Source organism: Nitrososphaera sp. (assembly GCA_039938515.1).
GTDB lineage: Archaea > Thermoproteota > Nitrososphaeria > Nitrososphaerales > Nitrososphaeraceae > Nitrososphaera.
The window spans coordinates 228402-284086 of sequence record JBDUUL010000015.1; the positions used below are offsets into that span (position 1 = coordinate 228402).

General features: G+C 47.0%; 68 protein-coding genes (2 of these 68 cut by a window edge). 42 read left to right on the forward strand and 26 right to left on the reverse strand.

Annotated features, from left to right (window positions below):
* From ABI361_09255 to ABI361_09270, 4 genes are all read left to right on the forward strand, one after another.
* Positions 1 to 793, forward strand: partial view of a type II secretion system F family protein gene (locus ABI361_09255; protein ID MEO9320847.1) — the 3' portion only. The gene continues 641 nt to the left of window position 1, outside the view; 793 of the gene's 1434 nt are visible here — the last part of the coding sequence; its start codon lies beyond the left edge, outside the window; it ends in the stop codon at positions 791 to 793.
* A 288-nt stretch (positions 794 to 1081) separates the two neighbouring features.
* A complete protein-coding gene (locus tag ABI361_09260; GenBank protein MEO9320848.1) occupies positions 1082 to 2440 on the forward strand; it encodes an archaellin/type IV pilin N-terminal domain-containing protein in 1359 nt (452 codons plus the stop codon).
* A gap of 131 nt (positions 2441 to 2571) precedes the next feature.
* The gene (locus ABI361_09265; protein MEO9320849.1) at positions 2572 to 2964 is read left to right on the forward strand and encodes a hypothetical protein; all 393 of its coding nucleotides are present in this window, start codon (positions 2572 to 2574) and stop codon (positions 2962 to 2964) included.
* A 119-nt stretch (positions 2965 to 3083) separates the two neighbouring features.
* Entirely contained in the window at positions 3084 to 3359 is a 276-nt protein-coding gene (locus ABI361_09270) for a hypothetical protein (GenBank protein MEO9320850.1), read from the forward strand.
* Here the strand turns inward: ABI361_09270 and ABI361_09275 are convergent.
* The 3 genes from ABI361_09275 to ABI361_09285 all read right to left on the reverse strand — a co-directional run bounded on the left by ABI361_09275 (position 3356) and on the right by ABI361_09285 (position 7375).
* Positions 3356 to 3988 carry a hypothetical protein gene (locus ABI361_09275; protein MEO9320851.1) on the reverse strand — a complete coding sequence of 211 codons (633 nt, stop codon included), beginning with the start codon at positions 3986 to 3988 and terminating at the stop codon, positions 3356 to 3358. The genes ABI361_09270 and ABI361_09275 overlap by 4 nt on opposite strands.
* Positions 3989 to 4213: 225 nt before the next feature.
* Complete coding sequence (locus ABI361_09280) at positions 4214 to 5917, reverse strand: hypothetical protein (protein ID MEO9320852.1); 1704 nt, start codon at positions 5915 to 5917, stop codon at positions 4214 to 4216.
* A gap of 792 nt (positions 5918 to 6709) precedes the next feature.
* On the reverse strand, positions 6710 to 7375 hold the full coding sequence (locus ABI361_09285) for a class I SAM-dependent methyltransferase (protein MEO9320853.1): 666 nt from the start codon (positions 7373 to 7375) through the stop codon (positions 6710 to 6712).
* A gap of 622 nt (positions 7376 to 7997) precedes the next feature.
* On the opposite strand from ABI361_09285, the gene ABI361_09290 reads away from it, so the two are divergent.
* From ABI361_09290 to ABI361_09310, 5 genes are all read left to right on the forward strand, one after another.
* On the forward strand, positions 7998 to 8174 hold the full coding sequence (locus ABI361_09290; GenBank protein ID MEO9320854.1) for a CDGSH iron-sulfur domain-containing protein: 177 nt from the start codon (positions 7998 to 8000) through the stop codon (positions 8172 to 8174).
* Positions 8175 to 8372: 198 nt separating this feature from the next.
* Complete coding sequence (locus tag ABI361_09295) at positions 8373 to 9476, forward strand: N,N-dimethylformamidase beta subunit family domain-containing protein (protein MEO9320855.1); 1104 nt, start codon at positions 8373 to 8375, stop codon at positions 9474 to 9476.
* A gap of 328 nt (positions 9477 to 9804) precedes the next feature.
* A complete protein-coding gene (locus ABI361_09300) occupies positions 9805 to 9927 on the forward strand; it encodes a hypothetical protein (protein MEO9320856.1) in 123 nt (40 codons plus the stop codon).
* 123 nt (positions 9928 to 10050) lie between these two features.
* Positions 10051 to 11160 (forward strand): cupredoxin domain-containing protein, encoded by a 1110-nt coding sequence (locus ABI361_09305; GenBank protein MEO9320857.1) that lies wholly within the window; start codon positions 10051 to 10053, stop codon positions 11158 to 11160.
* Between the two features lie 114 nt (positions 11161 to 11274).
* Positions 11275 to 11637, forward strand: coding sequence for a hypothetical protein (locus ABI361_09310; protein ID MEO9320858.1), 363 nt, complete (start codon positions 11275 to 11277; stop codon positions 11635 to 11637).
* Positions 11638 to 11839: 202 nt separating this feature from the next.
* On the opposite strand, the gene ABI361_09315 is transcribed toward ABI361_09310, so the two are convergent.
* A complete protein-coding gene (locus tag ABI361_09315) occupies positions 11840 to 12601 on the reverse strand; it encodes a G1 family glutamic endopeptidase (protein ID MEO9320859.1) in 762 nt (253 codons plus the stop codon).
* Positions 12602 to 13322: 721 nt separating this feature from the next.
* Between ABI361_09315 and ABI361_09320 the strand changes: the two genes are divergently transcribed.
* Positions 13323 to 13601 carry a hypothetical protein gene (locus ABI361_09320; GenBank protein ID MEO9320860.1) on the forward strand — a complete coding sequence of 93 codons (279 nt, stop codon included), beginning with the start codon at positions 13323 to 13325 and terminating at the stop codon, positions 13599 to 13601.
* A gap of 96 nt (positions 13602 to 13697) precedes the next feature.
* Here the strand turns inward: ABI361_09320 and ABI361_09325 are convergent, their stop codons facing one another.
* The 3 genes from ABI361_09325 to ABI361_09335 all read right to left on the reverse strand — a co-directional run bounded on the left by ABI361_09325 (position 13698) and on the right by ABI361_09335 (position 15171).
* On the reverse strand, positions 13698 to 13964 hold the full coding sequence (locus ABI361_09325) for a winged helix-turn-helix domain-containing protein (GenBank protein MEO9320861.1): 267 nt from the start codon (positions 13962 to 13964) through the stop codon (positions 13698 to 13700).
* Positions 13965 to 14047: 83 nt separating this feature from the next.
* Entirely contained in the window at positions 14048 to 14443 is a 396-nt protein-coding gene (locus tag ABI361_09330; protein ID MEO9320862.1) for a response regulator, read from the reverse strand.
* A gap of 419 nt (positions 14444 to 14862) precedes the next feature.
* Complete coding sequence (locus ABI361_09335) at positions 14863 to 15171, reverse strand: hypothetical protein (protein ID MEO9320863.1); 309 nt, start codon at positions 15169 to 15171, stop codon at positions 14863 to 14865.
* A gap of 1316 nt (positions 15172 to 16487) precedes the next feature.
* Between ABI361_09335 and ABI361_09340 the strand changes: the two genes are divergently transcribed.
* The 3 genes from ABI361_09340 to ABI361_09350 all read left to right on the forward strand — a co-directional run bounded on the left by ABI361_09340 (position 16488) and on the right by ABI361_09350 (position 17624).
* Positions 16488 to 16979, forward strand: coding sequence for a hypothetical protein (locus tag ABI361_09340; protein ID MEO9320864.1), 492 nt, complete (start codon positions 16488 to 16490; stop codon positions 16977 to 16979).
* 127 nt (positions 16980 to 17106) lie between these two features.
* Entirely contained in the window at positions 17107 to 17295 is a 189-nt protein-coding gene (locus ABI361_09345; GenBank protein MEO9320865.1) for a hypothetical protein, read from the forward strand.
* Between the two features lie 188 nt (positions 17296 to 17483).
* Positions 17484 to 17624 carry a hypothetical protein gene (locus ABI361_09350; protein ID MEO9320866.1) on the forward strand — a complete coding sequence of 47 codons (141 nt, stop codon included), beginning with the start codon at positions 17484 to 17486 and terminating at the stop codon, positions 17622 to 17624.
* A 425-nt stretch (positions 17625 to 18049) separates the two neighbouring features.
* Here the strand turns inward: ABI361_09350 and ABI361_09355 are convergent, their stop codons facing one another.
* On the reverse strand, positions 18050 to 18262 hold the full coding sequence (locus tag ABI361_09355) for a hypothetical protein (protein ID MEO9320867.1): 213 nt from the start codon (positions 18260 to 18262) through the stop codon (positions 18050 to 18052).
* Positions 18263 to 18768: 506 nt separating this feature from the next.
* Here ABI361_09355 and ABI361_09360 point away from each other — a divergent pair.
* The gene (locus ABI361_09360; protein MEO9320868.1) at positions 18769 to 19428 is read left to right on the forward strand and encodes a hypothetical protein; all 660 of its coding nucleotides are present in this window, start codon (positions 18769 to 18771) and stop codon (positions 19426 to 19428) included.
* Between the two features lie 433 nt (positions 19429 to 19861).
* On the opposite strand, the gene ABI361_09365 is transcribed toward ABI361_09360, so the two are convergent.
* Positions 19862 to 20074, reverse strand: coding sequence for a hypothetical protein (locus ABI361_09365; protein ID MEO9320869.1), 213 nt, complete (start codon positions 20072 to 20074; stop codon positions 19862 to 19864).
* A 770-nt stretch (positions 20075 to 20844) separates the two neighbouring features.
* Between ABI361_09365 and ABI361_09370 the strand changes: the two genes are divergently transcribed.
* Complete coding sequence (locus ABI361_09370; protein MEO9320870.1) at positions 20845 to 21696, forward strand: hypothetical protein; 852 nt, start codon at positions 20845 to 20847, stop codon at positions 21694 to 21696.
* A gap of 8 nt (positions 21697 to 21704) precedes the next feature.
* Here the strand turns inward: ABI361_09370 and ABI361_09375 are convergent, their stop codons facing one another.
* A complete protein-coding gene (locus ABI361_09375; protein MEO9320871.1) occupies positions 21705 to 22139 on the reverse strand; it encodes an Lrp/AsnC family transcriptional regulator in 435 nt (144 codons plus the stop codon).
* Between the two features lie 140 nt (positions 22140 to 22279).
* Between ABI361_09375 and ABI361_09380 the strand changes: the two genes are divergently transcribed.
* From ABI361_09380 to ABI361_09415, 8 genes are all read left to right on the forward strand, one after another.
* The gene (locus tag ABI361_09380) at positions 22280 to 22459 is read left to right on the forward strand and encodes a hypothetical protein (protein MEO9320872.1); all 180 of its coding nucleotides are present in this window, start codon (positions 22280 to 22282) and stop codon (positions 22457 to 22459) included.
* A gap of 193 nt (positions 22460 to 22652) precedes the next feature.
* A complete protein-coding gene (locus ABI361_09385) occupies positions 22653 to 23225 on the forward strand; it encodes a hypothetical protein (protein MEO9320873.1) in 573 nt (190 codons plus the stop codon).
* A gap of 742 nt (positions 23226 to 23967) precedes the next feature.
* Positions 23968 to 24171, forward strand: a complete 204-nt coding sequence (locus ABI361_09390) for a hypothetical protein (protein MEO9320874.1) — start codon at positions 23968 to 23970, stop codon at positions 24169 to 24171.
* A 945-nt stretch (positions 24172 to 25116) separates the two neighbouring features.
* On the forward strand, positions 25117 to 25548 hold the full coding sequence (locus tag ABI361_09395) for a cupin domain-containing protein (protein ID MEO9320875.1): 432 nt from the start codon (positions 25117 to 25119) through the stop codon (positions 25546 to 25548).
* A gap of 71 nt (positions 25549 to 25619) precedes the next feature.
* Positions 25620 to 25745 (forward strand): DUF2080 family transposase-associated protein, encoded by a 126-nt coding sequence (locus ABI361_09400; GenBank protein MEO9320876.1) that lies wholly within the window; start codon positions 25620 to 25622, stop codon positions 25743 to 25745.
* Between the two features lie 138 nt (positions 25746 to 25883).
* The gene (locus ABI361_09405) at positions 25884 to 26486 is read left to right on the forward strand and encodes a hypothetical protein (GenBank protein MEO9320877.1); all 603 of its coding nucleotides are present in this window, start codon (positions 25884 to 25886) and stop codon (positions 26484 to 26486) included.
* A 359-nt stretch (positions 26487 to 26845) separates the two neighbouring features.
* The gene (locus ABI361_09410; GenBank protein ID MEO9320878.1) at positions 26846 to 26983 is read left to right on the forward strand and encodes a hypothetical protein; all 138 of its coding nucleotides are present in this window, start codon (positions 26846 to 26848) and stop codon (positions 26981 to 26983) included.
* A gap of 343 nt (positions 26984 to 27326) precedes the next feature.
* Entirely contained in the window at positions 27327 to 27572 is a 246-nt protein-coding gene (locus ABI361_09415) for a hypothetical protein (protein MEO9320879.1), read from the forward strand.
* A 93-nt stretch (positions 27573 to 27665) separates the two neighbouring features.
* On the opposite strand, the gene ABI361_09420 is transcribed toward ABI361_09415, so the two are convergent.
* The 3 genes from ABI361_09420 to ABI361_09430 all read right to left on the reverse strand — a co-directional run bounded on the left by ABI361_09420 (position 27666) and on the right by ABI361_09430 (position 28850).
* Positions 27666 to 27917 (reverse strand): hypothetical protein, encoded by a 252-nt coding sequence (locus ABI361_09420; GenBank protein MEO9320880.1) that lies wholly within the window; start codon positions 27915 to 27917, stop codon positions 27666 to 27668.
* Between the two features lie 114 nt (positions 27918 to 28031).
* Entirely contained in the window at positions 28032 to 28274 is a 243-nt protein-coding gene (locus tag ABI361_09425) for a winged helix-turn-helix domain-containing protein (protein ID MEO9320881.1), read from the reverse strand.
* Positions 28275 to 28709: 435 nt separating this feature from the next.
* Positions 28710 to 28850 (reverse strand): hypothetical protein, encoded by a 141-nt coding sequence (locus tag ABI361_09430; protein MEO9320882.1) that lies wholly within the window; start codon positions 28848 to 28850, stop codon positions 28710 to 28712.
* Positions 28851 to 29186: 336 nt separating this feature from the next.
* Here ABI361_09430 and ABI361_09435 point away from each other — a divergent pair, with 336 nt between their 5' ends.
* Complete coding sequence (locus ABI361_09435; protein MEO9320883.1) at positions 29187 to 29645, forward strand: response regulator; 459 nt, start codon at positions 29187 to 29189, stop codon at positions 29643 to 29645.
* A gap of 1220 nt (positions 29646 to 30865) precedes the next feature.
* On the opposite strand, the gene ABI361_09440 is transcribed toward ABI361_09435, so the two are convergent.
* Positions 30866 to 31123, reverse strand: coding sequence for a hypothetical protein (locus tag ABI361_09440; GenBank protein ID MEO9320884.1), 258 nt, complete (start codon positions 31121 to 31123; stop codon positions 30866 to 30868).
* A gap of 128 nt (positions 31124 to 31251) precedes the next feature.
* Here ABI361_09440 and ABI361_09445 point away from each other — a divergent pair, with 128 nt between their 5' ends.
* Positions 31252 to 32151, forward strand: a complete 900-nt coding sequence (locus ABI361_09445; protein MEO9320885.1) for a DUF1080 domain-containing protein — start codon at positions 31252 to 31254, stop codon at positions 32149 to 32151.
* Positions 32152 to 32235: 84 nt separating this feature from the next.
* Here ABI361_09445 and ABI361_09450 read toward each other — a convergent pair whose 3' ends face one another.
* Positions 32236 to 32469, reverse strand: coding sequence for a hypothetical protein (locus tag ABI361_09450; protein MEO9320886.1), 234 nt, complete (start codon positions 32467 to 32469; stop codon positions 32236 to 32238).
* Between the two features lie 319 nt (positions 32470 to 32788).
* On the opposite strand from ABI361_09450, the gene ABI361_09455 reads away from it, so the two are divergent.
* From ABI361_09455 to ABI361_09475, 5 genes are all read left to right on the forward strand, one after another.
* On the forward strand, positions 32789 to 33019 hold the full coding sequence (locus tag ABI361_09455) for a hypothetical protein (GenBank protein ID MEO9320887.1): 231 nt from the start codon (positions 32789 to 32791) through the stop codon (positions 33017 to 33019).
* A 12-nt stretch (positions 33020 to 33031) separates the two neighbouring features.
* Positions 33032 to 33538, forward strand: a complete 507-nt coding sequence (locus tag ABI361_09460) for a VTT domain-containing protein (GenBank protein ID MEO9320888.1) — start codon at positions 33032 to 33034, stop codon at positions 33536 to 33538.
* Positions 33539 to 33924: 386 nt separating this feature from the next.
* Entirely contained in the window at positions 33925 to 34503 is a 579-nt protein-coding gene (locus ABI361_09465) for an MEDS domain-containing protein (protein ID MEO9320889.1), read from the forward strand.
* A gap of 201 nt (positions 34504 to 34704) precedes the next feature.
* Complete coding sequence (locus tag ABI361_09470; GenBank protein ID MEO9320890.1) at positions 34705 to 35322, forward strand: class I SAM-dependent methyltransferase; 618 nt, start codon at positions 34705 to 34707, stop codon at positions 35320 to 35322.
* 73 nt (positions 35323 to 35395) lie between these two features.
* Positions 35396 to 35824: an ester cyclase gene (locus ABI361_09475; protein MEO9320891.1), complete on the forward strand. Its 429-nt coding sequence runs from the start codon at positions 35396 to 35398 to the stop codon at positions 35822 to 35824.
* A 603-nt stretch (positions 35825 to 36427) separates the two neighbouring features.
* Here the strand turns inward: ABI361_09475 and ABI361_09480 are convergent.
* From ABI361_09480 to ABI361_09495, 4 genes are all read right to left on the reverse strand, one after another.
* On the reverse strand, positions 36428 to 37072 hold the full coding sequence (locus ABI361_09480) for a hypothetical protein (protein MEO9320892.1): 645 nt from the start codon (positions 37070 to 37072) through the stop codon (positions 36428 to 36430).
* 168 nt (positions 37073 to 37240) lie between these two features.
* Positions 37241 to 37552 (reverse strand): hypothetical protein, encoded by a 312-nt coding sequence (locus ABI361_09485; protein ID MEO9320893.1) that lies wholly within the window; start codon positions 37550 to 37552, stop codon positions 37241 to 37243.
* Between the two features lie 120 nt (positions 37553 to 37672).
* A complete protein-coding gene (locus ABI361_09490) occupies positions 37673 to 39346 on the reverse strand; it encodes an FAD-dependent oxidoreductase (GenBank protein MEO9320894.1) in 1674 nt (557 codons plus the stop codon).
* Positions 39347 to 39651: 305 nt separating this feature from the next.
* The gene (locus tag ABI361_09495; protein ID MEO9320895.1) at positions 39652 to 39795 is read right to left on the reverse strand and encodes a hypothetical protein; all 144 of its coding nucleotides are present in this window, start codon (positions 39793 to 39795) and stop codon (positions 39652 to 39654) included.
* 147 nt (positions 39796 to 39942) lie between these two features.
* Between ABI361_09495 and ABI361_09500 the strand changes: the two genes are divergently transcribed.
* From ABI361_09500 to ABI361_09510, 3 genes are all read left to right on the forward strand, one after another.
* On the forward strand, positions 39943 to 40590 hold the full coding sequence (locus tag ABI361_09500; protein MEO9320896.1) for an antibiotic biosynthesis monooxygenase: 648 nt from the start codon (positions 39943 to 39945) through the stop codon (positions 40588 to 40590).
* 480 nt (positions 40591 to 41070) lie between these two features.
* Complete coding sequence (locus ABI361_09505) at positions 41071 to 41748, forward strand: hypothetical protein (protein MEO9320897.1); 678 nt, start codon at positions 41071 to 41073, stop codon at positions 41746 to 41748.
* Between the two features lie 243 nt (positions 41749 to 41991).
* Positions 41992 to 42114: a hypothetical protein gene (locus tag ABI361_09510; protein ID MEO9320898.1), complete on the forward strand. Its 123-nt coding sequence runs from the start codon at positions 41992 to 41994 to the stop codon at positions 42112 to 42114.
* Between the two features lie 425 nt (positions 42115 to 42539).
* Here ABI361_09510 and ABI361_09515 read toward each other — a convergent pair whose 3' ends face one another.
* Positions 42540 to 42701, reverse strand: coding sequence for a hypothetical protein (locus ABI361_09515; GenBank protein MEO9320899.1), 162 nt, complete (start codon positions 42699 to 42701; stop codon positions 42540 to 42542).
* Positions 42702 to 42996: 295 nt separating this feature from the next.
* Between ABI361_09515 and ABI361_09520 the strand changes: the two genes are divergently transcribed.
* Complete coding sequence (locus ABI361_09520) at positions 42997 to 43176, forward strand: hypothetical protein (GenBank protein MEO9320900.1); 180 nt, start codon at positions 42997 to 42999, stop codon at positions 43174 to 43176.
* A 1182-nt stretch (positions 43177 to 44358) separates the two neighbouring features.
* Here ABI361_09520 and ABI361_09525 read toward each other — a convergent pair.
* Together ABI361_09525 and ABI361_09530 are read right to left on the reverse strand one after the other, a co-directional pair.
* Complete coding sequence (locus ABI361_09525; protein ID MEO9320901.1) at positions 44359 to 44679, reverse strand: hypothetical protein; 321 nt, start codon at positions 44677 to 44679, stop codon at positions 44359 to 44361.
* A 174-nt stretch (positions 44680 to 44853) separates the two neighbouring features.
* The gene (locus tag ABI361_09530) at positions 44854 to 45237 is read right to left on the reverse strand and encodes a response regulator (protein MEO9320902.1); all 384 of its coding nucleotides are present in this window, start codon (positions 45235 to 45237) and stop codon (positions 44854 to 44856) included.
* 872 nt (positions 45238 to 46109) lie between these two features.
* Here ABI361_09530 and ABI361_09535 point away from each other — a divergent pair.
* The 3 genes from ABI361_09535 to ABI361_09545 all read left to right on the forward strand — a co-directional run bounded on the left by ABI361_09535 (position 46110) and on the right by ABI361_09545 (position 50197).
* Positions 46110 to 46829, forward strand: coding sequence for a pentapeptide repeat-containing protein (locus tag ABI361_09535; protein MEO9320903.1), 720 nt, complete (start codon positions 46110 to 46112; stop codon positions 46827 to 46829).
* Positions 46830 to 47936: 1107 nt separating this feature from the next.
* The gene (locus tag ABI361_09540) at positions 47937 to 48311 is read left to right on the forward strand and encodes a hypothetical protein (GenBank protein MEO9320904.1); all 375 of its coding nucleotides are present in this window, start codon (positions 47937 to 47939) and stop codon (positions 48309 to 48311) included.
* Positions 48312 to 49138: 827 nt separating this feature from the next.
* Entirely contained in the window at positions 49139 to 50197 is a 1059-nt protein-coding gene (locus tag ABI361_09545; protein MEO9320905.1) for a class I SAM-dependent methyltransferase, read from the forward strand.
* A gap of 265 nt (positions 50198 to 50462) precedes the next feature.
* Here the strand turns inward: ABI361_09545 and ABI361_09550 are convergent, their stop codons facing one another.
* Together ABI361_09550 and ABI361_09555 are read right to left on the reverse strand one after the other, a co-directional pair.
* Positions 50463 to 50786: a winged helix-turn-helix domain-containing protein gene (locus ABI361_09550; protein MEO9320906.1), complete on the reverse strand. Its 324-nt coding sequence runs from the start codon at positions 50784 to 50786 to the stop codon at positions 50463 to 50465.
* Positions 50787 to 50840: 54 nt separating this feature from the next.
* Positions 50841 to 51419, reverse strand: a complete 579-nt coding sequence (locus ABI361_09555; protein MEO9320907.1) for a hypothetical protein — start codon at positions 51417 to 51419, stop codon at positions 50841 to 50843.
* Between the two features lie 168 nt (positions 51420 to 51587).
* On the opposite strand from ABI361_09555, the gene ABI361_09560 reads away from it, so the two are divergent.
* Positions 51588 to 51896: a hypothetical protein gene (locus ABI361_09560; GenBank protein MEO9320908.1), complete on the forward strand. Its 309-nt coding sequence runs from the start codon at positions 51588 to 51590 to the stop codon at positions 51894 to 51896.
* Positions 51897 to 51916: 20 nt separating this feature from the next.
* A complete protein-coding gene (locus ABI361_09565; protein ID MEO9320909.1) occupies positions 51917 to 52249 on the forward strand; it encodes a hypothetical protein in 333 nt (110 codons plus the stop codon).
* A 25-nt stretch (positions 52250 to 52274) separates the two neighbouring features.
* On the opposite strand, the gene ABI361_09570 is transcribed toward ABI361_09565, so the two are convergent.
* Positions 52275 to 52628, reverse strand: coding sequence for a winged helix-turn-helix domain-containing protein (locus tag ABI361_09570; GenBank protein MEO9320910.1), 354 nt, complete (start codon positions 52626 to 52628; stop codon positions 52275 to 52277).
* Between the two features lie 166 nt (positions 52629 to 52794).
* Between ABI361_09570 and ABI361_09575 the strand changes: the two genes are divergently transcribed.
* From ABI361_09575 to ABI361_09585, 3 genes are all read left to right on the forward strand, one after another.
* Complete coding sequence (locus ABI361_09575; protein MEO9320911.1) at positions 52795 to 54114, forward strand: plastocyanin/azurin family copper-binding protein; 1320 nt, start codon at positions 52795 to 52797, stop codon at positions 54112 to 54114.
* A 264-nt stretch (positions 54115 to 54378) separates the two neighbouring features.
* The gene (locus ABI361_09580) at positions 54379 to 54750 is read left to right on the forward strand and encodes a thioredoxin family protein (GenBank protein MEO9320912.1); all 372 of its coding nucleotides are present in this window, start codon (positions 54379 to 54381) and stop codon (positions 54748 to 54750) included.
* A 67-nt stretch (positions 54751 to 54817) separates the two neighbouring features.
* Positions 54818 to 55249 (forward strand): VOC family protein, encoded by a 432-nt coding sequence (locus tag ABI361_09585; GenBank protein MEO9320913.1) that lies wholly within the window; start codon positions 54818 to 54820, stop codon positions 55247 to 55249.
* Between the two features lie 266 nt (positions 55250 to 55515).
* Here ABI361_09585 and ABI361_09590 read toward each other — a convergent pair whose 3' ends face one another.
* Positions 55516 to 55685, reverse strand: the 3' end of a protein-coding gene (locus ABI361_09590) for a response regulator (GenBank protein MEO9320914.1). The gene runs 229 nt beyond the window's last position; only the last 170 of its 399 coding nucleotides appear in the window; the start codon falls outside the window, past its right edge — the gene reads right to left on this strand; its stop codon occupies positions 55516 to 55518.

Consider the following 55685-nt stretch of genomic DNA (forward strand, 5'->3'; position numbering starts at 1 on the left):
TCTAGACAAAATGGTTGGCAGCAAGCTCATAGGCAATTATACAGACTTGGTCGTCCAGGCCTCTTACAGTGGCGGAAGTGTATCCGATCTGATTAGAAAGGCATCGGAGGATATGTCTGTATACTTGACACTTGAGGAGGAAAAACTTTCAGGTCTAAAGCAGTACCAAATGATCCTATACGCGTCAGAGGTTATCCTTATGGGAACATGCATTGTCATGCTGCAGCAGTTCTGGCCAAGCCTTCAAAACCTATCTTTTACTGGAGGTACGGGCGGAGTTGGATTTCTTGCCAAGTCCGATATTGCTGACGTGACCGTCGAGCGGGACATGTACTACCTGCTGATACTTAACGGCTTTCTCGGCGGGCTGGTGATAGGCAAAATCTCTGAAGGAAGCATAAAACACGGGCTAAAGCACAGCGTAATTCTTGTAATCATGGGTTTTGGTGCATTTGCTCTGATGATACATCCCCCGGGGCCAGATGACACAAAAATAACCGTCATTTCTTATGATAAAACCGGCCTTGCCAGTTTTCCGATGAAGAATCCTATCATGGTGAAAGTTACAGACGCCGCCGGACACCCAAAACAAAGCGCGCTGGTAAAGTTTGACATCGATAGTCCTGGAGGGGCACTAAGTCCTCCTCAGGCCAATGCCGACAACAAGGGAATAGCTTTTGCCAAGGTTACGCTTGGTTCTACCGTCGGAGATCAAACTGTCATAGTATCGGTAGGCAAGGCAACAACTGCTATAACCATCACAGCCACAAGGGGCGAAGGAAGCGCTGGATAGCCGTTCAACGAGAGTGCTGGAATGCTGTCAGTGAGCGGTAACCTCCCGTATGCTGACTGCTCTACAACTCTCAGAACAAGCTGTCAGGCCCTGTCTTCTAGACGCGTCGCCTCATTGCAGGACTGAATAATTTGATTACGATTAAGCCCTGTAGTCTACCTCAAATACAAATTTGGATATTGCTAGCAAATATTGCGGCTTACCGATTTTTTACGAAAAAATATTTTCTACGTGATCGATATAGATGAAGGTTATAAGAACCCAATTCCGAACGACCCCTAATCTAGAATGAAAAAACCGTTCGGCAGCCGCCCCGCTTCTCGCCGAGGAATTTCGGAGATTTTTGGCGCGCTTATGCTCATTATTGTAGTGGTTGTTGCTGTCGGGACGATAGCTGTCTTTATTTCACAGACTGAAAAACAAGCACAGGACAGACAGAATTTTCAGGACAGTGTAAAAGCTGAAAAGCTTGACATTACCGCCGTGCAATTCTATCCAAACAGCACGCGCTCGGACTTTGAGCTTGACAACGGCTCCAGATATGTCTTGGAATACCTAAATGAATCCCAAGTCTCGATAAACGACGGCACGGTATGCAACATTGTCGGGGGAACCTACAGTCATGACATTAAACCTGGAAGCACGCTACATGCAATAATTGTAGAAACACCCTCACCCTGTACCTTGCAACTTGGGTCGGAAACCGCTACCAGAAACCTAGTCATAAATCAAGCACGTATCTTGAATGCTACGTTTGATGTACGGAATTCAAATATTCAGGATTCATACATTTGTGCTACTGCCATAAATGGGGAATATTCATTTGGATTCAACGACATAAACGGAGCACATCACGAGATGACATCGCCCTATCAAATTCCTGCTCAGGAAAGTGGGAAGGTTATATTGTCATACAATAGTTACAATGTTGCCCCCGAGCGCCTGTCTACATTAAAAGCAACTGTTTATAGCTGCGCGGCAAATTACTTTGATACTACTTATTCTCTGTCAGCACCGGTCGTGCAAGCCCACTATATTTCCGAAGATATTGGCCTAAACAATAAGCGCACCGTACCTGTCTTCCAATCGTCCACTGACGACGGTAAGATACGTTGGCGCATTGACGTGCTTAGCAACAGCAATACAAACAACGACTGGACTGGCAATGTAGTAACAAAATATGTTGATGGCAATGTACTCACTTACAGACCAGAATCGCTGTTTAACTCAACTGAGCAAAAGTCACTCAAGATAACTGGCCCCTTGCACATTTCCATGAAGTCAGTCTCCAGCACTGGGTTGTTAGCGTCTTCTCCGCTAATAACAATGCCAGAAACAAACTCGACGGTGCCACCGGTCGCACTGAATCTCAATTCAACTGTGTATGTTCCCCACCAGTCTAACGTAACCGTTCAGCTCACAGACCTTCTTGGGCGTAGTGTGTCAGGAGCGGGAGTCTCATCCTTTATTGTCTCAACGACACCGTATAACGCAACCATAGCTGACAACACACCATTCGTCCTTACAAATGCCACGGGCTCTGCAAAGATCCAGCTTGTATGGACCGGCGAAAAACCGGGCTACGCCGCATACCTGTCCATAAACTCCAATGGGATTACCAAAGAAATCGAGATAACAACTTCATGATCCTTTCATCAGCATTGCACAAGTAATTTCATTTAGGTTTGCCAGATGAACATGTAGATACACAGGAAGTGCATTTTGACAGTTAGTCTATGAGGAAACCGTTTTTAACCAAAGTCTTTAGCCACAGAAATATGATTAGAAGAAAGTTAATGATAATTGGCTGCTTTGCAGCAATTGCAATTCTTGCCCTTTCTGCCGTCGTGATTGCATTTAGCAAAACCAACTCTAGTCTCTATGCCAGCGCGGTGGCCACCCAGAGCGGAAACTCACGGATAGACAACGCCACTTATAGCGTGTTAAAATACTGCATGCCAACCCTGCCCAAAGGTAGCCAAACATGCGACTCGGCAGTAGGCAAGATCAGCTACAATTGCGATAATCTCTTCAAAGTGAAGCCAGACTCTTGCAGCGACGAGCGGATCACAAGATACTTGGACGCGAGGCACGCATTTGATTCGGCTGACTATCAGGGAAAACCATTGCCGCCGGTCCTGACACAGGGTGCTGCAAAGAGCGGAGCTTAGAGTAGCTAAACTATATAGTTTAAGGATAAATAAATCCGCAAGTTAGACAACTATCGTCGGGTCCGACATGATTGCGCTGTTAGCGAGTCCGCACGCAGTGATTGGACAGGGAGTTCAAATTGCAAACAGTGCGGCCCTGCAAGATCCGTGGCCTGTGGACAGGTTTTGCTGGTGGTTCTGTGACAAACCTTGACAAGCTCTTGTTCAAAGAGCTGCGCAAGATGGCAGATGACGAATACAATAAAACTTACGAGATAGTCTGCCCGCGCTGCAAAATGACATCGCTCAGGCTTGTCTTTATCAATCAAACAAGCTACATCCTATGTTCAAACATGACATGCAAGTCACTTTATGACCTCGCAACAAAGAACTTTCTCGTCAGCCTGGAACGCTAGTAGGCTGAATAAAACAAATAGGAAACCTTCACTGCAAGGCCGTATGCAACTTCTCGGGGCACATCAAGCAGTTTTTTCAAGTCCTTGCCCGGGTTGCCGGGAAAATCTGCCGGACCTTCCAGCTTGTGCTCGTATTCTATCCTAAATTGCAAATCGTTCCCAAATTCCAAGACCATCTTGGCAGTCTTGACATCATCCTGCGCATTCATTTCCAGCCGGCCAGAGTCAATGCCTGCCGTCATTTTCCAAGCAAGCTTCTCGTCAAATGATTCAGCTGCATTCTGCATAATCTTTACAAGCGAGCCTGCGTGCCTCTGGGTGCCGACTCGCTTGACAACGCTATAGGTGAGCAGGCCGCCATTTTGCAGGCTCATCGAATCGTTCATGAAGACCTCATGGTACACGTATCCTATAGTCCCGAACTTGACTATCTTGTCCTTTTTTACCGACGGGTCCTTGCCAAAGACCGTAACCGTTATCCTGTCGTTCTTCCATACTGCCTTGTCGATTGTCCGCTCGCCCAATGCGAGGGTTTGCTCGGCCTCAGCCGCTCCCAAGACGATTACAGGAGTCTTTGACTTCTTGCCGTTCCCGCCAGCAGAGTTTCCAAAAAAGCCCATGGCGGTCATTCATCAGTCAGCTCTCGAGCAATATAAAATTTAGAGAGCCTAATTTCGTCACGGCATCTCTAGTTTTCCTAGTATCGATAGTTTTAGTAATTCTATGGTGGAATCACTGCTCTGATTATCCCGGCTCCACCATTCAAGTGGCGTCATTATAGCAGTTTTGAATTGTCATAATGAAATTCAGATAATAAAAGTTGGAATAGCAGGTAAAATTGGGCGGCATAGCTCCTACTGAGCTGCACTGCTGTGTGATTTCTTGCCGAGTCTGCTAGCAAGAACAACTATGGCTACAAGTAGCCCGGCAATAGGAATAGACGCTACTGGAAACTCGGGGACAACTGTCTGTTCTAGCAGCGGGACCGGCCTAGCAAGGGGATACTTGTCAACGGCGTTATTGCCTGTTCCGTCTAGAGCCAGTGCCCTTGTTATGCCGCCAATCTCATTTGCATTGTTGTTGGCCCAGTCCTGCCAATAGTTGCCTGTACCGGTGCTGCCGTCAGACTGGAACCATTTATTGTCCCGGCCGTCGTCTATGTTGCTGGCGTTTCCGAGAAAGTTATTCCTAATGAGAGTATTGTTTGCGCCTGTAACCTTGATGTTGGTATGGTTTGCACCAATTTCGTTTGTCTCAAACCAGCTCCTGTCAAAAGCAATGCTTACACCGTAATAGAACCCTGCAATCTTGTTAAGCGTGATCTTGTTGACTGCAGTCTTGGTGGTATTTATCACAGCCCCATTTGCGCCGGTGCAGCCGCTCCCCGCGGTATCACCAAGAATCATTCCGGTTGTCCGCACACCGGTCTGATTTGACAGAAAAGTGTCGTTAATGAATGGCCTAAATCCTGCCCAGTGAATGTAATTGTCCTCTATCACATTGACACATGATCCGAAGTGCACCCCTTCCATTCCCATTATATCGTTGCCGGTAATTGTTGCCAAAGACGCAGTGGATGGAAAGTCAACGTCGTAGATCGACCCGGGAGTCGGCAGCGTCTGTGATTTGTTTGTGAATGGATTTGATACGATATTCTGGTCAAACACAACTCCGGACGCCTGCACCGATACGGTAGAGTTCAGGAACTTGTTATTGGAGATGGTAGAGTTGACAGAAGTTCCATCAATAGTCAGGGTCCCAAAATTAACCTCGTTGGCAGTAAAGTTTAGCTTCTTTCCTCCAATGGAAACAGGCCCGGTGAATTTGGAGGTTGAGAAAGTAGAGTTATCGCCCCCAGTGACCTTGAGCAAACTTAGCAGTGAATTTTTCAAGTTAATAGAATGACCGATTATAGTCAACTGGCCAACGGTGTTTGAGACGTTGACAAAGTTGCCGGTAACTGTGCCTTGGCCTGAATCGCCTGTCATTGCAAGGTTATCACCGCCTAGTGTAAATCCACCCGATGAATCCGCATAGGACGTATGATTCAAAGTGGTTCCCTGGACCTGCCCGCTAAAGCGCTCAATCGACAGGCGAGTGACGTTTGTAGTAGTTATGCTGCCGCTGCCTGAATTGATGGAAATGTTGAACGAATTTGAAAGTGTATATCCTCCACCAACGCCGTCAAAGCGCACGTCGTGAACGCCAGTGCTCACAGTAACGTTCGGGGCATAAAGGAATTGCACTGAAGCTCCGCTTGCACCTTTTGATATGCCGAGCGAGCTTAGCCTGACGGAGAACACATTGCCACCTGACGGTTGGCCGACAATGTCCACCTTTTTGTTCACCTCTGTGGAAGTGTACGTTCCCGGCATTACCAAGATGGTGTCACCGACGGAGGCCACGTTTACCGCCTTTTGGATGGTATCATAATCTGCCGGGCCGTTGGCATTAACCGTCCAGACCTTTTGGGCAACTGAAACCGGCAGGCTGGGCTGAACGAGCGAGAACATGAGAATAGTAATTATCGCAGCAAGTGCAGTGCGGAAAAGGCGCATAAGGGATTGCAAATTCTCCCGAAGGAGATTTAAGCCAGATGCCAGTAGAAGATAAATTTACTATAGGCATACCATAGACCTACGTGATCCATTTGTCTCATGGTAGTTCGGAGTATAAAGAAAGTCCTTTCCGTTTGAGTCTTTGTGTTACTATTAAATTGCGATGGGTAATACGATCAGAAGGTAGGCCGCGGTGGATAATGAGAGAACGTGTTCACTGACCCACTTACAACAGGACGAATGCTAGGCACAATTGGCATCATAAACTATGAACAAACTTTCAGTGCTTCCAACAGCTGGGATGACACGTGCTGAACGCGGTCCATTTAAGGCTTGATAATCCTAATGCGGATCTTCAGATGAGGCGCTTCAAAAGTACACTCCTTTATCTCCTGTTCAACCTGTTCCTCATCAGGCTGTTCCTTAGGCTTGATTCCTGAAGGTCTCGACACTCGAATCAGTTGCGAGTTAAAGTATCGCGCAAAATAACGCTTCCAATATAGAAAACCTGCAAACATATTGTAGCAGCCTGGGCAGGTGCTCTTCTATTAAGAAATATGCACAACCTCGTTGAAACTTTTACCAGCTTGATGCGGTTAGGCATGCATGCCCATCAACAGCGAAACCCTTCATTCGGCGAATATTCCGCAGAGTAGCGATTCATGTCGCGGTCTGAATTGCCCCGCTCGCCCGTCTTTTCGACGTCTAAGATGTACGAACTATTATTGCTTTGAACATTTGATAGAACCGGCTGGTAATCAGGAAAACCGATTTAGGAGAATTGCAGAGCACCTAACTCTGCTTTCGGAAAACGTAGAAAGCCCCATGCGCACCTGTGTCAATCGTTTTTACTAGGCGAAAGCCGCCGTCAGAAAAAATTGAGATGTATTTTTCAAACGGCCTGTACTTTTGGTATAGCAAGTCGTCCTGGATTTCGGAGGCGAAAACCAACCTGAGCCAACTTCCAATTCTTCCTCTCCTCAATAGATTTCTGAGTATTTGCCTTCTGACCTGCTTGTCATTGAGAGGGTTGGTCTTCCAAGTCACAATGACAATGTAATCTGTGGAATACGCAACCATATTCTTGAGGATCCGCACGAACGCCTCATCGTCACGTACATGGAATAGAACGTTAAAGCAAGTCACTGTAGGTGCAGCGACGGCAAAGGGTGCCGCGGAGATGTCGCCTTCTTCGAACCTGTAATTTGGATACCTGGTTTTGTTGCGATTTATTATGGCAGGAGAAGCGTCAATACCAAAATATGAATCAAAAACGTGGCCTTCCCACATTATCATGTCGCCACACCCAAGATCAATAACATTGCTCATGGGTATGGCATTTTCTTCAAATACATTCAACACCTCTGACTTGCCTTCAAGCGTGGTTCCAGAATTACCGCCGTGTCGGTAAAGATGATCCCAATACTCATCACTTCGACGGCTCGATGATTCTATCAAATTACATCTATCTCTACGGAGAAAGCCAACTTTGCCCTAGCAATCAATTTGGATTCTTGTACTATATAACCGAGTAGCTGCCAACATATTTTTCACATAGATCAGGCCTAGATAGAGGGAAAGTGTCGCCCACTATCGCTATGACCATGATAGGTATAGCTCCTTGATCCTCTACGGCACATCAATTCGGACTTCATGTTAGAATATACTCCGACGCCAATTCTTGTCTGCATACCTCGTCAAGATTGCAAACACCGAGAGATTGCTACGGCGGTCCTGATCATAAGAAGCATTGAACCATTTGTGGAAAATTCGGGTACTACTGTTTGCTCCACCAATGGAACCGGCCTTGCAAGGGGATACTTGTCAACGGCGTTATTGCCTGTTCCGTCTAGAGCCAGTGCCCTTGTTATGCCGCCAATCTCATTTGCATTGTTGCTATAACACTCGCACTTTGTGAAAGGCTGTCAAACGCAGCATCGTTAGCTTGCAACATTCTGCTCAAGGCAATAGTGAAGTTGCAAGAAATTAAATCCGCGCTTCTTGGGCAATAGTTCGCGGCAAACCTAGTATTCCTGGAATTACCATCTATTTCTTATAGTTCGTCTCCTGGGTATAGGATATGGCAAATTCAGTTGAAATCAAATGCACAAAGGACGGACCAAACCTGATAGTCGTTGACGGCAATGTATTTGCCGCCATGTGTAGATGCGGCGCGTCTGCAAATAAGCCCCAATGTGACGGTGCACACAGGAAAATAAACTTCAAGGCAGAAGAGAAGACAATCAAAGTCGTCTAGGCAGATGCAAATCTAGCCAACTCTTTTCCATGCCAGCATCCCCGGCAATATAGCACAGCTCCAAACACATCAAAGCGCCGTTGTCCCAACTTTCAAGCAGCAAAAGCATGGACAGAAAATCCGGCCGGCATACTGCCGGGCCTTCGGGTGCGACTTAAATGATCGCTTGGCTAATTAGATACCAGTGCGCGACAAGATTTGATTAGCCAGGCGGTTTCTCGCAAAACCCTTGCGATTGCACTGGCCGCTACAGTAGTTGTTTCATTAGCTGCTTTAAAGTTTCAATCAAACGACCTTGCAGCACTTACCTTTAATCCGCACACGCAGTCAAATGCCAATGCTAGCCCTATCTCTGCGAATACGCTAAACCCTTCACTTCTGGCAAATAAGGGCAGGCTCAAGGTGATCCCGGCAGACAAGGAGAGTACAAGCGCGGTAATGGCGGCAGTCTCTGCTTCCAAAATTGCAGGACAGTCGCACGGCCATGCAAGCACTAGAATTGCCCTCATATCGCCTGTCTTTACCGCAGCTGCATACGACCATTCATTTTACGTGTTCTACAGACACTTTGGCAGAATTTCATCGCATGACAACGTGACAACCCAGCTCAACCTGCTGACAGCGAGGATTACTTATGCTGACAGAGCCTCCGCATCCTCGACGATGCGGACCCTGGCAGCCAAACTAAAGCAATCTGCTAATGCCCAGGTGACAATACTTGACGATTCAAGCGTTGACAGAAACGCCTTATTTTCACGGAATGGCACAAATGCGTTTGACATTGTAGTGCTCGGCCACCAGGAATATGTCACCCAGCACGAGTACGACAATTTGAAGCGGTTTGTTTCAGACGGTGGGACGCTGGTACTAATTGACGGCAATTTCTTTTATGCAGAGGTAAAATACAACAGCCAGGCACAATCAGTGACGCTTGTCAAGGGCCACGGATGGGCCTACAACGGACACTCTGCATGGAAAAGCATTGAAGAGCGCTGGGCAAACGAGACCCGCGAGTGGGCAGGCAGCAACTACCTGTGCTATTCCTGCAAAATCCGGTTTGAAAATAATCCGTTTGGATACCGTCATCATGAGGAGCAGTACATCACGAACCTGAACGATGTCATCCTCTACAAGTACAGGACAACGGACAAGGGACACACAATTGCAACCTACCAGCTGAGTTATGGAAAAGGCAAGGTAATCGGCCTTAGCATCTATTCAGACGACGTAATACGCAATGCCGCATTTGACAAGTATTTCCTGTTCCTGGTCGTCCACTACGGCGAAACGGCAGGCAAATAGCGGAATACTCAGAGGAGGAAATTCTCCACAATCTACTCGCCTGCCGACGTCGCAGTGCAACGCTCCGAATTAACAGAGTCATTTTTCGCCCAGTAATGCATTCAAGTCTGTTTTTTTCTTATTAAACGAAAATGCATTTTCCTTTAATAAGGAAATTCCTTGTTATACCGGAGTTTACTATGAAATGATAAGCCAAATCCGCGTTATAAAGGCAGATGAACGATAGTGGATGCCTCCGCCTTTAGGCAGCAAAATGGCAAGCTGGGGTGTTGAATAAAGAAAATCAGCTTACTTTTCTGCCGAACAGGCTGCCTCCAAGTTCCTTAATATGACTTACCCTGCGGCAAAGAAAGCCATCCAGAAACTAGAGTCCATGGGTGTTCTCAAAAGAAGACTCGAAAAAGAAAACAGGATGTTCATCGCACACGAAATTCTCGAGCTCTTGAGCTGATTGCTCAAGCCAGCCGATCACAACCCTGACAATCGTCTATCCACTAGAACAAGCCTATAGAAGCGCAAGCTAGACAGGACGTTCACTAATTTTTTAAGCAGATGTTCTTCCGGCAACCTTAACATGAGCAGTATAGCGAAGAACAGATTCATCGCACTAAGCATGATACTCGCGGCAGGACTGGCGCTAGGCGCAGTATTGCCCGCGATAAACAGCGCCTATGCATCAGATAACGAGAACAATAGCAACTCTACGTCGTCTGCAAGTCCCGCCAACCAGGGCCATAACTGGAACGACAAGGGCGGCAATTCCACTGATACCGGCAGGAATGACCACAAGTCCGACAACAGCTACAGCCATTACAAAAGCAGGGTAGAGCAAATGCGCGACGAGTTTGCCTCCATGAACGCAGCGAAAAGGCACCATGAGCACATGATGGGACACCCAACAATCACTCCCCCATACCTTGCAAACCTGAGCTACACGCTTGACGCAAACGGCAACGCCACTGGTCCGGACATGAAAAAACACGAAAGCGCGCAGCTCTTGCTTGACATGTCCATCTGGAAGTCCAGCGACTCGCTTGTGGCAATGGACATTAACGGCGGCAACATTACCATCGGTGGCAACGTAACCACGATTAACGGTGGCCACGCATACTACCTTGCGCACCACCCGCGGCTTATTGTCTACGCATACACCCTGAAGAACGCAAGTTCATCACAAGCATCAGCTCCAGTACACGATGTCAAGGTGTTGAGGGCTTTTGCATTCGGCGTGGGTCCGGACAACAAGTTGCCGACAAACAGCTCTGGCAGCTCATTTGCAGTGCGCGTCATGGGATTTGAGAGCGGCCCGTCTTCGCACCTTTTCAAGTTGGCAGGGCAGGTTTCGCTGAATCAGAATGCAGGCTCTGGCGGATCGGCAGGGCATACAGTGATGTTGACCATACCTTCGGGAGCCTCTGTCTCGGGCCACCAGTCTTACAGTCCGGACAATGCAACCGCCGAGGCAGGTGACATCATCCAGGTGACCAATAACGACACTGCAATCCACACATTGACCTCCGGCTCTGGTCCAAGCGATCCACACTCTGGCAAGATGTTTGACACCGGCTTTATCAACCCAGGCAAGACGGCGACTTTCAGCCTCGCCAAGGTCAGCGTTGGAACCTACGGGTTCTATTGCCAGGTGCATCCGTTCATGAAGGGTTCTCTTAGAGTGACTTCCTAAGCTCCCTTTTTTCTTTTTTTTGAAAAGTCGTCCAGGCAACCTTGCAGGATTTTGGCTTTTACTTGCACTGCATTCATCCGGGTTAAGTAGTTCATTTCCTTTGTCCGGAATGGATTGAACCGTCTGGCAGCAATAGATGTCAAGCCTCAACGGCTTTTGATTCTTGCACTGCTCGTTATGGGAGACATTGGTACGACTGTCATCGCGCAATACGTTCTTCGGGAAAACTTTGTCGAGATGGGAAGCATCAATTCGATATTCATAAAGCAATTCGACGGATACTGGTATATAGTCGGCTACCCTGTCGAGCTTGCAATATTTGGGATAACTGCAATCCTCTTCTTTACAGTCTGGCCGGACAAGCTCCTCAATCTCAAGTTCGTCCGTCTCGACATGTGGGGCCTGACCTATGTGCAACTTGTGATTCTCATTGCCAACAACTCGATTGCAATAATTATCGGGAACCTTGCAATGTGACAAGCACCGGGGAGGCGGATTGAATAAACGCAGAAAATGGCATTAATGCCGATCTGCTAGTCCAAGTCTAGGCCGATGGCAAGTCACGCAATGGCATGACTCCAGACAAGTTATAGAACTCGTTCTATTTTATGAGCGGTAGAAAAATATCGGAAAGAGCGGGGAAGAAAAAAGCCCGCCAATTTCCGGTCAGGCTTGTAGCCTAAGGGTACGGCAACCACGTGGTTGTGAAACTTGTGCCGGTGGCTGACAATCCCGACGTCGTCGAGCTTCCTCCGCTCGGATCCTGCATGTTGATTGGATCGTATCCGTGTGCGTTTACTGGTTGCAGAGCAGTGCCCGAGGCAGAATTGCGATATTCGCTGCTGCTAAAGTTAACCGAACCATAGTCTGCCAGCGGCAGGATTCCCTGGTAGTATGGCGCCTCAACTACCCATTCTGCAGACGAACGCTGTGCATTGGCAAAGAAGGATTTTGAGAACGTAAAGACGGTAGTCGAACCTCTTACATCCTTCATTGTCAAAGTAAAGATTTTGCCGCCGTTGTAAGTGACAGACGCAGTAATGGAGTCACCCGGATGAACCAGCGTTTGTGTGATGTAGTAGCCTGGATGGGGATACATTTCAAACCATGCGTAGTATACCGGGCTACCGCTCGAGCAGTCTTGCTCAGTACCTAGCTGCTCGACTGTACTATCGGAATATCCATCAATTCCTACCCACACAGAAGAGTATCCCACCGGGGTAACAGCGCAATTCACTGTCGGAACGGTCCAAGTGCCAACGACCTGATTGACGAATCTGGAAGTCGGGGATGTGATACTGGATTCTGCTGCGTATCCTGACCAGTTAGTGCTCGTGCTCTCCCTGACCCTCAACATCGGCGACGAGTGGTGAATCATGTGTGTAGAACTATCGGCAAATGCCTGAAGCACCGGAGTCGACCCAAGGACTGATGCTAGCAATATTGCCGCCATCGAGACGGATGCCTGTGTTTTATTTAACCTGGTTCCGATTAAAGGCATATACTACCGAATTATCTTATATAAGATTCTTATAAGGATTTTCCAGGTACTTTTATCCACTTTATGGATCTTGTGACTTGGAATCGGATATCCCTGCAGTAAGCCTACTCGCCAACAGGAGCCATCTACTAACTGCCGCGCCTGAGACTTCTCATTCGTAACGGCTAGGAGCCGAGGTAGGCATGACGGATGATGGGGGGAGTATGGGACGGTAACTCAGTCAACCCTTGCCTGTATGGTCTCGAGTTGTTGCAAGTCTATGGGCCAATGGTGTGATGTTATCGGAGTTCAGGGCAATTGTAATAAATGAAGTGATTCTACGTTCGTACTGCCATCTTCAAAAGTGGGAGAGAGGTGCCTTTGAACAAGGCAACCATGCATTACTAGCGTGATAAGCCTCTCTCCAGGCAGTTAATCCTGCTCCGGGAGAACTTAACTTGTTAGTCCGTCAGTGAACATGTTTGGTATGGAGAGGCCCGTATGGAAAAATGTTTGTTGGTTTATACCTTGGCCATGTTCAATCAAGGCACTTGAAGCCAGTTGAGACAAGACCGAGCACAAGGGACCCGGACAAATTTTCAAACGTCTGCTATGTCTGCTCTGACACTGCAACTACAGAGTGTTTGTTCGACATGGGCGGAGTACACGCAGTTAGAAGGTATTGCGACAAGTGCGCTCCGGAAGCGAGATTGTAACTTACAAGCGGTTCGCGCTTGTAGAACATGTTATCGACTTTAAGAAAGTCTTTCTGAGCCGGGCGCTTGAGGAGCTTATGGCAAAGCCAAATGTGATAAGGCCCCTGACAAGGCACTCGGATAAACCGAAGGGCATTTGCTCCAAATGCTCAGTTCCGGCCACGGTCGAGGCATTGTTTGAGGAAACCGATGTTACTATTTTGCGAAGATACTGCGACAGGTGTCTCGCTGAGGCTGTAAGATAGGCTTTCGTTATCAAAAGGACGCTGGAGCCCGGTGACTATGTATAGATGTACAAGCTCATGATCTCATTCGCACTATGGCTCCTTGTCGCCACTAAATCAAGACGATTCTAGCATTTTGCGCCCAAGCTCTGTAATCTTGTATCGCCTTGCCCCATCCGGTAGAATGACAAGCAGTCCTTCGGAAACCAGCTCCTCAAGCGCATTTGTTGCAACTTCGTACGTCACAAACGCTGAATGCATAATCGTCATTCTGGTTTCATAGCCGTTTAGAACCGCTATCAAGACATCCTTGACAATTTCATCCCTTGACCTACAACTTCCGTTAGAGTTGTCTTTGTGGTCGTCGTCTGAGGGTCGCAACACTCTCTTATTTTAGCTCAAATTCTACAAATCAAGCAGGAATGCAGTGCAATGCAATTATTGAGAACTTTTGAGACTGCAGCAGCCTAGCGTTCTTTTGATTGGCTCTTTGCCAGGCGTGTCCGAATATGCCTCGCCAGTGCCTCAATGGCAATAGGCTTTGTCAGAAAGCAATGGTTCTTCATGCTTGGAAAGGCCCTTCTCGCTTCAGCCTCATAGATTTCAAAGGCCGTCAGAAAGCAAACTTGTAAACTACTATTCTTTTCCCAAAGTGCCCGTGCCAGCTCAAAGCCATTCATGCCCGGCATTCTAATGTCTAAAAGTGCAAGGTCGTACTCTGCATGGTAATACTTTGCAAGCGCCACTACTGGATTGTCAAATGCCGTAACAGCAAACCCCTCTAATTCGAGGCCTCGTTTAAGGGTGGATAGGATGTCTTTCTCGTCTTCCACAAGTAATATCCGACTAGCGGTTGTAGCCATGCCCCATCACCAAAGCTGCTCTAAGGCAAAGTAACAGAGGCATTCCTTATAGTAGCAAGTAGCAGTATTTTAATCTTAAAAGATGGTTCAGGCTTCAGAGGGCCAATTCGTCTTCAAAACTTCTTCTTGTTATCAGCGAGTACGCGCATTCAAGGTTGCAGCATTCACAATCAGTTTCAACGCATGCTATTCGTGAGTCATGGTCACACTGCCTGCATGGGCATTTGGCGACAAAGCCTAGGTCAGCAATGGCAAGGTTTGAACTCACGAGTGGTCATTTATCCGCTGGTACTACCAGTTATGCACGCTACAACTGTCTTTCGCTCTGAAATGAGCTAATGAATGCGCATTAAGCTCGATGACAGCCACTGATTGGACAATAAGACCATCAATTAACCTTCAGCCCGCGAGTTGTTTTTCTAATAGCTGTTGCCCCTTAACGTCTTGATGTTTTTGTCTATCTGGACGAGAAGCACCTGATTTTGTTGGAGTAATGACTGATTCTGCACCAAGACGGCCTTGATTTCGTCTAGCAATTGGTTGTTAACGGTGGAAAGTTTTATCATTTCTCTTTGATACAGCCGGGTAAGGGCATCTTGGCCTGCGTCTTCTGACATGGTGTACTGTATGCGCAGGTCGCTTATACGCAATTGGCTGAGTTTGAATCTGGAGCGCTGGCCAAGAAGGTCTGGCACGTGGCCTAGAACACAGGAGTCGAACCTCCGCATGGCAAGTTACCCTACCAAAAGACCGTTACCCGCTTGTGTTGAACCGTGTCTTTAAGTAGCGCTATTATGCGCGTGTGCGTGTATTACTATAATAGTGCGTCCTTTTATCCATGGCAGTAAGTTTTTCGCAGCCTCGGACGTCTGACCTGGGGGTAACCTTTTCCGTCTTGACGTGCATCTCTAACGCACAGGAAGTTTAATACACAAAGTGCAGATGCTGACTTTCCGCGACTTGGCCATACGTACTCCTCGGTCCGATAAAAATGAAAGAGAGGGCTTGGACCCGCGCGGCAAGTCTATAATGGTATTTGCAATGGGTCTTTTGATTTCAATTATTGTTTTAATCCCAAATGGTATATTATTTTACTGGCCGTGGCTTCCTTATTCAGTGATTATTATCTTCATGTGCAGTTTCGTCCCGGCGACAATTGTATACTATTTCAGCAAGGCATCTGAGACGGCAAACTAGATACGCAGAAAAGTTAGAGCCTTTATTCAATGGTGTGCAGTTTCTCATTTTCGTAATTGGTAGCCTGATTACTCTCTTCGGTTGTTGGTCTGATGTTGGTGTATTTTTCAGTGGCAATGGAGACCTGCCTATTTCTTGGGAGTCTTTCATTATTCCCGGTGGAATTACCGCTTTAGGTGTTGGGCTGTTGTTATTCGGTCTAATGGAATCCAATTCAAAGACATCCAGTGCTGACCGAATTAATCGACCCCTTCATTGATTCAAATGGTTATACGTTGTTGTAAGAGCGCCGCGAGTTAACACCTAACTGGAAAAAAGGAAAAAAGGGTGAAGGAAGATGGCTTTAGAAATGCTATCTATTTTAGATACTTCAGCACTGATTACACATTCCGAGACTGAGAGACCGTTGGGCCTGTGAGCTTTATGGCAAGGTATTTGAGGATATGACTGAGGGGCAATGGAGAAATGCACGAAAAATGCACCAGGATAGCGCTTACTGTAAGAAGAACAGAAATTCACATCAATTCCAGCGATTCGACCCTGGGTCCTTAACCAACTGCGAGCTATTGGCAGCCCTTGGAAATATTAGGCTATGACTCTGATGACTAGACAGCGCGTTAATTCGTGCAGGCAGGGGCACCGGTTCAATTGGGCTCAAACTTTTGGACTTGCCCCTGCTTCTTTTAGTAGAAAATGACGGGCCTAAATCGTGGCTCCAGAAATGCGCATTTGTGATTTTGCGATCATGACTTCTTTCCAAAAGATCAATGATAAAATTTTGGATTCTCATTAGCTACTTATATGAGCGCATTTTCTTCGATGCGTGATGAACCTATGGCTGCCAGCCTTGCTGCTTGCTCTTCTAGCCGTTCCAGTCCTTGCATTTGCAGACACTAATTCTCAGACCGTCAATGGCGGGTCAACACCTGTTTCAGTCTCGGTGGTAAACACTGGCTTTGGCGGCAGCGGGATATTCAACGTCACATTCACGCAACAAGACAACCCTGGCAAGCTGGTTCGTAACGATAATTTTACGCTCACAGTCAGCCAGAATGGTAACATCGTTTACAACGCTTCCAAAGTCTACGGGCAGCCCATCATATCGAGCCCAAGCGGCACAAGGATTTTTGATATGGCCCTTGTTCCAAACCTTGGCTATACTGCACATCTGATTGTATATGGCGTTGGCGGCGCAGCTGTTCCACAACAAAGTTTTGACTTTACGTATGAAAACGGCAAGTATACATCCACCCCTGAATTTCCTCTTGCTCCCACAGTGGCGATAGCTGCAATCGGCATTGTAGTGCTCATAATGCGGCTCGCGGCGAGAGCAAAATAGCTCGCAGCATGAGTTCGGCTATTGCTATTCGTTTCGTTGAAAGGTCAAAAAAGCGTCGAGGCAGCTGCGGTTGACTGTAGCCTAGGCAGTAGGTTTTAAAGACGACAGTTAGACACGCGGCAGGTTTATGCAGCGAATATTCCAGTCTGTTAGTCCTATTTCAGAGAAGGCGAATGACATGTATGGTTACGTGTGTTTTGACTGTTATGAGCGTGCAACTAAAGAGGTCCACTATGAGCAGGGCGATATCATACTCAAAGAGCGATATTGCGACGCCTGTGCAGAAGCAGCATTGAACAATCAGGCAGAATCGTAAATTATAGTGGGAGAGAGGAGCCTTTGATAAGGAAACCATACAGGGAGTATGATAACCTCCTCTCCCGTCCCGACAATCATCCTGTAGAACTTTAACGTACTGACCAGTCAGTTATCAAGAATGTAGTAATTTCAGGTAAGATACCACCGATTTGTTCTTTTAACGCTCCTTTCTGCCTGACTGAGACCATGTATCAGGGTTTAGCAGAGGTAATTGACAGAATGTACATTTGCACGACCTGTGGCACCATAGTATTGTTTATGGAAGACTGGGAGCATCATCACGATGAGACAGGCCATGAGGAGTTTATCGCTACCATGTTGGAATAATTAGGGGAGTGCTCAGACACGCGCTTTGCGATACTTTTCATTATATCGGGCATTTCTAGGCCGAAGCCTTAGCTTCAAGCTGCAGCAAGGACACACATTCTGAGGCCAGACCATGTATAGTCGCAAGCATTGCAGCGCTTCTGACCCCTTGCATATCTTAAGTCTCTCTGAGGACTAATCGTCTTGTACCTAGAACAGATACCCTTGCACGCCAATTGCTAATGCGTCCAGGCACCGGGATAAAAGATAGCTGTCATGTTTTAGAAGGGCCAGGGGGAACGCCCGTGTGGAAGGGGCTAATGTCGAGGGCGCTCAGCCTGACCCCGATGTCTTGAGCACATTGACAGTGGAAGAAAAAGATAAAGTCATTGAAAACTTCAACTGGTAAACTGTTATCGAAAACACCCTGGGTGAAATTCAAGGCATCAGAGTATGCAGTAGCAGTTGTTCAATATTCTGTCTGATACCTCCACTCCCTTTTCTGTTAATCTGAGATTCGAAGTAAGATAAAGGAAAAGGCAATCTCCTTTCGCAGCACACTTCCCGAGCCAATAATCCTTCTCGACGCACAGCAGGTCAGAGCCAACTGCGCTCTGAACAGAAATCTTGTCAAGCCCCTTCATAGAAAGCTCAACCATTGATACCGACCTGTGATGTCTTAGATAAAGAAGGATTTCTTTGAGAAATGTTGAGGAGGATAGGCACTTTACGATCTCGGTATCTTCACCCTCGCAAACAAAATTCATTTCCTATTCCAACACTGATCATGTGCACTTGAAAGATTTAAACCCGTCCGCGGTAGTCTATACCATTGTCGCATACATGACCTATGAAATTGCCCGTGATTATTGCATCGCAGTTAGAGCAGACGTTAGTTTCGTTCATTAGATGCGTTGGGACCTGTTTTCAAATTAATCAGACAGTCCGAAAAGGGCCAGAAAGCCAATCGGCAATAGAAATGTCAGAGTCTAGCTTTCAATCCAGATCCCGCCTAACGAATCAGTGTATCGTACAAGCTGTCTTTTTGTCTATACCATTCTCAGAGAATCCGATTGAGATTAACAATTAAGGTTCTCGAAGAAAGTGCTAGACTTTATCGAAACTCCTTAAATGGAGCGGTCGTGAAAGACTGTCGATGAGATAGATGCAAAGTCTGCCGCCTGTTGACGAGCACTGCGGAGTAATTGTAAGGAGTCGAGAGCAAGCATACGATCACTTGACAAAAATAATTCAAAATGCAAGAACGGAACTTTGTGCTTTTCTAAGCTCCTACACCTTGGTCATAACCACTGATGCGGAACCCATAAAGGCACAAAGGCTCGCGGCAAAGGCAAGAGGAGTCAAACTTCGGTACATAACAGAAATTACCAAAGACAATCTTCAATATTGTAAGAACCTAGTTGATATGGTTACAGAGCTGCGGCACTTGGACAAAATTGCAGCGAATTTCATCCTAAGCGATGACGAAATCGGTGCTGCACCAATAGTCTCGGCAGAGTATCCAATTACTTACGGCTACTATAGCAATGTCGCGGGGGTCTTGGCCCTTTATCGCGGTGTTTTTGAGACCTTATGGCAATATTCTATTCCATCGGGGATGAAGATTGATGAGTTTGAAAGTGGGATGCAGACAACTCCGCGACCGCCACCCAGTACACTCGATAATCGAAAACAGCGACTAGTTATCGACAAATTCTTTTTTTGCAAACAATGTCCGTGGACTTCCATTTTTCCAGATGAGAGACTAAACCATCAGACAACAACTCGACACTACAAAATCTATGAGTTTCCAATTTTCGATTGATTTGCCTCTATCTAGGTGAGCATACAACCGAACTTTACCATGAACAGCTTGAAAAGCTGTTATGGAACATAGTTCCAATCTGAACATAAAACCTTTGGACTGTACCCCTGCTTCTTTTAATAGAAAAGGCGGGCACGTGGTCTTGAATTACAGGAGTCGGACTCCTTATGGCAAGTTACCCTGCCATTGGACCGTTACCCGCCTTGTGTGAACCGCCCTAGGCGTATCAGGGCTAGTGTATGAAAGGCAATTGTTGTATTTATCTCCGGCAGTCCACTTTTAGTTGCGATCAATGTCCTCAAGGGCGTAAATACCATGAGCTAGAGAACAAAGTGACGACTCTTCGAAAGAAGAGTTGTCCAAGAAACCTGCTGCAGTCAGCGGGAGTTCCGATCACATCCCGCGGCTGCAGTGGATTCGCAAAAAAGAAGGGCTAAGCCCCGGTTTCCTTCTCTTGTAGGGTTTTGAACCAATCGCCGAGCCTGTTAGAGTGGATGTAACACACCTCGGCGTAGTCCGCCAGCTCGTGCACTAACATTTCCGCCTGAGACTTGTCAAAGGCCACCGCTGCCACTGCGAACGTTTTGTGCAGCCATGCGGGCAGTTCCAGGGTCACGGTGTAGGTTTTCGGCTTTTCCGTTGCCATGCAATCACCTCCCTGTTTTCAATTGGTGCAACCGTCAAACCGTGCTCTTCCAGCCTACGCGCGTCACAATAAAAGGACTTGATCGCCCGCAAGACGCTGCGTCCTATAATCCCTTCCAATAATCAGAGGTTATGTAGCATAGTCTATACACCAATAAGATTGTGGTTGGCAAGAGCAACGTGAAAATCAACCGTTTAAGGTCCGAGACGAGCAGCTTTCTGAACATGAAATGTTGTAGAAGTTGCTAAATCGTTGAATGCCACTCTTTGTAGCGAGTACGTCATAGTCGCCATTCGCAGTCGTAATTGTTTGATTCGGGATTTTGTGGATAGTATTATGTATTCTATTTGTAATTGTACATGAGTCAGGCTCCGAGGAAACAGCATGGATGCCACTTACTACTGCTGCTATTATCATACCAACAACAGTGTTTCATTATCGAAGGGGTAAGACCAAGTTGAACCTAGGATAATAGCGGTATTATTCTGCCCTCTTGGTCGATGCTGCGTTCTTGATCATTACCATTCGTTCAAAGACTAGCATGGTTCTTTTGCAGCGACAGACAGAGGTAATCGAACTAGAGACATCAGCGTTACACCTTGATGTGAACGCAGATAAGCAAACGGCCAAGATTTCCAAATATATAAAACTGTTGCTGTAATATTTCTATTTGTACGCATAATCTAATAGAAATTATAGTAGCAGAAAATCTTAATTAGTTAAACGTGCAATAAAATACCAGAAGGCACGGAAATCCCATGAACCTGCGAATGATTGCTGCCATTTTGGCAATCGCGGTCATAGTTGCAATCGTGTATGTGTCTTCCATCATCCCCTATCTGTCAACAGGCGGATCATCTTCTGCCGTCCGAGGGCTTGAGATCCTGATTCCTATCGGCGCAGCGCCGTTGGTATTAGTGCTCCTATTCCTAGTACCCGCGAGGAGCACATTGGAAGAAATAGATGAAGAAGGCAAAGTCACAGTCGTATCAAGACCACCTTCGCGGGAGCAAGCAGTGCAAAGCGAGCGCATAAAAAGATTCGTTGTTGCGGGCAGCATTGCGGGCGTAGCAGCGGCACTAGTCCTAGTTGGATTGATCTCTGTAGGCGATTATTTTCTGGGTTTTCCGGGGGGCGCCTTCTACCAAATATTGGCCCTTGCGGTATTTGGTATAGCCAATAAGTCAATGGCAGTTTCTCTGGGACTTGCGCTGCACCTGTTAAGCGGTACAGCAATAGGCAGCGTTTTTGGCTTTCTCTCTGCAACGATCGGACCCTTTAACATCGACAGTATCCGCAAGGGTGCAGGCTTTGGGATGCTGGCCGGGTTTATCTCGTTTTCACTTCTGTTCATACCAGTTACACGGTTCCAGGTAGAACCAGCTCTTTCAGGTATCTTGCAGAACGCCGGAATAATACCGCAGACTCTTAGCTCCATGGAATTGCAGAACAGAATAACTGACTTGATGTCCACTGTGCTTGCGTTCTCCATACTTTTCCACGTCTTGTATGGCGCAGTGATGGGGTCTCTTACTTCCATACTCATAGATCGTTTGCCGCGGCGCCGGCTGTCTTCAGATGAGGTGGAGACGGTCCGAGGCAAGCCAGCTGATTTTTCGTAGTGCAGGCCTTATGCTTGAACGAACCCAAAGTCTTCCTTTGCAGTAATCATTACTAGGTGAGTAAGCGTTCGTTCTACATAAGGCAAGTTCAAATCATTTTTTACAAAATCTGAAAGCTCTTTTCGGTTTCTGAACTTGGCTATTAGTATTATGTCTGTCAATCCGGTAATGTCGTAAACCGCACATATGTTTGGAAACTTGGCTAGCTGCCTTTCAAGCTCTGTTATTTTGGCCTTGGAAGCGCTAACCTCAATTATGACAGTTAGGTCATAGCCCAGCTTTTCGTGGTCAAGCACGGCAGAATATCTCTTGATTATCATCTCCCGCTGAAGCCTCTCAATCCTGCTAAGGACTGTCGGTGGAGAAGTGCCAATTCGTTCGGCTATTTTTCGGTACGATAGTCGGGCATCAGACAAAAGGATCTTGAGTATCTTTACGTCCATATCATCCATGGATAGGAAACGGTTTAGAAGTTTACATGTAAAAGGCTTTTTCTCAAAACACAGCTCAACTGTAAAGCAATCTAGCCACAAACTTTAATCGCGATTGCCTGCAAGAGAATATGAGGTGAAACAAGACAGAGATGCAGAGCTCAAATGCCGGCGAGATTGACTTTGAAAAGAAAAAGATGATTGAAAATCTGTATGTAAGCGGAATGGAAGAAGAGTTTATCGCGATGCAGGTCGATGTCGATGTGCCGACCGTGATAGCAGTCCTGCGTGAGTTAGAGTCGTACCAGAGACTCGAGGCGGGCAAAGCCTAGTCGTCAACGCAGATGGCCTGCAGTACTGGTTTAACATTAGCCAAAGCTGAAAAGGCCATCTTATATCTTGATACAGATTGTCTATATCTATACAGAAAAAGTTGTGTATTATTTTATGCGGCCTGTGATATAACATAGGCTTTGCAACCTTGTCTTTAGTAATGTTAAAATTCTACTTTAGGCTATATTGTGTATGAGTCAGGCGACTGGAATCAAGGGAAGACTTGCGCCAGGAATACTGGCAGGTGCAATTGCCGGGGCGGTCGCAACCTGGTCAATATCATTTGTCATCGCAATGACAGAACTTGTGTTACATTTTCCAATCGGTACATTTTATACAATTATGGGCGTGAGCCTTGGGATTAATGTCACAACCACTGCCGCCTATGTGGCATTCGGGCTTCACATTTTGACTGGAACCGTTTTGGGGATGATAGTTGGGCTTGCCGTCGTCAGGCTGAAGGGAATTCTAAATACGGTCAAGAACGTTGAAATTGGGATAATCGCCGGAGTAATCATTTCGCTTGTATTGTTCATCCCAGTCACACTATTATTGATCGAGCCTTCCATTCGTCACATCGTCTCACTTTTGGGATCATCTGCTAACCAGACCGCACTTTCAAATAACATCAATGTATTTGTGTCGCAAGTAACTGCGAGCGCGGTTGCATTCCACATACTGTGGGGAGCGATTTTTGGTTACATGTTTAGCGCGATGCTGAGAATCCGGGCTTATCGGTTGAGTCACGTGGGATTAAATGTTTGAGGCCAGTTCAAGACGGGTATTGCCGATGGATGATACGGTGAACGCTCGTTTGCGGTCTGTGCGATTTTCTTGGAAGGACTAATCGCGAACATGCCCAAAGATATTGACGATCATCTTAAACGCTATGGAAAGGAACCTTGGGAAGTAGCCTATAGAGAACGATAGACCCGTCTATGATACCGTCTGAAACTTATCGCTCATGCGTGGAGTGCAGCAAAAGGACGGCTCATGTTTGCATCAAGTGCGGCTATTGCTATTCATGTCATAGGAAGGTCGAGAAAGTATCGAGCCAGCTGCGGTTGGCTTTTGCCTAGCCCTCTCGACCAAGACAAAAGTCAAGCGAGCCGTTGCCCTGTTTGGTAGCGATTTTGCGTATTTCGACCGCGTCTGGCATTGGTAAATCTTCGATGCTTTCACGGTTGCCTGCCTCGGCTAGCTGTCTAGCTCGCTCCCAATTGGCTTCCTCACGTTCATAGAATGAGTGCATGTCGCAGATTTCCTGCCAGGTGAGGCCAGTAACATTGAGCCTTGCAAGGAATGAACGCCATGATGGCGAAACTGTGAAGATTGAAGGTTAGAACAAATGCGTAAACGCGATTCAGAGCGATTTTATTGACTACTGGATATTGTCGTGCTTGCAATCTGCTATGTTATTTTGTATAAAATATGACTTTATGGTATTCTCCAGTCCCATTAATTCGGGAAAAACATATTTTTATACAAAGCATGGAACATAATATTCATGGCAAGGGCATCAAATTCCGAGGGAATCGTACACCCTGACGCACACCTCATGGCTATATTCAAAGAACTGCTCGAAACAACCAAGGATAACAACGACATTCTAAAGGAGAATCAGCAAATCATGCTACAGAACACCAAGCTGCTCATGAACTTGGATGAAAAGATGCGCAAGCTCGTGATGAACACTAGCAGTTTTCGCTAATTATCCGCCGCGTGTTAACACTCATTTAAAAAACGCGAAGCGCCGCAAAGTAACAGGAATCCAGAAATCCAATAATATTATCATAATCTTGCGATTAGATTAAGTGAAACCTTTTTACATAATATTTCGTTTAACAAACCTGAAACTAATACCAAAAACGTCGCAAACGGGGCTTGGACCAGCCGGGCGTGTTTCATGCCCGGCACCCATGCCTCTGATCGGCCGCGAGGTATCTCCTGACTGGTTTTGAATTGGGAGAGTGCAATCATGCTAGACCAGCCTGCGTGACCAAGTTTGGCAAAGCATGAGCTGCCCCTCTCCCGGCTATCGATTCTTACACCGTAGAATAAAAAGATCCTAGTTGTAGAGATTTGCTTTCTGGAAAAGGGCTAGCGGTGCCGAGTAAGGAAAGCAAGCCTCCATTGGTGTGCCTAAGGTAGAACATTTGTAACTCGGCATCAGCCATTCCCCGACATTTGGCGTACTATTCACTATTGTACAAAGGAAGATAAACGTTGTATTAGATTTGGAGGATGAATAATGCTGAATGGATTATGTTCAAAGTGAGAGGCCAGGGGAGACGCCTAAAGCCGTTGGGAGGGGAGAGAAGGGCGCTCAGCCTGGCCCCGTTATTGAGCTCATGAGAATGCCGGGTCAAGATAAAGACGTTGCAATCTTCGACTAGTTGATTGTTACCTATGAGATGATTCTTCCTTACCTGGGACATGGTGATCGGACGGTAAGCAATCCTGAAGAGGCGGTTACCTAGCCTGTATTATGATACACGACTATAGCCCTACACATTACTATGCAAGGAGGCCGTTACCCGCCTTTATTTAGCCGAGCCCGCCGGGCCTCTGCTTGTGGAAATAGTGAACATAGTCCGTGACAGAAGGCTCAATAATCCAGAAAAAAGATAAGAGCGACTGCTAGGATCTCTCAGACATGGCAAGCATGGTTAGAAAAAGCTCAAGCAGTCCAGATGAGTCAAGAAAGTTTGAAAAAGGCAAGATGGACATAATGAATATCGGCGGAACGCTTGTTGGGAAGGCTACATTTGAGCCTGGGTGGAGGTGGTCTACTTCTGTCAAGCCAATTGTAAAGACTGACAGCTGCAAAGTGAGCCATACGATGTACGTTATTTCCGGCAAGATGCGCGTAAGGATGGACGATGGGACGGAACTTGAATTTGGTCCGGGAGATGCAGGGTTGGTTCCTCCAGGACATGATGCATGGACAGTCGGCAATGAAGCCTGCGTGGCGGTTGATTTTACTGGCGCGCCAAGCTATGCCGAAATAGCTGGCTGTAAAGCAACCATAGACACCCAAAGTAGGAGAGAGGAGCTTTGTGAAGGCAACCATGCAGGACTAGCATGATAATCTCCTCTTCCCGCCTTACAATTATCCGGGAAAATCTTAAACTTTGCTCTTCGATCGCTGATCGGTACATGAGTTGCGTAGAGGCCAGGGGGAACGCCCGTATGGAAGTGGCCAATGTCAAGGGCGCTCACGTTTTTGTACCTAAAGATTGGCTCGGCAAGAAGGTCAAAGTAACTCTGATTGAAGAAGAGTAGAGGGCCAAGGACGGAAATGACAGAGCATTAGAAGATATTGTAAAACTCCTGATTGAGGAATATCTAAAGAAAAAGTAGCTTGCTTCGGCCGCGGCTCTCATGAGTTAGTCTTTATAGCCGTCCGCACTCGTCGGCTCGATGAACTTTAGACCCATTACAAAGATCATACTGCTGACAAGCGTTGTTGCTCTCGGACTGGTCTTATCACTCATGTCAGCCAAATCTGCGTTCGCTCAAGCTCAAACTCAAACGGTAAATACAGGAAATGTTACTACGCCGACAACAGATATCTTCGTCAACCCAATCTGGGCAGGCAAGAATGTTCACTTACCTGTGACTCTGACTGACCACACTTCTTTGACTGGAGCGCCTGGAAGTGACAACTACACACTTGTTGTATTGCAAAATGGACAGCAGGTTTTCAACGGAACTGCTGGAAAAAGCACTCCTACAGTCTCTGCAGTTCTTGGGACCACAACTGTATTTGAAGTTCAAACCCTAAGCAAAACTCAGCCATATACGGTAGTGGTGACTCTATACGTCGTTGACGGATCTAAAATACCTCCCAAAACTGCGACGTTTAACTTTCCAGCATTTTCTGACCAAGGAAAGCAATCGACATCGTCAAATACCAATGCTACAACTCCTGAATTTCCGCTGAGCGCACCCATCGCGATAGCCGCTGTTGGTGGTCTCGTGGTATTGATGCGCTTTGCAGACAGGACAAAGAATATCCATTAAGGCATGAAAAGCGAAGGTTAGTCTGCAGTCTTCTTGACCTAAAGCCGAATGAGGAAGACATTTGGGAAATTTCCATGGAAGGCAAGCAGAAAGTCGTTAAAGTGACAAAGGGCGATTAGGCTGACAGCATCAGAACTCTCGAAGCATTCTGACAAAGACGCGGCCAAAAAAGTTGCATGTCCTCGATGCAGTCAGCTATCCAAGATTTTCGCAGTTGTACATCGGGGAAACAAACCCTCATTGTTGTACTCCTGTGGGCCATGTATGATAGCCTGGTTCGTGGTGGGTGGTAAAACGTCAAAGATAGTTTACGCTGCAAATGCAGGTGTGCATACAAGTTCGGACAAACTGCAAAAACTATGACTGACATCGAAGACCATATCGAATACTGCCGCTATTGCGGCTCTGACGAGATAGTCTTTAACATCCGGATAATTCAGGGCCAGAAGGTGCGGATCAGATTGTGCAATGCCTGCGGCACGCTTGACAGACTCTAGTCAGATATCTTTTGAATCGTCCGCAAGCCAGCCTTTTCCAAAGCATTTGCCGCACTTTACGACCAAGCCTGAAGTGCTAGTTGTTAGAATGTTAGAGATACCGGTTTCACCGGTGAACAGACCAGTACCTAGGCATTTCGGACATGGTTTTGGCAATGGCAATCTTTGCAATTTGGCAGCCTTAAAGTGTGTTTTGAATTACATAGTCATCCCTGGGAAGGAAATACTGGTTAGGTTTTGCAATGCCTGCGGCACCTAAAGCAGAAAAATTAATTTAGAAGCAACTGCATTTTTTGGCTCGTGTGCTGTCTATTGAGTTGCAATAGGAATCGTGAATAATGTCATGGTTGATACAGAAGATGAGAAGCAATTCAGAGGAAGGTACGCAGACGAGCTTAGAAAGATAAAGAATAGCGGCAATAATTCTGATTTGGACGTTGAAAGAAGCGAAGTAAAGAACCAGGGAATGAAAACACCGGGGAGAAGAGGAGAGCAGATCAAAAATGAGGAAATTGACAAAGAGATTGTCAGGCGCTATACTTCCAGACTAGAAAAGAAAAAAGCCGATGATGCCAAAGGCGCAAGCTGACCAGTTAAACCAGGTAATAGCAAACGCTCAGGCAATACAGTCTGCTGCTCAGACAGAGCTGGCTTGCGACCCGGCTGCTAGCCTTCTTTTTTCTTAGTCTTGTATTTGGCATGTCCTAGCCCGCTCCCAATTGGCCTCCTGGCGTTCATAGAATGAGTGCATGTCGCGGATTTCCTGCATTAACAGGTTGATTTTTTCATCGTCGGAAAGCTTGTGGAACCCTTCTGCATACACTCGCATATCGTAAACCCGTCCGCGGTAGTCTATGCAGTCGCCGCACCTGTGGCCCGGGAAGTTGCCAGTAATGACAGCGCCAAAGGCTGAACACTCGTTAGTCTCGTTCATTCACAGCTCTAATCTACGCTTTCAAATTAACCGCGGCGTCTCGGCCGGGAAGTGTGTCGAGGCATCAAAAGGAAATCACGGAATTGAAAAGCTACAAAGACAACTTTGAAAATATTAATCGATCGCCAATTTGTCCAGTTTCTCTAACGAAGCAATGATTTGAAGGCCCTCAGGGGTAGTTTTGTATTTGTTTCCAAGTGAGACCTCCAGCAGTCCGGCCTTGACTAGCGCATTGATATATGCGTCTAATTGAATGGGTGAAAGAAGGACTGCGTCTCTTATTTGCGTCTTTGTCGCCCCGACGTTAGAGGTGTCGAGTATCTGAGAAACTATGTCAGTCCGGCTCCTATGTCGCAATTTCATACTGTGATAGATAGGACTAGATTTATTTCATGACCCGAAAGAGTTTTGGAGAACTCTAAAGGAAAACATTAGGTCTCGGTTCATTCCAAAAGGCGAACCTGAGAAAAAGGAAAAGCGCTCGATAACCCCACTGTCATTTCATGCATCTGTGCATTCCCCGACGTTTGGGTTATTTTTCTCATCTTAGTGATCATTGCAAAGGCAATTTCCGACCCGCCAGTTGCAGACACAAGGGATGCAAGAGTGTTTCGAAACCATCGTTGTCTTGCAATGGCCGGCATTCCTTATTTCTCAATGAGAACCCCATGAGAGATGTCAAAGTGTCTTTTACACGACATGCAAAAACCGATCAGAATACATGATCAGCGTTGTTTTAGCTAGTTTTTACAGCTAGAATTATGACTAAATAATACGTGCCGAGTTGAAGATTTACGCCTCGGAGACCTCGGCATGTCCTCCAGAAGGCGTGTAGCCGGCCCGATACCTCTTTGCCCTTGACGCGAAAAGGATGGCTGCAAGGAAGGCAAAGATTCCGGCGACGATCGCATACGTAGAAGTCGCGTCTGCCATCAATATGGTATCACGCATCAACGCTATCTACTTATCCAAAGCGGAAAACAGCTTATGTAAAAATAATATTGAACACCGGGCTACGAATCGAAGTCAGTTGTCCCTAGTCATTCTGGATTGAAAGCATCTGGATGGAATGCGATAGGCTAATTGCCTGACATTTCTAGTGCCGATTGGCTTTTTCGGTTTTGGCGCCTATTTTCAAAGTACTCTCAAAACTAGTTAGCCATTTCTATAGGACGATAAATTGAACAGGCTCTTTCCAATCAGCATACTTGTTGTATAATTTCTAAACTGACATGAGGTTATAGGTCATGGATTGGCAATTATCCCTAATTGCGGATACTAGTCGCTGAAGACGAAGAATCAATTGCACTTGTATACAAGGCAGTATTGGAGTCGCTTGGCCACGAAGTGATAATTGTAGCTGATGGCGAGCAATGTCTACAAACATTGTATGCAGCAGCCGACCACAGTGAATCATTCAATATAGTAATACTTGACCACAGAATGCCCAAGAAAAGCGGCGTGTCCGTAGCAGCCGAAATACAGTTGCACTGGCCAAATCAAAAGGTAATCATGCTAAGTGCATATGTAGAAGACGTAATTCACGCTACTATGCAAGATCTAGAGCATCCAGTCGTGTGCTTGCAAAAGCCGATTGACCTTGATTTGTTTGGCAGTATAGTTGAAGACGAAGCCGAATTGCATGCAAGCTCTGGAAATCTAGGGCCCAGTGAGCCCCAGTTGGCAGTTTCACGCAAAAGCATTTCCAAGGATACAGATGCTGCATAGCCGCCTTAGATACTCTCGCTGAGACGAGAGCAAGCTGCGATAGGTAAACACGCGATATAGCATTAGTAGCCGCAACTGAAAATCAAGCAATTCCGGGTTTCACAGCGGATGAGCTGCTAGCCAACTTCTAGCCTTGTCTGTCACTTTCAACCCCCCAGTATTGTTAGATTCAAGCCAGTGATTATGTCGCATGTATGAGATCCAAAGGTCTACCAGCTGCTCGTCTCCGTTGAAACGTTTTACAATTTCCTGTTTACTCTTGCCGAGATCAATGTATCGCATGATAAAAATCGCCTGATTCAAGCCCCTCAGTGACAATGGATTGGCGGTTCTATCAAAGCGGTTAGGCATCAGACGCCATCTCTAATGATTATCGTTATGGTATACCTCATCTTGTTGAGGCAGCAATAATATTTATTATTTTAGATATATTCTCCTAGCTTTTATGATTGCGCTTCACTGATAGCGCATTTATAACAATAATGTTACGTTTTTATGATAAACTTTGGGTTATTCTCTGAACTCTAACGACATTATTCTTCCCGAGAAAAATCTGGCAAACCGCAGTCATTTTTTAAAGCTAAAAGTAAACGGGGAGGGGGCTTTTGATGAACAAGGCAACCATGCTAGATCAGCCTGCGCGACCAAGTTTGACACAGCATGGCTAACCCCCTCTCCCGGCTGAAGCATTTCTCCGGGACAGATTTAACTGATTGTTCCATCATTGCCCTGTGGTTCGCTGATTGCCAAATTTTGCAACGGTGTGCATCGTTTGTTCGCCTTTAGAAATATTAGGCTGATGCTCTGATTACTAATTCGCGCGTCAATTCGTGCAGGCAGGGGTATTGGTTCAATTGAGCTCAAACTTTTGGACTGTACCCCTCCTTCTTTTAATAGAAAAGGCGGGCACGTAGTCCTGAATTATCAGGAGTGAGACCTCCTTATGGCAAGTTACTCGCCATTTGGCCGTTACCCGCCTTTATGGAAACTCCGATAACAGCGAGAGTGCATTGAGTATCAAACGCGATAGCGTCTTTGCTGGGAGACATTTCCTAAAGTCCACAAGTTGCAGGCGAGCCAGATCAAGTATCGCTGTCTAATAAGGCAGATTCCACACCTGCTGCGGCCGACTTGCCCACAAATTCCCGGCTGCAGCAGGCTCTTCAAATTATCCAATGCGAAAAAAGGGCAGGAGGCTTTCAACATACAAACGAACGTGCCTAGAGAGCACAAGTTATCTCTTTTAGCCTCTTGTTCATGCGCGAGATTATCATCTGGGACCCCTGCCCGAAGGCCAGGCCCAGAGCAATCTGCACATCTTCGGCTGTTGTTCTGTCGCCTTCCAGATTGATGCCATAGTTTCTTTTCAGGTACGCAATCACTCCTATCTTCGTGTTTTCGTCAAGGAACGACAGCGCGCTGTCCAGAGATTCCCGTATGGCGTCATTTGGAAAGACAACTATGTTGTCTTGGTTCATCGTGGTTGCCTTACCTCTGAATGGAGCGACGATTGCCAAAACATGACACTAAAGGTAATGTGTGAAATTGTTCTTTCTCTGAGAGACCTGACGAAGTGGTTGCTAATCGTTATACAGATTGACATTGTTTGGATGTTGAAAGTAGCATGCTTGCCCGCGCTGCCGTGTCTAAGAGGAACGTGATGCTGGTTCTAACGGTTTTGCTTATTATGGTGGTTTCAATAGGACTTGTGAAGTATGGCGCCTCTCTTGGAAATGCAAATCCAGACCCATCCGTTTTGGCCACCAATGTCACGACTTCCTCCGGCAACGCCTCGGCTGGCACAAATCCTGTTCGAGTTCATGAGAACAATTCGAGCTCACTAAAAAGCGCCTCATACGGCCCGGATAACGACAATTATTCCAGAAACAGCCTGCATGACGATTTCGGAGGTCCGGCCTACATCCTTCATCCGCTTCAGTTATCGCCTAACGGAGAATGGTTCGGGCTGTGGAATGGCGGAGGCTCGTTTGGCACAGTGCACGATTCAAAGTCAGATACCAATGTGTTCTTCCTTGCGCCCAAGACTGCCAGCCAGAGAAACGAAACGCACTCGGCGCTTGTCGTCAGCTCCAAGGAATTCAAGAATTTTCATCTCTCCGCAGACATTAGAATTGACAAGCAGGTTAGGACAAATATCAGCGCTAACCCCTGGGAAGGCGGCTGGATAATGTGGAGGTGGAATGACCCCACGCACCACTACTATATCGCACTCAAAACATCAGGCCAGGAAATAGGCAAGTATGACGGTGGAACGAATCCTCAAAGCCAGATTATATTAAAGACAACGCGGACCCCTCCAGCTGAAGTAGGAGAATGGGATCACTTGGACTTGACTGTCAATGGCAGTCATATCGTAGCGGTAATCGACGGGATAAAGACTTTTGACTTTATTGACAAGTCGTCATTTGACGCCGGCAAGATAGCCATGTACTGCGAGGATGCAAGAGTGAGTTTCGACAATATACGGGTTGAGGCAATAAATTGAAACTGCACACTGCATAAATGAACTGTTAAGTGAAAAACCAAAGGGCCAGGATTTGAAAGGTGCAGATGCTTTGTCGGTATTTCTTTACCGTGCAGCCTTTTTTCTGGCCCGTTGCATGGCAAAGATTCCAGCCGCAATGAGAGCAATCCCTGCGACTGTTGCAGCGGCACCGTGGGTTACGTGCCTGCCGAAATCATCTGCTAAAAAGCTTGTATTGGTCGTGAAATAAAAGACTCCCAGCCCAACAAGGGCGACTCCTATAGCTAGAGCGACGTACCCGAAGACAGGTTTCTTGACTTTTACCTGAGAACTTGGCAAGTGTTCAACCAATTCTATGCGCTCTGATATTTAATTGCGTATTGTATTGAGGCTCTACAAGTCAAGCCTGCATTCTGGAGCCGCAATTACTCGGGGCCTCACGTTTGTTGGACGCGATTTTCGGTCGGACTCACCTACTCTTTCACTCAGCCTTCAAGTGGCGACTCTGACATACAAGCACAGGATACATGATGTTCTTTAGGTGGGGATCCAGCCGGTTATTTTACGAAAAGGACAGTTGTCGGGAAAGTATACGCTCGGTAAATCCGACTAACAATGTTAATCCATCCTTAAATACTGAACTCAGCTCCCGGCGTGTATGAAGGATTCCATAGTGAACTGGGAGTCAATAATACACAAGAACGTGAGGAGCAGCGACAACGAAAATGCGGGCAACGTGATAGAAATCGAAGACGACACGATAACCATTGTCCATGGAACAAAGGTGGAATTCGTTATTCCAAAAGAATACGTTGCCGGCTTTAACGGTGCTGAAGTGACGCTAGACCTTCCCTACAGAGAACTGGGCAAGTACCTGAAAAGAACGTGAATTTAACAATACTTGGCTGACATCGCAACCGCGATATCCACCCTACTCCACGACCCTATCTTTGTAAAGTTTGGCCTGGCAGGCCTATTCTTAAACTGCCTGCTCTCGCCATTCGTTCCGATCCCGACAGAAATTGCAGTTTCAGCACTTGTGCTTGCTGATCAAAGTCTGTATTTGATTCTAATAGTGCTAATTTCGGGCTCGATTATCGGCAGTTTTCTTGGCTACTTTGCAGGTTACTCGGGAAACAAACTTTTTCTCAAACTGCACAGGAGGACTCATACCAAGGCGCAGGAGAAGGAGCACCGACTACTCTCAAAATACAGCTGGCTAGTTATCCTCTTTTCTCCTTGGTTGCCGTTTGTCGGAAACGCGATTGTCATCACAGCAGGCGTGAAAAAATACAATCTCACGATCTTCTCGCTATCAATCATTGCTGGCCAAGCGCTAAAAGCAGCGGCGACGGTATTTTTGATTAACATTATCCTTACTCATTTGCTGAAAGGCGTTCTGCACTGATAACTTCATATTCTAACATGAAGTCTAGTGACTTCAATTACGACGAAAGATAAGCCCCGTATGATTTTGACCGTGCTCAAGCTATTGACGGTGCGCTCGGCAGTGGAACTTCAAAGATCATGCTAAAGACTCTGGAACTGATTTATCACATCGATAGAAACAGCATCGTGCATAAGCCCGAATTGCTTCAGAGTAAGCTGCATAAGATACTTGGAGCGTCTTCTGATGTCGTAATCCCTCGAATCAAGACAGAAATAACAGCTGAGCTGATGTACATGCGGAAAATTGAAGATGCGAATACTAGAAATGGACAATAGCTTATGACTTTCAACCAGCTAGATCATTTCCTTGAAAATCTCGACTCCTCGGTCCATAAACACTTGGTCATGTTTTACGAGGAACCAGAATATGCAAGGAAAATCCAGCTGCGATTCATAAATGATGGGCTGAAGCGGGGAGATTGCAGCGTGTATGCAGCTAGAGACGATGACGACTTGGTGCTTACAGAAAGAGACATGAAGGATAATGGCATTGACGTCGAAAAGTTTAGCGCCAGTGGGCATTTGCAGTTCTACCTAAACAAACCGCGAATTGTTGATGCAGAGTCATACAATAAAGCCATAGCAGCATTTCGAGAAGCAGTTGCCAAACAACTTTCAAAATCCCGAAATAACTCCGCATCAACCTTTCCCAAGATACGAGGAGTAGGCAGCATCCACCGCGACTTATTTTACAACAATGATGTGGAGATAAACCGCCCTATGGCATCAAGTCAACTTCTGACGGAGAGACTTTATCAACTCAACAATAATGCTTCATTTGACGGCCTGTGGCTTTGCGCGTATCATGTCAATGACATTCATGCCCAAATGGACAAGGAGTGGATGTACGAACTGTTGCAAACTCATGACGCGGTATTGTTTCTGCCAAAATTCTCAAACGGTCTAGCGCTCAGCCTTAAATAATCAAGCGGGAGACTCTGCAGTACTCGCCGCAGGTATTCCAGAGCTCGGATGATGCTTCAGTATTTTGGGCCATTGCAATAGTTGCTGTTTCAATCAGCACCACTATGCATTATTTGTTTAAGGTTAGAGTGCAACAAGCGATCTAGTAGTGTTTGTCTAGTTTCAAACGCTAAATTTACCGATTGCATCTTGAAAGGGCAAATGAGTGAGGTTTGGAACAGGGCGTACTCCTCGGACAAGAGCTTTTTCGGAGAGGAGCCGAGCAATTTTGCGATGCTTTGCTTTAACCATATGAAGGTCAATAATGTCAAGAAAGTCTTGGAGCTAGGTGCAGGCCATGGGAGAGACAGCGTATTCTTTGCATCAAACGGGATCAATGTAACGGCACTTGATTATTCTTCAGTCGGAGTCAGTATTATTAGCAGGCTGGCAACTGAAAATAGGCTACCATTAGTTGCCAAGGTATTCGATGTGAACATGCCACTGCCTTTTGAGGACGGCTCTTTTGACGCAGTCTATTCGAATATGGTATTCAATATGCGCTTTTCAATAGAGCAGCTGCACTCTATATTTGCCGAAATAAGAAGAGTCCTAAAACGAAGGGGATTCAATTTCTTCTCTGTCCGAAACATTAACGACAAATCCTTTGCTAAAGGCGTCAAGGTAGAGGAAGGCATCTACGACATTAACGGCTTTCAGATTCGCTTCTTTACAGAGCAGCTTATACAGGACTTGACTGAAGGCTTTGAGATATTTTGGATAAATGAGGAATCGGTTGGCCAGGTAACGCTATACCTTGTTTCGAGCAGAAAAGCCTAGTCCGATATAGATTCCACACTGGAATTCACTTATACGAGGTATGCGATTCTGCACTGTGAGTAGCGCAACAGTCATGGGGAACATGCAGCTCATGCAAACTTTGGACAATGCGTGGAATTCTCAGGACTGGAATACCTTTGAGAAGCGGCATGCAGAGAATGTTGCAGTTTATTGGCCGGGCCAACCTGAGCCAACAAGGGGCGTGCATAATCATAGAGCAGAGTCCATTGAATTTTTCAAAGCATTTCCGGATAATCACCTTGTAAACAATCCGTATAAAATTCTGTTTGCAAACGGCGACCATACATGCTCAATTGCAGACTTTACCGGCACATTCAAAGGACCCATGAAGGGCGCTGACGGGAAGACTATTCCACCCACTAACAAGAAATTCCATCTGGAATTTTGTACAGTGGCTACTTGGAAAGACGGCAAAATCACTGAAGAGCGATTATTCTACGACTTGGTTGGTATGCTAAAACAAATAGGCGTGATGTCCTAGTACTCCACTAGGCCGTCATTGAAGATTGGACTCTGTTAACTTGGCGGAGGCCAGCGCTGGTCTCAAAGGCATCAATACCCACCAAGTTAACAGCACCGCTCGAGATGCAGAGCGTGGCAATTACAGTTGTTGAGCCTGATCCTGCTCTGGTTGAGAAAGCGAAGAACAGCAAGTAAGGACTGAAGAGAAAGCCACAGAATATAGTGTTATACTATGGTTACTGCTTGCTTATGGGGTTTGCTTAACATGCATCAGCCAACCTTATCGGGCAGACGGACGTTAATTACTATGAGATACAAATGCTGCCAACAGACATTCTGGCAATGATCCTTGGAATAGCTGGTCTATGCGGAGCACTCGCGTATGTGGTCGCAGGATCTAAGATAAGACACGCGCTCCACATCACACATGCATGATGACCAGCCTCCACTTTTTCTGGATTGATTATTGAAGGCAAATCTGTCCGTGCACACAGCTATAATCTAAAGTGCTTCACAGGCGGCTCTGGTAACTTAACGGGACATGATTCGAATTGCGTGCGTAGATTTCCATCCATGTCCCGCCAAGTTACCAGAACTTGTGTTTGAATATGGATCACCTCTTTCAGCCTTCCAAGAATACTGTAAAGTAGTCTGGAAATACCTGCACTGACTGTTGCTCGCTTGGAGAGGCATTCTTTACATTAGTTATTGTGAGGGCTGGATTGAATTGGAGTGTTTTTCCTACCATTTCGCTTGGAAAGTCCTTTGGCAGATTGACAGTTGCTGTTATCGTAGCATTCTCGCCTGCAGCAATGTCTACTGCGCTCGGAGAGTAAGAGATGTAGGGACTAAGACTCATTAGACCTGGTGGCTTCTTTCCTTGAATAATGTACTGAGATCTCTCAAAAGCAGTCATGTTTTTGGCAAATGACGGAAGCACCATCATTCCGCTTGAGCCCTTTGCTACAACATGGAGCGTCGGATAGTCTGAAGAATTTGAAATATGGTGCAGCACTATGGTGACTGTTCCATTCTCGCCGCGTGTGAGGTTAAGGAGTTTAGGAGAGATGCTCACATCGATTGCCTGCTTTCCTCCTGCATGTAGAAATGAGGAAGGATCGTCCACCAAACTACCGACACTAGTGCTGTTTACAGGTTGCGTAGTGCTGGCTGCAGAAGGTGCGGGTCTGAAAAGAAGCCAGGCAGCCCCCAGCAAGACTCCGGCTGCTACGATACCTGCGATAAGTCCGTACCTTTGATTCTTCAAAGCGACTCCTCTTGAGGAGAGAACTACATAATATTTCTGGAATCAGACATTAGAAGATTTCCTGCTGATCCGAGGCTCAGTTATACAGGGTTTGCGGCTCTATGAATGAAAGGTCATTTTTCAGGCTATTGTAGCGCGAATTAACGAGAGCGGCGTGATTGTTGTCCCCTAGCTAAAGTTCTTTGTCCGAACCTGCATCAAATGATACCACAAATCCCTGATAGACCTCCCAGTATCAGTATCATTCCTTATGAAGTAGGTGTTTACTTCCTTGTCCTCGGTAGCGCTGCTTGGGTCTTGGATCCTCTTTGCGCCAATTCCTGCAGCGTCTATATCTAAGAGGTCGTCAATCGTTCTGTTTATGGCGCCCATGGCTGCCCCAGTGTCTTCTCGAATCTCAGCTGCTGTCCGGTGGTCTTCAGTCGATAGAAGATAATCTATAATGACAGCCGCTTCGCTTCCGACAAATAGTGAGTTCAACGGAGTGCTAGGCTGTTTCGTTGTACTCATTAAGATCAACGTTCCTACCACGGCGCTTTACTTAAAGAACTCCCTTTTCAACTCTGCATTGGCAACGAGAGACTGATCGGTAATCGTGTTCTAGTCTCGAATTGCTTGATGGACAAATGAAATGGCAATAGACCCCTCGCCAACGGCCGATGCGACTCGCTTGATGCTACCGCTTCGCACGTCTCCTACCGCAAATACTCCCGGCAGGCTCGTCTCGAGCATGTGCGGCGCGCGTCTCCGAGGCCAGCGCGCGACGCCTAGGTCCTCCGTTGTCAGTTCAGAGCCTGTTTTTATAAAGCCCTTATCGTCCTGCGCTATGCATCCGCCAAGCCAGCGAGTATTTGGAACGGCGCCTGTCATAAGAAAAACATGCCGAATATTGCAGTCTTGCAGCTGTCCCGTCAGATTATCCTTCCATCGAACCGTTTCCAGATGCGCACTGCCGCCAAGGGATGCGATCTCGGTGTGTCGGTGCAACGTGATTGAAGGAGTATCCTCAATGCGACGGACAAGGTAGCGTGACATTGTCTCGGCCAGGTCCGAAGACCGTATGAGAATGTGCACTCGTTTGGAAAAACCGGCCAGGAAAACCGCAGCCTGGCCAGCCGAGTTTCCCCCGCCGACTACAATTACTTCCTCACCTTTGCAAAGCTGCGATTCAACAAAGGTTGCCCCGTAGTACACTCCAACCCCTTCAAAATGCGACAGGTTGTCAAGCGGCAGCTTTCTGTACTCTACCCCGGTCGAGATTATAATAGCTCGGCTTGGAATTTGGGCACCGCTCTCGACTTCCACCAGGTACGGCCTACGGTCACACACAAGACGGACCACCTTGGCAATGCGCACCTGCGCGCCAAACTTTTCTGCCTGCATGTAGGCACGACCCGCTAGCTCCTGGCCGGATATGCCGGTGGGAAATCCTAGGTAATTTTCAATTCTAGAGCTAGAGCCCGCCTGGCCACCCGGAGAATTAGTTTCCAGAAGCAAGACATCAAGGCCTTCGGAGGCGCCATAGACGGCGGCAGCCAAGCCGGCGGGACCTGCACCGATGATAACCAGGTCACGAATATGCGCCTGGTCAAAGATTTCGTTAAATCCAAGGCAATCCGCAACCTGCTGGTTAGTGGGGTTCTTTAGCACGATTTGACCCCTGCAAATCATTACAGGAACATCGGTAGTTTCGATTTTGAAACTATCCAGCAGCTGCTGGACGTCGGGGCTGCCTTCCAGGTCAATGTAAGAATAAGGGTGCCCGTTACGTGTCAAGAATTCTTTGATTCTGAGTGTTCCTGCAGAGTGCGTCGAGCCAACAAGCACGACGTCCCCCATACCCGCAGCTACTAACTCGACCCTGCGGAGAATAAACGCTCTTATCAGTATCTCTCCTATTTCCATATCATTCTGCATCAGGGAAATCATCTGAAGTCGGCCAAGTTTGACAAGTTCGCCCGCTTTCGTGGCACGCATTCTTACCATGGTCGGGCGACCTGAAAGGTTGTTGACCTCCCCCGTGAATTCACCGGGCCCATGAATAGTAATGAGCGTTTCTGAACCTAATGAAGGTCTCAGGATTTCCAATTCTCCTGAGACAATCACAAAGAATGGGATGTCCCTGTCACCCTGCTCGACGAGTACTTCGCCAGGCTGCATCGCATACACGCTCCCTTGGGTTTTGATGCGATCAATTTGTGCTGCAGTCAGCTTTGGAAATATCCTGTCAAGCCGAGATTTGTTAAGAGGAAGTCCTCTGCGAGCATCGCTCATTCAACCCGTCTCCCGTGCATCCGGGCTTGCACAGCCATCAGTGTGGCATTGCATTATAGTCGCATAAACCTTCGGACAGGTGGCTTTTAAGAAGTGTGAAAATCGAATTTGATATCATGGTAATGTAAAATGGCATGACAATAGAACAGGCGAGTCAAGCGTAGTGAACTGTATTATTCAGCTTCAGTTATGATGTGGAGGATTCCCGCACTGCAGACAGCCCTTCTTCTGTTATGCTCCATAATCTGTAATCATCATGCGGAGGACGAGGTTGTCCTTCTTTAACCAACCTTCGCCATTCCAGTTTATTCGTATTCTCTTGCCAGAGTAACTGAAAGCCCACTCCGAGAGATTATTTCCGTTTCAAGGACGTCCTTCTTGACATTATTTCGGGACAGCTCGGCTACTATACCGAGAATTTCGTGGCTTACTTCGTCAGGACCGGCCATCGTTAAACCGCGAGGACTATGCTATTAAGAATTGTCTTTGCGTGACCATTATCCTGTTAACGCAATTGAATCACAAAACGTAACAAGCCTCAAGCCGTGTCCCTTCGACTTGAGTGACGCACTTGAAGACCCACTAGTGCTAAATACGTGAACCACGCACTAGAAGTGAAATCTGCTCTGACGGATATTCCTAACCCACAAAACCATACTGAGGTTGACAATGCAATTGGCCCGGTCACAGTAATCGTCACGCGGAGAGCAAGGGTGGGAAAAAACAATGAATTTGAACAGTGGATGGATGGAATCCTCCATGCAGCAATGAAATTTGAAGGCCATATGGGAGTAAACGTTATTCGCCCAACTACACCCAGCCGAGATTATACCATAATCTTTCGATTCGACACCTATTCCAATTTAACCAGGTGGGAAAATTCTGAAATCAGACAGGTGTGGCTCAAGAAAAGTTTAGAGATAACAGAAGGCGAGCCAGTGGTTGAGAAGCAAACTGGGCTGGAATTCTGGTTTACGCCAAAAGAGCTTGTCAAGGATGGCCAGCTGATTCAGCGACCAACAATCCCGCCAAGATACAAAATGGCGATCGTAACAGGCGCATTTGTATTTCTACTTCTTATCAGTATCGCTCAGGCACTGAGGCAAACTTTAGGATCAGTATTGCCATCAATTCTTGTCACTTTGATTTCCGTAATAGTCATGGTTATACTCATGACGTACGTAATAATGCCGTCAGCTACCAAGCTTTTGAGGCCTTGGCTCTACAAGGACAAGCCTTTCTGAACAATTAACTCCAAGGTAGGCCCAGCTTTTCGGAGGACAATAGGTGTCACCAGTTTATCCACAAAAAAGTGCCAACTTGAAAATCGCATGTCTCTGGGGACTTAGAGACACCCGCGCTTTCGCGGATGAATGTCGACAGATCAGAACAATCTAGTACGCGGCACCATGCGCGCGATCTGCGCCCGAGAAAAGTTGCCTCGCACACAGGTATTTTGCATCTTTCGAGCTAATCTAGAGCGACGATCCCGTTTCAAACTTTCCGATGTTCAACGACGTGGTTGGCGAATTTGAAGTCTAATTGCCTTCGCCTTGTCCCGTACGATGGCCGGAGCAACTACTCAAGATAATTTTATGAAGCTCGCTTTCTGGGTCTGACACTCCTATACCCTTGCGACCAATCCATACCCTTGGTCTTCTTACCAGCTGACAAGTCAAAATGCAATGCTTTAATCCCGCAGTATTAGCTGTCTGCATCAGACAATGAAATTTGCCATGCTGGGAGCAATTTCCTGCGCCCTTGCCGCGCTTGTTATCATCGCCATTCCAGTGCCAAACGCACGCGCAGGAAGCCTGGACATTAGTGATATCAATCTGAATGGAAACAAGACCAGCGCTCCAGTGGTGCAGTCTCCCGCTGCAATGACAACCACTGCGAGAAATATCCAAGTCAGGCTGTCATGGCCCCAGCCAATCAACTCGATCAGCAATCAGACCACCACATTTTCAATCGAGTTTTGGAACGCCAGTACAAACCAGAGGTTAAATTCAGTTGCCTATTCGGTTCACATGGCACTCAATGGCACAAGCATAGGCCACGTTCGTAACCTTACAACGGCTGGCGGAGTCGGAACTGTCGTGCAAAAGTTCAACTGCTCCGGGACGCTGAGCGTGTTTGTTGACATCCAGAAAGCCGGGGCGTTGCCGGTAAACCAGACGGTTCAGTTCAACATTGCCGTAACACCCGAATTGCCAGCGGCTACGCTTGTCCTCACAGCGTCGTTATCTGCCCTGATAGCGATTTTGCTGGCCAGGCGACGGCTTGTGCATCCATCGCGGCAGGTCGGCTACCCGAGGACTATTATTCAAGGCGCAGGCAGTATTCCGGAGAAATACTATTGCGACTGCAGAGCCTGTACAGGCCGGCAAGGAGCTGTTTAGATCAAGGCTTGCACCGGGCGATTGTACTTCTCTTGTGACTCGTATCGAGAAAAAGGGCCTGCCGGTGACAGATTTGGCCACCGCAGCCGGCAAGCCCTGCCTTGCTGCGCTCTTTAAAGCGCAAAAACGACTGCAGAGAACTTGATTATAACTATAGTAGAGGAGGCTGCGGCCAAAACTTCGGAGGCCGAGGTCGAGGCATGGCTGAAATGTATTTTAGTGGAGCGTAGGTAATCACCTAACATGGAGCGCCTTGCGAAGATGACCGAGCAGGAAAAAGCAGCACGTCAGAAGCGCATGCTGCAGGAAGGCCTCGCCATAATAATAGAAGACCGAGAGTTTCTAGAAGAGCTGGGCAGGCTCTAACGTTTTCGTGCTTATTTGAGCCGATTTTTGTCAGTGACCTTGTCCACGAGGTCCAGTATATTGCCGAGCCATTCAGAGAGGCCTACTTAAGACAGGGTGGGCTGGTAGACAGGCAGAAGCCTCATGGTGTCGATGCTGTCGCCCCCTCTCCCCCCAAGTGCCAGCTATGCTATAAGGTGGGCATTTCAGCTCGCCTCGATGCAATGCATCCTTTATTGCAACTGGGTTGGACGCAAAGCTGCGAATTTTGGTGAAGGCTGGAAATACTGCTCTCTATGCTGTACTTACTTTAACCAGAAAGGCGTCCGGTGTCCTTGCTGTGGACGGACTCTAAGAGATGCCAGTTATCCTCGCTGCGAGAAATGCGGCAGGAAGCTCAAAGCGGGCGTTTGCTATTTCTGTAAAGAAAAGTGAAAAAACGGAGACTACAGGTCTCGCTTTAGATCCTTAGCTGCGTCGCCTGCCTTTATCTTGGCTCTGTTCAGTGTTTCAGAGCTAGGCTTGCCTTCAGCGTGATCCTTGGCAGTCTCTGCCTTTGCCCTGACATTCTGTTCCAAGTTTTTCAGGTCCTTTTTGATGTCTGTCATTATATTACTGATAAACTTGATTGCTTAAGACGGCTTCACAATACATTGAAAGGCCAGGGGAGACGCCACTCAAAGACAAGAGTGATTGGCGCTGGTGGGAAGTAGGGCGAGCTCCGCCTGGCCCGATGTAGCTCTTGCAGCTTGTCACATAACACATTGAATAGTATCACGCCGTCCGTACGTAGCATTCGCTTTGCTGTGGTTGAGGTGACGATAGTGAACTGCAGGATAGATAACACTTCCAAAAATGAAATTTGTCTGCTCACTCTTATAGAAGATTCTTGCTTTACACCGTATGGCTACCCAGAGCGTAAAGCGCAAACTTGAAGAGATGTTTGAGGAGAACAATGAGATTCTTCGGCAGAACACCGCCATACTCAAAGAGAATCAGGCAATCATGAAAGAGAACAACCGACTTATGGCAAACGTAGACGAGAAACTGCGAAAGATAATAATCAACACTTCAAGCCGATAATTAGACAGGCGCTAGTATTCTGTGTCCTCCCGCTCAGTCGAGCGTTTCTGAAAGACACCCCTTACCGTCGCATTTGCAACATGCAAGATGAGCCGATAAACGAAAGGGCACTGTCCAATAAGTAACCCGCTACCTAGGGATATAGGACAGAACCTTGGCAATGCCTACGCATGCAATTTCATAGACATAAACTGTATGCTGAGCCAACAATGGTAAAGCCCTCTCTTCTTTTATCTTTGAGGTTTACTGCATCTGCACCCAAACATCTGACAAGATACGATGCCGCCCCAATGAAGAACTCTATCCGAGAATGCCTCTACCGAATGATCACAGTCTGAGCGCAACATTGCGCTAGGCGTCTGCAGTTCACATTATTCAATGCTTGCATCTGAGAAGCAGCCTTTGCAATGGCTGCCTAAATCCATAAGGTGTCCGTGCTCTAATCAGTTGCTCAGGAATGCAAGTCCTCAAACTGTCGAAGCTGGCAAAAACTTACTGCCGAGGATAAAAGGAAGCAGCACTGTAGTAATACACGCGCATAATGGCGCGACTTAAAGACTCGGTTCACACAAAGGTGGGTAACGGTTGTTTGGCTTGGTAACTTGCCATAAGGAGCCCTCAACTCCTGTATTCCGGCCATGTGCCTGCCTTTTTGGATATTTCAGTCGAGAAATAATAAACGCCCCGCGACCTGTATCCTCTTTGTGACATTCCCAGTCGATGAAGAGCAAACACTTGAAGCCATACATTGCACAAGTATAGATTTGCCTCATGCTTTCACTCGTCTCATAGTTTCATAATCATCTTGGAATGAAAAGCCATCTAATGAAACGCTCGCTGTCGGAAAAGAGACTTGTTCCGTCAGCATACGATGAATCGTCAGTATTAGGCTTCTGCCCGTCGCTCATCGGCCCTCCTTTTCTTTTTCTAAATAGCTAACCTATTCATTGTATGAGTGCGAAGCTCACAGAACGTGCTCCACTTGTTGGACCTATGTCGTTTCAAGCCGGCGTGTTTGTTCTAACTTTTAACCTTGCTCGGTAACGGCAACTTTGACCCGCAATCAACGCAGTGCAATTCGTGCCTAAAGTCGTCTGGTACAGTTTCAGTTCGCCCGCAATTGGGGCAATGCAACTTCATGAATATTGCGAACAGCGAATATTGGCTTAATTCTAGTATCGTCTAAGACGAACTAAACTTGGCGTAAAGGCTGCTGTACATTGTTGCCAGCAATTTGTGCTGACTCGCAACAATGGGCTGTTTTTCGACTTTGGCGCGCTCTTGGTGGTATTGGGCATTGCTTAGGACGGCGGTCTTGCGGCTATCGATTAGCTTTTGTAATATCTGCTCGTCAGTCATGTCATAGTTTGCTTGAATAATTGCGATAAGGTATTTCTCAAAGGTCGCCTGTAATTGGGCGTGTAGGTCAGCGGCTTGCTGCATAAGCGCTGCTTGATTCTTTGGCGAATTGTCTAGCTTCTTGTTCAAGTCTGCCATTGCCATTGCAGACAACCACCTAATAAGACAATCGACAAATTTCTAGAGCATGCATACCCTTTGCTTTGGCAGTTATTTGCCCTGTTAAATGCGTAATGGGCAGCCAGTAAACAAACACTAAGTAAATTTCGATGTCCAAAACTAATACCCTAACCAAGTACGCAGGTTAGGCCGGCGGGTTTATTGCTTTACAAAATGTGATTGAATGTGGCTTGCTATTTTCTCTATCGACATTGGCTTTTTCAAAAAGCAATGCGTCTTTAGCGACGGCAATACCGCCTTTGCCTCGGTTTCGAAAATTTCAAAACCAGTCAAAAAGCATACTTGCAAGTTTTCATTTTTTTGCCATAATTCGCGGGCTAGCTGAAAGCCATTTAATTCAGGCATGCGAATATCAAGAATTGCAATGTCGTACCTGGTGGGATCGCATTTGGCTGCCTGCAGCGATTCGTTAAAAGTGTCTATTTTGTAGCCCCTGGCAGTCAAGCCTTTAGACATCGACAAAGTAATGTCAGGCTCGTCGTCAACCAGCAATACCGACAAGCCGCTAGCCGTGGTTTGCAAGGGCGTGCTAAATTAATTGCAGTTATATTTCAAGTTTGTTTTGGTTAGTGTTTAAGTCAAACTACGGTTGCAAATAGGCTTGTGCATTAATGCCAGCCAGTATCGAAAATTCGTCTTCTAAGTTGCAGCATTTGCAATCGACCTCAATGCACTGGCCTCGAAGTTTATGGTCGCATTCTTTGCAAGGACAAGCTGCAATTTCAGGTGTAGTTATGCCCAGCGATTGCAATTGACGCATATTTGTCTTAGCATAAGTTAGTGTTTACAATTAAGTTCATTTGCCTAGTCTTCTTTGGCAACAAATGAATCGTGACCAGCTGCATTGGCATGTATTCTAAACTCGCACTTGTATCCAACCCAGGGGCGGGTTCAAGTCCCTCTCCAATCGATATCACGCGAATGAATGCACTGCCATGCACAATATTCTTCCTGCTTAAATGTAAATTCTGAAACAGCAGTTTTATGAAGAACTACGAGTCGAACCAAAAGAGCAAAGATACTCTGTGCTATGTCTGTGGTATCGATTATCCGCTGTTTGCTACAAAGTGTCTATGCTGCGGCGGCAGGCTGTACCGGTCGTATTCAGCATCTAGAGCAAAATAGTCGCAACACATACAGGTCTTCAAGGGGGAGGCAGTAACAAAGTGAAGAATTGCGCATAGTCGCACGGTCCTTCCAGAACTCAAAAATACAAATCATCGGAACAGAAATTGCCTTCGTAGTCCCGACAAAGCAAAAAGGCGGGCAACCGCCTCTTGGAGATGGTAACACTTCAGGGCAGATTGAGAAACGCCGCCATTTGGGCCATGTGCCCGCCTTCTCTAATTGAGATAAGAGGTTTTTTATATTAGATTCTTCTTTGTCTGCTTGAAATGTTTGACTTCTCTAAAGACAAATGGAAGCTGGTATCCTTTGGCCTTATGGCAATATTGGCAACTGGTCTTGTAGCACCGCAGGCTTTCGCAGCTGGAACACAGGACGTACTTTCCATCGTGACAGGTATTCAGACAGCTATCTCTGACCCATCACACGGCTTGCAGGCAATTCAGAATAATGTTAATACAAGAGCGACTCAGACGTCAGTAAATACCTTACAGACTACTGACAGTGCGATAAAGGCAAAGACAGACAATCTGCCATCTGAGCCGGCAAGCAACACTGCAATCACAAATGCTATCGGGACAATAAATTCACACACTGATTCAGCTGTAGCCTCAGTTCCACCAGGAATGACACAGGCCCAGTTCCAGACTTTGAAATGCCAGTCTGAGCCTAGACCATATGGGAATTACACGAATTGCGATTTGGAGGATGTCAGATTCATAGAAGCGAGCCTCGTCCATGCCGACTTGAGCGGTGCAAAACTCAACGATGCAATTCTCCAAGGTTCTCTACTTCCTAATGCTAACTTGAGTGGTGCCGACCTGACCCTCACAAACTTCGGCGGTGCCTCGCTCGCCTATGCAAACTTGAATGGTACAAACCTATCCAATACTATTTTTCAGAATGCAGACTTGACTGGCGTGACCTATGCGGGATGTACTGGAAAGCCGGTAGGCACTCCGTTGTATGGAACGCTCCCGACCTGCTAGAAGGTCGTCTCTTTTTTTCTTATCTAAAAGCAAACTTTTGGGCCCTTCCGTAAACTTTTCCCACGCGCAAAACGGTTTGGAGGGGATACGCGACTGGTAGGCTCTGGACCGGATTTATGCTGCACAACCATTGGATGGAGAAAGGGAAACCGGGCAAGGGACGGGCCATTACCCCGCTTGGCGAAGACCGGCTGGCAAGGTGCCCAGTCAGTGACCCGGTTTTTCATACTAGCAGGATTGACTGGCAGCCGGATGCATGGTCGCGTGGAGATTCTGCCTGACCCCTTTCTGGCTATTCGAGCGCTGTAGTGACAAAGCCAGCGTGGCCAGTCTCTTTCTGATGCTGCTCCCAATCTTCCAAAAACAAAACCACCAAACCACAGGCCGTGCAGATGTACATCTTGTCTATTACTTCGGTTAGACCCTGACGCAAACTCACTCTGGGAGAACCGTGTGTTTAAAGAACGAATCGGTGAAATGTTCGTAGAAAAAACTCCATTTCTGATCAGTGACTGACCGGTGGGTTACAAGGTCCGCGTAAGCTTCTCCTACCAACTCTCCTGGTTATTAAGAATAATTGCAGTATTGAGAAATAAGGCTAAAACATTGTCAAGCTGCCGCCGCATTTCAAGCACGAATCTGCAAAGCTCGGATAGTCGATTGCGCACCAATGGCAAATATTTCTGGGAGTCAGGCGAGCATTTACCCGCGAATTTGAGGAGAGTATTCTGCCAATCACATCATACAGCGCCTCCAGATCGTTTTCGGAGGGCTTGAATGAAAGTATCAGATCAATATTGACGCCCATTAAACGCAACTCCTCACAAAGAAATTCGAATCTGGAAGGCGGACTGTCCCGTGGCAACGCAGCGAGCTTCCTTTCCAAGTGTAGTTAAAGACAAGGAATGCAGTGCATTACAATTTAAAATTAAATTGCAGCGGTTACAGCTCCTGCAGCCATGTCCTGGCTCCAAGCACAGGGCGTTCTTCGCGATAACTGGCATCAGTTACAGAATTTTCAAAAATGCACTCAAGTGCCATGCATTGTACTCCGGGGCCTTAATTATGCCGACAGCTATTAGCATTAGCGTGAGTTGACCAAGTCAAATGACCAATATGCTCGAAAGGCGAATGGAGTACGGAATCCCTGCCTCTCACGAGACCATGGAGTGGTTGCTGCATAACGAATCGGCTCGCAAGGTAGTTAAGCTGATGGACATCGCCAGCCTCTCAACGCTTGAACTCTTGGAATTTGGCATGACAAAGCAGGACATTGTGTTTGCCTTTGTAAACGGCGTCTTGGAAATTGACACCCGCTACATTAATGCAAATTCTGACCCGTCTGTTGTAAGCAGGATTGTTGACGGCAGGTACGATTACTGGAACAGCAGAAAGTTTGTGCTCTCTAGGCTAGGCCTACAGCTTCTAGACCGTATAAAGGGCGAAGATGTCCCGACTGTCTGGCCTCCCGCAGCAGCCTAGATTGCGCGCAAGTGGAAAAACCGATACAGGCAGGGTTACACGCATGGCGCCCTCGCAGGCTAACGAGCGACCGCTCTAGCTGTGAAAGACGCGAGGACAGAAGCCTTATCCGAGACAAATGGAGCACGCGCGCCAAAAAGACACTGCGACAAATGCTTGCGCGACGCAAAGATGCAAGTGCGAATCTGTCCGGCCAATTAGCGCAATCGCGCTCTGGTTTCCAAAGTCAATAGCCTAGCTTGCAATGGTCAACTCCGCAGACAAGAACAGGCCTTTGAGTACGTTTATTTTCGTGCACTGCATATTTCAGGCATTGGCCTCTGGTTGCCGCGGCAACTGTTCTAGGCTGGAGACGACAGGCGGCAATGATACTCCGGGCGCCGGACTCAAAAAATGCCTCAGCTGTGGCGCTGAAATAATTGGAGGCGGCAAGAATTCTGCATACAAGAATGGCTTTAAGAGATGCACAAGCTGTGGCATTTACATAAAGGTACAGGACAATAGGTGCCCATGCTGCAAGCACCCGTTGAGGGTGAGGCGCAGGTCATACTAGTACCGTGATTTGCAACCTGCCATGTTGAAAGACATCTAGGACACAGGGCTGCGGCCCAGACGGGCTAGCGGGTCGAGGCCTGAAGTACGACAGCTTATCGTGGCGCCTGATTCACGCGGGAATTCTGCATTATGCTTGGAACTCTAGGTTTCTGGGATTATCAGCTGCGATGCAACGTATTATCGGTTCGTGCGTCCGCATCCAAGAAAATTGCTTAAATAATCATGATTCGTTCAATGTTCCATGAGCCCAGACTGGAGGTTCAAGTAAAAAAATGCCGATTGATCAGGCAAGACTGCAACAGTTCATAGGAAAAGCAATCAATGAATGGGGCGCCGCCGAAGGCACGCTGCTCAATTTTATCGGTGACAGGCTAGGACTCTTCAAGGCGATGGCCGGTGCCGGTCCGCTGACACCGGAGGAACTAGCGGCAAAGACAGGAACACACCCTAGAATGATACTTGAATGGCTCGCCGCCCAAGCTGCAGGGGGCATTGTCACCTACAATGCTGCTACCAAGACTTATGTGATACCGGAAGAGCATGCCATGGCTCTTACAGACGAAAATAGTCCTGCATATATTGCTGGCTTTTACCAGACCATTGTCAGCCTTTTCAAGGATGAAGAGAAGATAATCAACGCCTACAGGACAGGCACTGGTCTTGGATGGGGAGACCATCACCACTACCTGTTTGAAGGCACGGAGAGGTTCTTCAAGCCAAATTACGTTGCAAACTTGATTTCAAGCTGGATCCCTTCACTGGATGGCGTCGAAGCAAGGCTCAAAAATGGTGGCGCAAAAGTGGCAGACGTGGGATGTGGTCACGGAGCATCGACCATTTTGATGGCACGGTCGTACCCTGATGCGAAAATAATCGGATTCGACTATCACCGGCCATCCATAGAATCTGCAAGAAACCGCGCAGAACGCGCCGGGCTAAAGAATGTAACATTTGAAGTTGCAGGATCGACAAACTATCCCGGCGACGACTATGACTTTGTAACCTGCTTTGACTGCTTCCATGATATGGGCGACCCATCAGGGGCCGCAAAGTACGTGCTTCAATCACTCAGGAAAAAAGACGGAACGTGGATGCTTGTCGAGCCTTTTGCCAATGACAAGGTTGAAGACAATCTCAACGAAGTTGGTCGGGTATTCTATGCTGCATCGGCGACCATATGCGTTCCTGCTTCCCTGAATGAACACGGGCCAGCGTTAGGCGCGCAGGCCGGCGAGGCAAGAATCAAAGAGATAGTCACGCGCGCGGGATTTACAAGGTTTCGAAGGGCTGCGCAGACTCCATTTAACTTCGTCTTTGAGGCAAGGCCGTAGTAATGCAGGAAACTGCTGAGCCTCGGGTAGGAAGGTAGTGAATAACGCGTCACTGTCAAGGCAATTATTTGACCGAGTGATTCTTTCAGGCATTCAACGTGGACTTTAGCACTTCCTGCCAGTAACTCAGCAATGCCCTGACCGGATCGAAGGTATGAATTGAACATTCACATCTGTTGAAGGTTTTGTCGTGACAGTAGCACAAGACTGATGCCAAGGTCCTCCGCCCCAGGTAAATGCAAAGTTGTCCGGAATCCAGCTTGCGCTAGGCGATGTGCATTGGCGCTAGCAGTTCTTTATCATGCTCAATTACCATGCTGTCAAAAGCACCAAAATTTACTTCCAAGAACGGAGATATGAAAAAAGCAGCGCCGTATTTGCCCCCAATCCGAATTACCAGATTATTACTTTCAAGCACTTTGAGATGGTGTTGGATTGCCTTGTAATTCAGGTCCAGATTGATAGACAGCTGGTACGCATTGAGCGGTCTCTGCCGCAGCTGCGACACTATTCTCATTCGATTGACGCCTCCCTTTGAGGCTGTAAAGACGAATTGCAGCAGGTGCCTTGCATACGAGTTTGTTTCCACCGCGCTACCCCATCCTGCCTTTTTTCAAGGGCTCGTAATGTGACGACAATATCATCACGCCGCGGGCCTTGGCAGCACCACGATTTCTCCACGCATGTTGGGCATATGGACATGACAGAAGTAATTTATCGTCCCGACTTTGTCAGCAGTGAATGTCACGGTGTGAATTTGGCCCCTTGTGAGCGCAAATGATGCTATTCCCTGAACTTCGATGTAGTGGGATGGACCCTGCACCCCCACAAAATTAAGCGTTACTTTATCACCTTGGTATACGACTATCTGAGACGTGGAAAAGGTAAACGACCTGAAATTCCATGCGCCGGTTTTGTCAGGAGCAGTTAGCACAAATCCACCGCCCGAGGGGTAGGTGGCATTTACGGGAAACGGTTCTGGTGGGTGTTTACTATCGCCGTAAATGTTTGCACTTCCGTCCAGATGAATTGTATCAATCCAGAATGTCCGGTTCGTGGTAGACCATCCTGATGTGTTACTTGCTGCAGCAGGTGCCAGATTATTTGTCGAAGTATTGGCTGCACTGTTGCCTGCTGAAACAACCAGGACTACAATTATCGCAGCTATGCCTGCGCCCAAGGCGGCTCCGAGGTAGACCGATTTTGATCGAATCGATTTCAAGTTTGACCGTACTTTAGTTACAAGCTTTTGATTATAAAATTAGAGACAAAATCCTTGTCTGAATTTTAAGAATGAAATCCAAAGCTGGATATCGTAGATCTATTTTTATAACTTTTCAGTCAGTTCAAAAATAGTACATGCCGACAGGTAGGCAGGATGCTTTTCATATTGATTCAAGCACTGTACAATCTCATTGATGCTGTTGCCTATTTTGCATCTGCGGCCGTTCCGCTCTACTTTATAATCAAATCAAAGAAAAGCACCGACAACCCAATGAGAGTCACAATGGTTATCCTCGCCGGTTTTGTTATCGCTCAGGGCGTGTATCATACCGCTTCTGTCTTTGGATTGAATCTGTTGTCAAAGGCTGTACTTGAGCCGCTATCTGCTGCCGTCCTTGCTGCCGCAGCTCTTTCTTATTTGCTAATGAGCAAGGGGCTGCAGAAGCAGAAGGTCAGGAGCCACGTGACGAAATAACAAATTCTGGATGCTGTTAAATGGCTTCCACTGACCTTGTTTTCTTTGCCGGGCTTCTTACAAGCGGCCTTTTCCTGGCTTCTCTTGGAATTTTTGTGGCCCTTGCTGCAAAGAGCAGAAACCTGAAAAGCTTTCCGACGCAAATATCGGTGTTTATAGGCATCTACGTCGTCGGTGAACTGGCAGAACTGAGCCCCATTCAAGCAGCCACCGGCTTGCCTCCAGAAGCAGGTTCGGAGCTCCACGTACTTGCAACAATATTTCTTACCACAGTCTTGTGGTCGAGGCTTGTTCTTTCAAACAGGGCAACAAGGCGCCTAGCCGACAGGTATGATAGTGCGGTTCAGGATTAGCGAGAAAAAACAGATGATGTCAGCATTATTCCACTGAAAAGAATTTTTCCATTACCTTTCTTACAACATCAACATTTTGATCAGCTTCGACCGAAATATCGTGCTGTACGTACTTGACAGTGATCGATTTTAGCACGGTGTGGACAAGGCTCGATTTCTTGCCGTCGGGCGTTATGTCTATCTTTGAAACGACGAGAAGCCCTTCGTCCAAAAGCCATTTGGTCTTCCGGTAGGTCGTAGTATAGGGTATCTTTTTTTCTCTCATTATTTCGTTGACAGACATGGGTTTTTCCATAACGCAGTCTAGGATCTTTACCATTTCTTCGTCTGCAAGAGCCGTGAGGATTGCCTGTTTTGCTTTACGGCTTGTAACTAACATCCCCGAGGCTGCCCTTTTTGGTAAGCTACGGTAGCGCGGGTTATTTAATTATCGAATCCAGCGTGCGTTCTGCATTACAACACGCTATTCCTGCGGCTAAATTTGTATTAGATTTGTACATGAATTGTACATAACGCTATATGCAAATTCATTGATGCTCTGGCCAATGAAAACAAAGGCCATATTAGTTGCAGCAGCGGTTGCATCTGTTCTCATGGCAGCTCTGGCAGGCTCCGAGCTCTTTAACAGTACCCTCCAGACGCGTTCTGCAGTCGCTCAGCCAAGCTCCATGTCTCAGATGTCAATGACGACGGACGGTGGACAACAGCCCAGCGGCGCAGTAGATTCTCAAAACAAGCCGCTCTCAAAAGTGTCAGACGGAATAAAGCTGTCTTTTTCAGCACAACCTATAATCCACGCATATGATCTGGCGTCAGTTCAGCTGCAGGTGATGGACGCAAATTCGTCGGCACGACTGAGCCATGTTGACTGGGCAATTTCGGTAAAAGATCCTGATGGAAAGGTCATTTACAAGACAACCACCGGTCATACGCATGTCGGGGTAATGAACTTCAAAGTCGCTTTCCCTACAGCCGGAAATAACTCTGTGTCGTTGACGGTGTCTTCCATTGGAAGCATGATGATGGGTCTTGAGGTTGAACCCCAGGGGAGGACACACACAATGCTCTCAGGCAGTCCCATGGGATTCAAAACCGATCCGGTCAACGACTTTGGGGCAAGAACATTTGACTTTCCAGTCTACGTTCAGCCCTACAATCAAGTGCATACAATTGCCGGGACTGTACCGGGGACGGGTCTGAATGTGGAGCTGGCAAGCACCGCAAGCGCGATTGTGACGGACAAACTTACACCATTTGTGATAACGGTTACAAGGGCAAACGACAGTGCCATGATAACTCATCCAGATCTTCAGGTAACCGTCACGGAAAGTAGCTCTGGGTATGTCCTGTCGCAGTCAGCCCCAGTGGAAGACATGATGACAATGCACGGCGCCATACATGGACACACCGGTGTTATGACTTTGATGCCGTCATTTCCTATTCCGGGCAATTATGTGATTGATGTAAACCTGCAGCCAAGCCCGCTTTCAAACTACACTTGGGGCCAGGCGCATACTCAATTCAACATTATTGCTGCTCAATCGTCCACGGGGACAGCAAACGCGTCTAGTGCCGCCAATCCGCAGCAGAGCAATACAGTGAGCATTGTGGGTCTCGAGTCACCATTCTTTGTTCCAAATACCCTGAATATCAAAGCCGGAACTACTGTCACGTTTGTAAACACGGATGGAAATACCCACACGGTAACGTCAGTAAAAGCTGGAACGACTGAGCCGGACGGAACTTTTGACAGCGGGGTTTTAAGAGCCGGCAAGACGTTCTCGTATACCTTCAACAGCCCCGGGACTTACGAGTACATCTGCATGATACATACCCATATGCGCGGAGTCATACAAGTTTCATAACCGAGACTTCCGTCCTCTCTTTTTGACCGATTGACAGCCATACAATCCTTGGAAAATCATATCCATCTAGAGATCCAGACCGGCGCGGACATGAAGCATGCTGCAAAGGGTAATGATTCTTTAAAATGCATGGCAAGATTACCTGCATTGTACAACTCGCGTTTAGCCGACCAGCCCGAGTTAGAGCATCGAGGCGCCAGTTTGACGGTAGAGTCTTCAAGCATTCATTATGCTTTTACTACGGTGCACAACACGTAAGCAAGAATGGTAGTTCAAGAATTAACTGCACAGTCATGGAATGACAATGTGCTATCGTCAAAGCTGCCAGTAATAGTAAATTTCACTGCTGTCAGATGCGGCTTTTGCAAAGCCTTGGAGCCGCTGTACAGCAAATTATCTGACCAGTACGGAGACAGGTTGACGTTTTATAGACTAGTGGTTGACTTTCCCGCCAACCATCAAATACTCAACAAAGTTGCAATTCAGGGCACGCCTACGCTCAAGTTCTACTGCAAAGGAAGGGAGGTCGGCGAGCACGTTGGATACGCTATAGAACCAGTCTTGAAGAAAAAGATTGACGAATCGCTGCAAGAGATGGAAAGTTGCCTGGCAAATAGCACACCGGTGGGTAGGTAGAAAGGAACCGGACTAGAAAGCGTCTTAGATCAAACTTTTAAAGGCTAGCGAGAATCTGGCAGGTACAATGACAGAAGCAAGTCCGGTAGTGCATTTTGAAATGGGCTATAATGACAGAAAGAGGATGGTGGACTTTTACACAAGAGTGTTTGGCTGGCAGTCCAAGGAGATGGGGCCTGAGATGGGCAATTATGTGGTCGTCACAACTTCGGAAAGCGACGAAAGGACGGGCCGCCCAAAAAATCCCGGCTCGATTAACGGCGGTTTCTACCAAAAGATAGAGAACCCCCTGTCGCACGCCCCGTCAGTCGTCATAGCGGTACATGACATCAACAAGTCAATGAAAGAAGTCGTCGCCGCGGGGGGCAAGATATTAGGTGCAATGGACGGCTCAGGCAAACCCAGCATGGAACCCATGGAAATACCGAACGTAGGCCTGTGGATATCGATTATGGACACGGAAGGAAACCGCGTGAGCATGCTGCAGCCAAAAATGTAGGACGGCTGTTTGCATTGGTCTGAAAACGATCCACTTTAGAAAAAATTCAAATAGCAATTCAGTAGCGACAAAGCCATACTCCATACCAGACCTGAAAACGCAGTTTGTCCCTGCAGCGATTGCACCCACGAGCTTCGAAGCCAGTGCATCGAGGCTGGCTGCCAGTGCTGCAACCTGGAGGACGAATTTTCTATTCTGGCAGGCATTAACGCGCAAGATTATTTGCGCAAGTAACGGCCCCGGGAAGGTACGATTGAAGATCCAGGTTATTCTATACCAAGCTGCTTCTGCACGGTCTCTGCAAGCTGTTTCAGAGAGACTGGCTTTTCCAGGAACGCGTCCACGGGTACATCAGGCAGTACAGTCTCAAATTCCGACTTGTTGACCTCAAACGCGCTCGTCAAGACTACCTTGACATGCGGGTTTATCTCCTTGA

What these genes read in the sequence shown, in the direction of transcription:
- ABI361_09260 (MEO9320848.1), top strand. Translation starts at nt 1,082, where the DNA reads ATGAAAAAACCGTTCGGCAGCCGCCCCGCTTCTCGCCGAGGAATTTCG.
- ABI361_09265 (MEO9320849.1), top strand. Translation starts at nt 2,572, where the DNA reads ATGATTAGAAGAAAGTTAATGATAATTGGCTGCTTTGCAGCAATTGCA.
- ABI361_09275 (MEO9320851.1), bottom strand. Translation starts at nt 3,988, where the DNA reads ATGACCGCCATGGGCTTTTTTGGAAACTCTGCTGGCGGGAACGGCAAG.
- ABI361_09280 (MEO9320852.1), bottom strand. Translation starts at nt 5,917, where the DNA reads ATGCGCCTTTTCCGCACTGCACTTGCTGCGATAATTACTATTCTCATG.
- ABI361_09290 (MEO9320854.1), top strand. Translation starts at nt 7,998, where the DNA reads ATGGCAAATTCAGTTGAAATCAAATGCACAAAGGACGGACCAAACCTG.
- ABI361_09300 (MEO9320856.1), top strand. Translation starts at nt 9,805, where the DNA reads ATGACTTACCCTGCGGCAAAGAAAGCCATCCAGAAACTAGAGTCCATG.
- ABI361_09305 (MEO9320857.1), top strand. Translation starts at nt 10,051, where the DNA reads ATGAGCAGTATAGCGAAGAACAGATTCATCGCACTAAGCATGATACTC.
- ABI361_09330 (MEO9320862.1), bottom strand. Translation starts at nt 14,443, where the DNA reads ATGGCTACAACCGCTAGTCGGATATTACTTGTGGAAGACGAGAAAGAC.
- ABI361_09335 (MEO9320863.1), bottom strand. Translation starts at nt 15,171, where the DNA reads ATGCGGAGGTTCGACTCCTGTGTTCTAGGCCACGTGCCAGACCTTCTT.
- ABI361_09345 (MEO9320865.1), top strand. Translation starts at nt 17,107, where the DNA reads ATGCAGCGAATATTCCAGTCTGTTAGTCCTATTTCAGAGAAGGCGAAT.
- ABI361_09350 (MEO9320866.1), top strand. Translation starts at nt 17,484, where the DNA reads ATGTATCAGGGTTTAGCAGAGGTAATTGACAGAATGTACATTTGCACG.
- ABI361_09355 (MEO9320867.1), bottom strand. Translation starts at nt 18,262, where the DNA reads ATGGTTGAGCTTTCTATGAAGGGGCTTGACAAGATTTCTGTTCAGAGC.
- ABI361_09360 (MEO9320868.1), top strand. Translation starts at nt 18,769, where the DNA reads ATGCAAAGTCTGCCGCCTGTTGACGAGCACTGCGGAGTAATTGTAAGG.
- ABI361_09365 (MEO9320869.1), bottom strand. Translation starts at nt 20,074, where the DNA reads ATGGCAACGGAAAAGCCGAAAACCTACACCGTGACCCTGGAACTGCCC.
- ABI361_09370 (MEO9320870.1), top strand. Translation starts at nt 20,845, where the DNA reads ATGATTGCTGCCATTTTGGCAATCGCGGTCATAGTTGCAATCGTGTAT.
- ABI361_09375 (MEO9320871.1), bottom strand. Translation starts at nt 22,139, where the DNA reads ATGGACGTAAAGATACTCAAGATCCTTTTGTCTGATGCCCGACTATCG.
- ABI361_09380 (MEO9320872.1), top strand. Translation starts at nt 22,280, where the DNA reads ATGCAGAGCTCAAATGCCGGCGAGATTGACTTTGAAAAGAAAAAGATG.
- ABI361_09385 (MEO9320873.1), top strand. Translation starts at nt 22,653, where the DNA reads ATGAGTCAGGCGACTGGAATCAAGGGAAGACTTGCGCCAGGAATACTG.
- ABI361_09390 (MEO9320874.1), top strand. Translation starts at nt 23,968, where the DNA reads ATGGCAAGGGCATCAAATTCCGAGGGAATCGTACACCCTGACGCACAC.
- ABI361_09395 (MEO9320875.1), top strand. Translation starts at nt 25,117, where the DNA reads ATGGCAAGCATGGTTAGAAAAAGCTCAAGCAGTCCAGATGAGTCAAGA.
- ABI361_09400 (MEO9320876.1), top strand. Translation starts at nt 25,620, where the DNA reads ATGAGTTGCGTAGAGGCCAGGGGGAACGCCCGTATGGAAGTGGCCAAT.
- ABI361_09405 (MEO9320877.1), top strand. Translation starts at nt 25,884, where the DNA reads ATGAACTTTAGACCCATTACAAAGATCATACTGCTGACAAGCGTTGTT.
- ABI361_09410 (MEO9320878.1), top strand. Translation starts at nt 26,846, where the DNA reads ATGACTGACATCGAAGACCATATCGAATACTGCCGCTATTGCGGCTCT.
- ABI361_09415 (MEO9320879.1), top strand. Translation starts at nt 27,327, where the DNA reads ATGGTTGATACAGAAGATGAGAAGCAATTCAGAGGAAGGTACGCAGAC.
- ABI361_09420 (MEO9320880.1), bottom strand. Translation starts at nt 27,917, where the DNA reads ATGAACGAGACTAACGAGTGTTCAGCCTTTGGCGCTGTCATTACTGGC.
- ABI361_09430 (MEO9320882.1), bottom strand. Translation starts at nt 28,850, where the DNA reads ATGGCAGACGCGACTTCTACGTATGCGATCGTCGCCGGAATCTTTGCC.
- ABI361_09440 (MEO9320884.1), bottom strand. Translation starts at nt 31,123, where the DNA reads ATGAACCAAGACAACATAGTTGTCTTTCCAAATGACGCCATACGGGAA.
- ABI361_09455 (MEO9320887.1), top strand. Translation starts at nt 32,789, where the DNA reads ATGAAGGATTCCATAGTGAACTGGGAGTCAATAATACACAAGAACGTG.
- ABI361_09465 (MEO9320889.1), top strand. Translation starts at nt 33,925, where the DNA reads ATGTTTTACGAGGAACCAGAATATGCAAGGAAAATCCAGCTGCGATTC.
- ABI361_09470 (MEO9320890.1), top strand. Translation starts at nt 34,705, where the DNA reads ATGAGTGAGGTTTGGAACAGGGCGTACTCCTCGGACAAGAGCTTTTTC.
- ABI361_09475 (MEO9320891.1), top strand. Translation starts at nt 35,396, where the DNA reads ATGGGGAACATGCAGCTCATGCAAACTTTGGACAATGCGTGGAATTCT.
- ABI361_09490 (MEO9320894.1), bottom strand. Translation starts at nt 39,346, where the DNA reads ATGAGCGATGCTCGCAGAGGACTTCCTCTTAACAAATCTCGGCTTGAC.
- ABI361_09495 (MEO9320895.1), bottom strand. Translation starts at nt 39,795, where the DNA reads ATGGCCGGTCCTGACGAAGTAAGCCACGAAATTCTCGGTATAGTAGCC.
- ABI361_09505 (MEO9320897.1), top strand. Translation starts at nt 41,071, where the DNA reads ATGAAATTTGCCATGCTGGGAGCAATTTCCTGCGCCCTTGCCGCGCTT.
- ABI361_09510 (MEO9320898.1), top strand. Translation starts at nt 41,992, where the DNA reads ATGGAGCGCCTTGCGAAGATGACCGAGCAGGAAAAAGCAGCACGTCAG.
- ABI361_09515 (MEO9320899.1), bottom strand. Translation starts at nt 42,701, where the DNA reads ATGACAGACATCAAAAAGGACCTGAAAAACTTGGAACAGAATGTCAGG.
- ABI361_09520 (MEO9320900.1), top strand. Translation starts at nt 42,997, where the DNA reads ATGGCTACCCAGAGCGTAAAGCGCAAACTTGAAGAGATGTTTGAGGAG.
- ABI361_09525 (MEO9320901.1), bottom strand. Translation starts at nt 44,679, where the DNA reads ATGGCAATGGCAGACTTGAACAAGAAGCTAGACAATTCGCCAAAGAAT.
- ABI361_09535 (MEO9320903.1), top strand. Translation starts at nt 46,110, where the DNA reads ATGTTTGACTTCTCTAAAGACAAATGGAAGCTGGTATCCTTTGGCCTT.
- ABI361_09540 (MEO9320904.1), top strand. Translation starts at nt 47,937, where the DNA reads ATGACCAATATGCTCGAAAGGCGAATGGAGTACGGAATCCCTGCCTCT.
- ABI361_09545 (MEO9320905.1), top strand. Translation starts at nt 49,139, where the DNA reads ATGCCGATTGATCAGGCAAGACTGCAACAGTTCATAGGAAAAGCAATC.
- ABI361_09565 (MEO9320909.1), top strand. Translation starts at nt 51,917, where the DNA reads ATGGCTTCCACTGACCTTGTTTTCTTTGCCGGGCTTCTTACAAGCGGC.
- ABI361_09570 (MEO9320910.1), bottom strand. Translation starts at nt 52,628, where the DNA reads ATGTTAGTTACAAGCCGTAAAGCAAAACAGGCAATCCTCACGGCTCTT.
- ABI361_09575 (MEO9320911.1), top strand. Translation starts at nt 52,795, where the DNA reads ATGAAAACAAAGGCCATATTAGTTGCAGCAGCGGTTGCATCTGTTCTC.
- ABI361_09580 (MEO9320912.1), top strand. Translation starts at nt 54,379, where the DNA reads ATGGTAGTTCAAGAATTAACTGCACAGTCATGGAATGACAATGTGCTA.
- ABI361_09585 (MEO9320913.1), top strand. Translation starts at nt 54,818, where the DNA reads ATGACAGAAGCAAGTCCGGTAGTGCATTTTGAAATGGGCTATAATGAC.